Source organism: Mycobacterium sp. PS03-16 (assembly GCF_004570325.1).
GTDB lineage: Bacteria > Actinomycetota > Actinomycetes > Mycobacteriales > Mycobacteriaceae > Mycobacterium.
The window spans coordinates 1-50066 of sequence record NZ_SPQO01000034.1 but is presented as its reverse complement, the minus strand read 5'-3'; the positions used below and the strand labels follow the sequence as shown (position 1 = coordinate 50066).

Here is a 50066-nt window from a genome sequence, read left to right as displayed (position 1 = left end):
GGGCCAGCGATTGCCCTCGTCGTCGAGTAGTTCCACCCCGCCGGCGGTGCGTTCGACCCGCTCGACGGCGACCTGCGCCCAGTGCACCCCGGCATGGCGGCGCAGCGCCTCGAGCAGCACGCCGTAGCCGCCGTCGACGGCGCCGAACACCGACCCGGTCACCGGTGGGGGCAGCGCGTCGCGCACGGCGTCGGTGAGGCTGCGCGCCCCGCGGTCCAGGGCGGCGGCCAGCGGCGGGACCGCCGCGCGCAGCCCGATGGTGGCGGCCGAGCCCGCATAGACGCCGGCCAGCAGCGGATCGACCGAACGGGCCACCACCTGCTGACCGAAGCGGTCCCCGACCAGCTCGGCGACCGTGGGATCGGCACCCGGCCGCCACGACAGGGGGCGGGCGACCTCGTCGGCGATTCGGGCCAGGGTGGCGTCGTCGACCAGACCGGCCACCGACGACGCCTGCGCCGGGATGCCCTGCAGGGTGCCCTGCGGCATCGCGTGCAGGCGGCCGCCGCTGTAGATGAGCGGACGCACGCCGGTGGTGCCGATCTGACGGTCGGCCAGGCCGAGTTCGGCCAGCAGCGCCGGCACCTCGGGCCGCCGCGCCACGAACGCCTCGGCGCCGACGTCGAACCACTGCCCGCCGACCCGCTCGGTGCGCAGCACTCCCCCGAGCCGGTCCGCCGGGTCGAACAGCGTGATCGTGGCGGCGGGCCCGGCCGTCACCCGCAGCCGGTAGGCCGCGACCAGGCCCGAAATTCCGCCGCCGACAACGCAATACGACGGACTCACAACGAGTGCACCAGCTCGACGGTGGCGGTCACGAGCTCCGGATCGGTGGCGGGCAGCACCCCGTGGCCCAGGTTGAACACATGCCCGGCCGCGCCGGCGTCCACCGCGCGCCTGCCGTCTTCGACCACTGCGCGCACCGCACGCTCGACCACCGGCCAGCCGGCGAGCATGACCACGGGGTCGAGGTTGCCCTGCAGCGCGGTGCCCCGCGCCACCCGGCCCGCGGCGTCGGTCAGCGACGTCCGCCAGTCCACCCCGACGACGCCGGGCGTACCGGACGCGGCCACCGCCTCGGACATGGCGCCGAGCAGTTCGGCGGTCCCCACCCCGAAGTGCGTCATCGGCACCCCGGCCGGGGCCAGCGCCTCGAACACCCGGGTGCTGTGCGGCAGCACGTAGGCGCGGTAATCGGCCAGCGACAGCGTGCCCGCCCACGAGTCGAACACCTGCAGCGCATCGACGCCCGCCTCGACCTGGGTCTGCAGGAACGCCACGGTCACATCGGTCAGCACCGACATCAGCGCATGCCAGGTCTCCGGTTCGCCGAGCATCATCGCCTTGGTGCGCTCGTGGTGCTTGCTCGGCCCGCCCTCCACCAGATAGGACGCCAGCGTGAACGGCGCCCCGGCGAACCCGATCAGGGCGGTGTCGCCGAGGGCGCGGGTCAGCATCTGCACCGCGTCGGCGACCGGCTGCACGGTCTGGCGTTCCAGCGGGCGGATCGCGGCGACGTCGGCGGCGGTGCGCACCGGATGCTCGATCACCGGGCCGACGTCGGGCACGATGTCGACGCCGATCCCCGCGGCGCGCAGCGGAACGACGATGTCGGAGAACAGGATCGCCGCGTCGACGCCGTGCCTGCGCACCGGCTGCAGCGTGATCTCGGTGATCAGTTCGGCGTCGAAGCAGGCCTGCATCATGGTGTTGCGGGCCCGCAGCGCGCGGTACTCGGGCAGCGAGCGGCCGGCCTGCCGCATGAACCACACCGGCACCCGGGTGGGCTTGCGGCCGCGGGCGGCGGCGAGGTATGGCGAGTCGGGCAGTTCTCGACGCGTGTTCATCAGGATCAATGCTGCCACGGACCGCGCCGCCGCCACCGCGGTGCGTTCCAGCGAAGTTCCGCGCCGCCGGCTCGCACCTCGGATGATCACCATCTGCAGACGGTTCGGCGCGCCTGCGCACAAGGGTCGCCGGATGGTCTAGCGTCAGTCGGCGTGACCACCGCCGAACCGGCTCAATTCCGTGCTGCGGTGGCGGCGATGAATGCCACCACCACGCGGCCGGAGATCGAGCTCGGGCCGATCCGCCCGCCGCAGCGACTGGCGCCCTACAGCTACGCCCTGGGCGCCGAGATCCGGCATCCGGAGACGGCGATCGTGCCCGAGCGGTCCGAGGGCGACGCCTTCGGCCGGCTCATCCTGCTGCACGACCCCGAGGGCGCCGAGGCGTGGGACGGGACCATGCGCCTGGTGGCGTTCATCCAGGCCGATCTCGACTCCACCGAGGCCGTCGACCCGCTGCTGCCGGAGGTCGCGTGGAGCTGGCTGGTCGAGGCGCTCGAGGCCAAGGCCGAACACGTCACCGCGCTGGGCGGCACCGTCACCGCGACGACGTCGGTGCGCTACGGCGACATCTCCGGCCCGCCGCGGGCCCACCAACTCGAGCTGCGGGCGTCGTGGACGGCGACCGACCTGGAACTCGGCCCGCACGTGGAGGCGTTCTGCGAGGTGCTCGAGCACGCGGCGGGTCTGCCCCCGGCCGGCGTGACCGATCTGACGTCCCGCACCCGCGCGTGAGATGAGCGAGGCGCAGCACACGGACACCGACGACCCTTCCGACGACATCCCAGGCGACGATCCGCAGGACGCGCCCACCCCGCTGTTGGCGCCGGCCGACGGCGTGCCCCCGCTGGCGGTCAGCACCGACGAGATCCTCGCGGCCGCCGAACTGCTGGCCGCCGGGCACGGCCCGTTCGCGATCGACGCCGAACGGGCGTCGGGTTTCCGCTACTCCAACCGGGCGTACCTGGTGCAGATCCGCCGCGCCGGCGCGGGCACCGTCCTGATCGACCCGGTGAACCACGGTGAGGACCCGACCATGGTGATGGCACCGGTCGCCGATGTGCTCGACACCGACGAATGGGTGCTGCACGCCGCCGACCAGGACCTGCCGTGCCTGGCCGAGCTGGGGATGCGGCCACCGAGGCTGTACGACACCGAGCTGGGCGGCCGGCTCGCCGGCTTCCAGCGGGTCAACCTCGCCACGATGGTGTCCGAACTGCTCGGCCTGCAGTTGATGAAGGGACACGGCGCGGCCGACTGGTCCAAGCGTCCGCTGCCCGCGGAATGGCTGAACTACGCGGCACTCGACGTCGAGGTGCTGCTGGAGTTGCGCGACGCGGTGGCCGCGGTCCTCGACGACCAAGGCAAAACAGATTGGGCGGCACAGGAATTCGAACACCTGCGCACCTATGTCGCCCCGCCGACCCGGCGCGACCGGTGGCGACGCACGTCGGGCATCCACAAGGTACGCAACCCGCGCGCGCTGGCCGCGGTGCGTGAGCTGTGGACCACTCGCGACCACATCGCCCGCCGCCGCGACATCGCGCCCGGGCGCATCCTGCCCGACGCCGCGATCGTCAACGCCGCGACCGCCGACCCCGACAGCGTGGAGAAGCTGACCGCGCTGCCGGTGTTCGGCGGCGCCCGCCAGCGGCGCAGCGCGCAGGTGTGGCTCGATGCGCTGGACCGGGCGCGACGCACCACCGATCCGCCGGAGTCGGCCGAACCGCCCAACGGTCCCCCGCCGCCGTCGCGGTGGGCGCGCCGCAAACCCGAGGCGGCGGCCCGGTTGGAGGCGGCCCGCGCCGGGTTGAGCGCGTTGTCAGAGCGGGTGTCGGTGCCGGCCGAGAACCTCGTCACCCCGGACGTGGTGCGCCGGCTGTGCTGGGACTGGCAGCCGGTCGACGACACGGCCGCCGCGGTGGAGGCGTTCCTGTCCGAAGCCCAGGTGCGACCGTGGCAGCGGGACCTGGTGGTGCCGGTGCTCACGGCGGCGCTGCAGCCCGCCGCATCCGGCTGAGAATTACGTTTGGATAATTGACGAAGTGGGAACCGCCCTCTGGTGTCAGCTGCCACCGCGTCGGCGGTTCCCGAACAATCTTCGTCGGACGACTCCGCTTCGCCCCTGTTGTTGGGGCCCGCCTTACGCCACGTCTGCGACACCACCGCCGTCGTCTGGGTGCAAACCAGCCGCCCCGCCACGGTGACCGTACTCGGTTGCTCGGCAACAACTTTCGAGGTCAAAGGTCACCACTACGCATTGGTCACCGTCACCGGGCTCGAGCCCGACGCCACCCTCGAGTACCGGGTGCACATCGACGGTGAGCTGGTGTGGCCGCTGCCCGACAGCCCGTTCCCGCCGAGCGTCATCCGCACCCGGGGGCCCGAGAGTGCCGACCGGCTGTGCGCGGTGTTCGGATCGTGCCGCTACCCCAAGACCGGCGTGCCCGAGATCGACGACAAGCTCGGCGTCGACGCGCTGGACCGCTACGCCGACCGGATGGCCGAGCTGCCGGTCGATCAATGGCCCGATCTGCTGATCCTGCTCGGTGATCAGGTCTACGCCGACGAGCTCACCCCGGAGGCGCGCAAGAACCTGACCGGCCGGCGCCGCCACGCCCGCAGGCACGCCAAGCGGCCGCCGGACGAGGTCGTCACCTTCGACGAGTACGAGGGTCTCTACCGGCACTCGTGGTCCGACCCGGAGATCCGGTGGATCATGTCGACGGTCCCGACCGCGATGATCTTCGACGACCACGACATCCGCGACGACTGGAACACCTCGGCGCCGTGGCGGGCCGACATGAACACCAAGCCGTGGTGGCGCGACCGGATCCGCGCCGGGCTCGCCTCCTACTGGGTCTATCAGCACATGGGCAACCTGAGCCCCGACGAGCTGGCCGCCGACGAGGACTACCGCAGGATCCGCGCGGCCGACGGCGACGTGTGGCCGCTGCTCGTCGAGATGGCCGACCGCGCCGACGCCGAGGTGGACGCGAACAAGGGCGTGCGGTTCAGCTACCGGTGGGACATGGGCCGCAGCCGCTTCATCATGATGGATTCGCGCAACGGCCGGATCCTCGACTCCGGAGAGCGGATGATGATCGGCGAGAAGGAGTTCTCCTGGCTGGAGGCCCAGGCCGCCGACGGTCTCGAGGACGTCGACCACCTGGTGCTGGGCTCCTCGGTGCCGTGGCTGCTGCCGCCTGCGCTCGCCGACCTGCAGAGCGTCAACGAAATCTCCGCCGACAAGCCCGGCTGGCGGGGTCTGCCGGCCGAAAAGCTGCGTCAGGCAGCCGATCTCGAACACTGGCCGGCGTTCATGAAGTCGTTCCTGCGGCTGACCACGATGATCCGGCGGGCGGCCACGCACCCGTCCCACCCGGCGACGGTGACCGTGCTCTCCGGCGATGTGCACCACAGCTACGCCGCGCGCGCCGCGCTGACCGACGTGGGTGACGACGCCGCCACGGTGTACCAGCTGGTGTGCTCACCGGTGCACAACTATGTGCCCTCGTTCGTCAAACCCGCGTTCAAGCTCGGCTGGTCCCGCCGGCTGGCACCGATCATGCGGCGGTGGGCGCGCCGCCACGGGGCGCCCGACCTCACCGTGCAGTGGACGAATTCGGCCGGACCGGTGTTCGGCAACACGATCGCCACACTGCACCTGCGCGGCGCCGACGCCGAGGTGTCGTTCGAGCAGCCCACGGAGGACGGCGGCCTGACCGAGGTGGCCCGCGTTCCGCTGGCCGACCGGCGCGTCAGTCCAGCCGCTCGCTGACCTCGTCCTCCTCGGCGGGGGTGGCCCCCAGCGCGGCGACCCAGCCGGTGATCTGCCGGGAGATGTTGCGGTCGGTCAGGCCGACCTCGGCGAACACCTCACCGCGCGAGGCGTGGGCGAAGAACTCCTGCGGCAGCCCGACGTCGCGGCACGGCACGTCCACCTCGGCGCCGCGCAGCGCGGCCGACACGGACGAGCCGATGCCGCCGTGCACGCCGTTGTCCTCCATGGTCACCACCAGCTTGTGGGCGGCCGCGAGTTCGGTGAGCACGGCCGGGACCGGCAGCACCCACCGCGGGTCGACGACGGTGACGCCGATGCCCTGCTTGCGTAACCGGTCGGCGACGGTGAGCGCCATCGACGCGAACGGTCCTACCGCCACCAGCAGCACGTCCGATGACAGCCCGTCGGCCGGCTCGGCCAGCACGTCCACGCCGCGCTGCCGGCGCAGTGCCGGAATGTCTTCGCCGACATCGCCTTTCGGGAACCGGATCGCAGTGGGGCCGTCGCTGATGTCGAGCGCCTCGCCGAGTTCCTCGCGCAGCCGGGCGCCGTCACGGGGAGCGGCCACCCGCATGCCGGGCACGATGCCCAGCACCGACAGGTCCCACATGCCGTTGTGGCTGGCGCCGTCCGGACCCGTCACGCCCGAGCGGTCCAGCACCATGGTGACCGGCAGCTTGTGCAGCGCCACGTCCATCATCAGCTGATCGAACGCGCGGTTGAGGAAGGTCGAGTAAACCGCGACCACCGGATGCAGGCCGCCCATGGCCAGCCCGGCCGCCGATGTCATCGCGTGCTGTTCGGCGATGCCGACGTCGAAGAACCGGTCCGGGAAGCGGTCGCGGAACGCGGCCAGCCCCGTCGGACCCGGCATGGCGGCGGTGATCGCCACGACGTCGCGGCGCTTGGCGCCGAAGTCGATCAGCGCGTCGGAGAACGCCGACGTCCACCCCGGCCCGGCGACCTTGGTGGCCTGCCCGGTGGCGACGTCGATGACGCCGCAGGCGTGCATCTGCTCGGCTTCGTCGTTCTCGGCCGGCGCGTAGCCCATACCCTTGCGGGTCACCACGTGCACGATCACCGGGGCGTTGAACCCGCGGGCGTGGCGCAGCGCCGACTCGACGGCGTGCTCGTCGTGGCCGTCGATCGGGCCGACGTACTTGAGGCCGAGGTCGGTGAACATCACCTGCGGCGACAGGGCGTCCTTGATGCCGGCCTTGACACTGTGCATGCACTGGTAGCAGAACTCGCCGATGACCGGCAGCCCGCGCACGGCCTTGCGGCCCTCCTCGAGCAGGCGCTCGTAGCCGGGTTGCAGGCGCAGCGCCGCCAGGTGGTCGGCGAACCCGCCGATCGTGGGGGCGTAGCTGCGGCCGTTGTCGTTGACGACGATCACGACCGGGCGGCGGGCGGCGGCGATGTTGTTGAGCGCCTCCCAGCACATGCCGCCGGTCAGCGCGCCGTCGCCGACGACCGCGACCACGTGGCGGTTGCGGTGACCGGTCAGCTCGAACGCCTTGGCCAGCCCGTCGGCGTAGGACAGCGCGGCGCTGGCATGGCTGGACTCCACCCAGTCGTGCTCGCTCTCCGCGCGCGACGGATAGCCCGACAGACCGTCCTTCTTGCGCAGCGAATCGAACTCGTGGGCCCGGCCCGTCAGCATCTTGTGCACGTAGGCCTGGTGGCCGGTGTCGAAGATCAACGGGTCGTGCGGTGAGTCGAACACCCGGTGCAGGGCCAGGGTGAGTTCGACGACGCCGAGGTTCGGGCCGAGATGCCCACCGGTTGCAGCGACCTTGTGGATGAGGAACTGGCGGATCTCCCCGGCCAGTTCGCACAGCTGTGCCTGCGAAAGGTGCTGCAGATCAGCGGGACCGCGGATCTGTTCAAGCATTCCGACAGTCTACGCACGCCGGCGGGGGTCAGTCGTGTCGAGTCTGGTAGACGTCGGGCACGCCGTCGAGGTCGCGGTCGGCGGTCTCTTCTTCCCATATTGCCCGGTAGTGGCGGTTTCGCAGGCGCAGCAGCACCGCCGCGAGCAGGGCCGAGACCAGCGATCCCGTGAGCACACCCACCTTCACGAAATCGTCACGATCAGAGCCCAGACCGTAGGCCAGATCGCCGATCAGCAGCGAGACCGTGAAGCCGATCCCGGCCAGCATCGCCAGGCCCAGCACATCGATCCAGCGCACCGCGACGTCCAGGTTGGCGCGGGTGACGGCGGCCATCACCCGGGTGGTGAGGAAGATCCCGACGGGTTTGCCCACCACCAACCCGACCACGATGCCCAGCGTGATGGGGTCGGCCATGGCGCGGGTGAACCCGTCCACCCCGCCGATCGCGACGCCCGCGGCGAAGAACGCGAACACCGGCACCGCCACGCCCGCCGACAGTGGGCGCAGCCGGTGCTCTAAGTGTTCGGCCAGCCCGGGACCGGCCTCGGGACCCCCGGCCGCCTGGCTGCGCAGCACGGGGACGGTGAATCCGAGCAGCACCCCGGCCACCGTGGCGTGCACGCCGGATTCGTGCACCAACACCCACGTCGCCACCGCCAGCGGGATGAGCAGCCACCACGACCGGATCCGTCGCTGTACGCACAACGTGAACAGCGCCAGCGGCACGAGCGCACCCGCCAGCGCCACGATGTTGATGTCGTCGGTGTAGAACACCGCGATCACGGTCACCGCGAGCAGGTCGTCCACCACGGCCAGCGTCAGCAGGAACGTGCGCAGCGCGGTCGGCAGATGGGTGGAGATCACCGCGAGCACCGCCACCGCGAACGCGATGTCGGTGGCGGTCGGGATCGCCCAGCCCTTGACGGCGCCGTCGCCGACTCCCGCGGTGAACGCGACGAAGATCAGCGCGGGCACCACCATGCCGCCGACCGCGGCCGCGATCGGCAGCGCCGCGCGCGCCGGGTCGCGCAGGTCGCCCGCGACGAACTCGCGTTTGAGTTCCAGCCCCACCACGAAGAAGAAGATCGCCAGCAGACCGTCGGCGGCCCAGGTGCCCAGTGTCAGGTCGAGGTGCAGCCCGAACTCGTCGCTGCCGATGTGCAGATCGCGCAGCGAGAAGTAGGCCGCCGACCACGGCGAGTTCGCCCACACCAGCGCGACCGTGGCCGCCACCAGCAGCACGGCACCGCCGACGGTCTCCTTGCGCAGAATCTCGGCGACCCGTTTCGACTCGGCCCACGAGCCGCGCTCCAGCAGGGCGCCCCGGGTGATGCGACGAAACGGGTTGAGACTCACGACGGTCCTCGGCATTCGATAGGCGTCACCACAGGGTTCACACCCTGGCCGACCAGACTTCCCGGCACACCGTGTCGCAACCCTATCGGGCCGGACGGGCCAGCGCCTCCCGGGACCACAGCGCCGCCGCCGCGTGCCCCGAGAGCAGCTTGGCGTAAAAGACCGGCGCGAACCACGGCGCGGCGGCCGACGGGCCCAGCGCCCGGTCCAACGCGATGCCGCCGACGGTCGCCAGCACGCCCAGCGCCCGGCGGCCACGTCCGGCGCGGCGGATCACCACGGTGGCCGCCATCAGGTAGACGTAGTGCGCGCCCGCCCACACCGACGCCGGAACCCGTTGCGGCCCGGCGTTGTCCAGCCACGCCACCGCGACCGGGTGCAGATGCGCCGCGGCGAAGCGCAGGTGGTCGCCGTCGGTCTGCCCGGCCCGTCCGTACCAGCGGGCGCAGGCGCGGGTGTTGTTGACCCAGGCGCCACCCCACAGGTCGGCGGCCATGAGGGCCAGCGCCACCTTCCGACCGGGCGACAGCGGCCGGCCCGCCACCGCGGGGGCGGCGGCCACCCCCAGCGCACCCAGGCCGAGCGCGACCGCCGATCCGGCCGGTGTCGTCTCCGGGCCCACCAGGTCGAACCAGGCGCGGCTCAGCCGGCCGCTCATCGGGTCAGCACCGCGACGCACTCGACATGGTGGGTCAGGGGGAAGGAGTCGAACACGCGCAGCTCCTCGACGGTGTAACCGGCACGCAGGTACAGCCCCACGTCCCGGGCGAACGATGCGGCTTCACAGCCGATGTGCACGATCCGCGGGACTCCGGCCCCGCTGACCAGGTCGATGATGTCGCGGCCCGCGCCGGCCCGGGGCGGGTCGAGCACCGCCACATCGGCCCGATGGCGCTCGCGGGTCAACGCCCGGCGCACCGAATCGGTGACCACCGACACCTGCGGCAGGTCGGCCAGCGCGGCGCGCGCCGACCGGCCGGCTGCCCGGGAGGTGTCCACCGTGACCACCCGCCCGCGGTCACCGACCGGTCCGGCCAGCGCGGCGGCGAAGACGCCGGCACCGCCGTACAGATCCCACGCTGTCTGGCCGGTCCGCAGACCCGCCCACTGCGCCACCAGCTCGCTGTAGCGGCGCGCGGCGTCGCGGTGCGCCTGCCAGAACGCGGTCACCGGCACCCGCCACTCGCGGCCGCCGATCCGCTGGACCGCCTCGTACTGCCCCGACACCGCGGTGGTCGGCGAGGCGCCGCCGGAGCGGGGACCGGACTGCACGACGTGGCGCGCGCCGTCGTCGTCGAGCGCCACGTGCACGTGCGCGCCCGGCGGGAACCGCCACAGGTCGAGCCCGTCGAGCATCCCGTCGGGCAGCTGACCGCAGCGCAGGTCGGTGACCAGCTCCGCGCTGTGATACCGGTGGAAGCCCGCCCGGCCGGCCTGTTCGCCGTGCTCGGCGGTGTCCAGCCGCACCCGGGTGCGCCAACCGGTCGCCGCCCCGTCGCCGAGCGCGTCGGCGGTCGCCTCGTCCTCGGCGCACCAGTCGTAGCCGCCGAGGCGGCTGAGTTGATTGGCCACCACCGCACCCTTGAGCCGGCGCACCGCCTCGGGCGTGGCGAACGCGAGGTCACAGCAGCCCGCCCCGTCGACCCCGGCGATCGGGCACAGCGACGGGATGCGGTCGGGAGACGGCTCGAGGACCTCGACCACATCGGCGTGCCGGTAGGAGCCGCGGTCGGCCTGCACCCGCACCCGCACGGTCTCCCCCGGCAGCGCGTGCCGCACGAACACCACCCGGCCGTCGTGCCGGGCCACGCAGCTCCCGCCGTTGGCGGGCGCCCCGGTGGTCAGCACCAGGTCGTCGTCGGCGGCGGTCATTCCAGGAAGCCCCTGCGGGCGTCACCGGGCGCGGATTCCGGCTGCAGCGTCTTGAGCCGCTCGGACGAATTGAGCTGCCACGGCACCGAGGTGACCATGACGTTCGGCATGAACAGCAGCCGGCCCTTGAGCCGCAACGCACTCTGGTTGTGCAGCAACTGTTCCCACCAGTGGCCCACCACGTACTCCGGGATGAACACGGTGACCACGGTGCGGGGCGACTCCTTGGTCACCCGCTTGACGTAATCGAGGACGGGGCGGGTGATCTCGCGGTACGGCGAGGCGATCACCTTCAGCGGCACGGTGACGTCGCTGTCCTCCCACTGGTGCACCAGCGCGCGGGTCTCCGCGTCGTCCACGCTCACCGTGATCGCCTCGAGCATGTCCGGGCGGGTGGCGCGGGCATAGGCCAGCGCCCGCAGCGTCGGTAGGTGCAGCTTGGACACCAGCACGATGGCGTGGTTGCGGCTCGGCAGCACGATGTCGCCGGCCTCCCCGGCCTCCTGCTCCTCGAGTTCGCGGGCCACCGTGTCGTAGTGCTTGCGGATCAGCTTCATGATCACGAACAGCGCGGACATCGCCAGGATCGCGATCCACGCGCCTGCGACGAACTTGGTGGTGACGACGATCACCAGGACCGAACCCGTGCACAGCAGGCCGATGCTGTTGATCACCCGCGAGCGCGTCATCCGGCTGCGCACGGTCGGGTCGGTCTCGGTGCGCAGCAGCCGGGTCCAGTGCCGCACCATGCCGATCTGGCTGAGCGTGAACGAGACGAACACCCCGACGATGTAGAGCTGGATCAGCGCGGTCACCTGCGCCTGGAACGCCACCACGAACGCGATTGCGGCGAACGCGAGGAACAGGATGCCGTTGGAGAACGCCAACCGGTCACCGCGCGTGTGCAGCTGTCGCGGCAGGTAGCGGTCCTGAGCCAGAATCGAACCGAGCACCGGGAACCCGTTGAACGCGGTGTTGGCCGCCAGGATCAGGATGAGCGCGGTGACGCCGGCGATGAGCAGCAGCCCGATCGAGGAGCCGTGGAACACCGCATCGGCCAGCTGGGTGATCAGCGTCTTCTGCTCGTAGCCCTCGGGCGCCCCGATCAGCTGATCGCCCGGCCGCTCGGCGATCTTCGCGCCGGTCGCCTGGGCCAGCATGATGATGCCCATGAACAGCGACACCGCCACCACGCCCAGCAGCAGCAGCGTGGTGGCGGCGTTGCGCGACTTCGGTTTCCGGAACGCCGGCACCCCGTTGCTGATGGCCTCGACACCGGTCAGCGCGGCACAACCGGACGAGAACGCCCGCGCCACCAGGAACACCAGCGCGAACGCGACTACGTCGCCGTGTTCCGAGACCACCTGGAAGTCAGCTGATTCCGCGCGCAGTGGCACGTCGAGCACATAGATCTGGAACAGGCCCCAGCCCAGCATGATCGCCATCCCGGCCATGAAGGCGTAGGTGGGAATCGCGAACGCGGTGCCGGACTCCCGGATGCCGCGCAGGTTGATCGAGGCCAGGACCAGGATCGCGACGACGGCGAACCAGACCTTGTGCTGGCCGATGAACGGCACCGCCGACCCGATGTTGGACATCGCCGAGGACATCGAGACGGCCACGGTGAGCACGTAGTCGACCAGCAGCGCGCTGGCCACCGTCAGCCCGGCCGTGCCCCCCAGGTTGGTGGTCACCACCTCGTAGTCGCCGCCACCGGACGGATAGGCGTGCACGTTCTGCCGGTAGCTGGCGATGACGATGAGCATGACGCCGGCCACGGCGAGGCCGATCCACGGCGCCATGGTGATCGCGCTCATACCGGCGATCGACAGCACCAGGAAGATCTCTTCGGGGGCGTACGCCACCGACGACAGCGCGTCGGAGGCGAAGACCGGCAGCGCCACGCGCTTGGGCAGCAGCGTGTGTGAGAGCCGGTCGCTGCGGAACGGCCGTCCCAGGACGAGCCGCCGTGCCGCGGTGGAAAGCTTGGACACGAGGTCCAAGGGTATGCCCAGTCCGGTAGGGCTGTAGCGTTCCGTGTGCGGAGATTCGCTACTGGCTTGACGACGGCACAGCCGAAAGGAAACCGCAGGTGCGTGTAGTGGTGATGGGATGCGGCCGGGTCGGCGCGTCGCTGTCGGACAGCCTGTCGCGGATCGGGCACGATGTCGCCGTCATCGACCGTGACAGCACCGCGTTCTACCGGCTGTCCCCCGACTTCCCCGGCGAGCGGGTGCTCGGTATGGGCTTCGACCGCGATGTGCTGCTGCGGGCGGGCATCGAGGAGGCGGGCGCCTTCGCTGCAGTGTCCTCGGGCGACAACTCCAACATCATCTCCGCGCGGGTGGCCCGCGAGACGTTCGGCGTGGAGCGGGTGGTGGCCCGCATCTACGACGCCAAACGCGCCGCGGTCTACGAGCGCCTGGGCATCCCCACCGTGGCGACGGTGCCGTGGACCACCGACCGGCTGCTCAACGTGCTGACCCGCGAGACCGAGACCACCAAGTGGCGCGACCCGTCGGGCAACGTCGGGGTCGCCGAACTGCCGCTGCACGAGGACTGGGTCGGGCGGCCGGTGACCCAGCTCGAGGCGGCCACCGGCGGCCGGGTGGCGTTTTTGATCCGCTTCGGCAGCGGCCTGCTGCCCGAGACCAAGACGGTCATCCAGGCCGGCGACCAGGTGTACATCGCCGCGGTGGCCGGTCACATCGCCGAGGCCATGGCGATCAGCGCACTGCCGCCCGGTGAGGACGAGGGCGCATGACGGGACGGGAGCCGCGCCGGTGAAAGTAGCCATTGCCGGGGCCGGGGCCGTCGGCCGGTCGATCGCGCGGGAACTGCTCGACAGCAACCACGAAGTCACGCTGCTGGAGCGCAATCCCGGCCACGTCGACGTCGACGCGATCCCGGCCGCCCACTGGCGGCTGGGCGACGCCTGCGAATTGTCGGTGCTCGAATCGGTTCACCTGGAGGACTTCGACGTGGTCATCGCCGCCACCGGCGACGACAAGGTCAACGTGGTGGTCAGCCTGCTGGCCAAGACCGAGTTCGCGGTGCCGCGGGTGGTGGCACGGGTCAACGACCCGCGTAACGAGTGGCTGTTCGACGAGAGCTGGGGCGTCGACGTCGCGGTGTCCACGCCCCGGATGCTGGCCTCGCTGGTCGAGGAGGCCGTGGCGGTCGGAGACCTGGTGCGGCTCATGGAGTTTCGCAAGGGTCAGGCCAACCTGGTCGAGATCACGCTGCCCGACGACACCCCGTGGGGCGGCAAGCCGGTCAAGCGGTTGGAACTGCCCCGCGACGCCTCGCTGGTGACGATCCTGCGCGGCGCGCGGGTGATCGTGCCGGAGGGCGACGAACCGCTCGAGGGCGGCGACGAACTGCTGTTCGTGGCGTCCGCGGAGGTCGAGAACGAGCTGAGTGACCTGCTGCTGAAGCCGAAGATGCGCTGAGCCTCAGCGCCGCCGCGCGGGATGGCTCGGCGGCGGCGCGGCCCGGTCGTGACACTGCGCGGCGGCCTGCACGGGAGTCTGGTCGTAGGCCGCGACGGTGTTGCGGATCCCGATCGCCGACACCGCGCCGGCCACCACCAGCAGCCCGGCGACCACCAGGGCGCCGCGCCGGAAGCCTTCGAAATCCATTGCATTGTAACCGGTTCCGACGATCACACCGGTCAGCGCGATCGCGATCAGGCCGGCGATGCGCGATACCGCGTTGTTCACCGCCGACCCGATGCCGCTGGCGGCGGGCGGCACCGCGGCCAGCACCGCCGCGGTCAGCGGCGACACGGTGACGGTCAGGCCGAGGCCGAAGACCACCAGGCCGGGCAACAGCTGGGTCCAGAAGTCGAACGGGTCGCCCGCGGTCGCCATCCACGCGAACCCCGCCGCGCCGAGCAGCGGCCCGACCGCCATGAACAGCCGCGGGCCGTGGCGGCCGGCCAGCGTGCCGAAGCGGCGGGCCAGCAGGAAGGACAGCACCGGGATCGGCAGCGTGGCCAACCCGGCGGCGGTGGCGGACATCCCGACCGTCTCCTGCAGGAACAAGGCCACCAGCAGCGGGCCCAGCGACACCGCGGCGTAGAGGAACACCGTCGCCAAGTTGCCGACCGCGAAGTTGCGCGCGGCGAAGATGTGCAGCGGCATCATCGGATGCGCGCTGCGCCGTTCCCAGAACGGGAACGCCACCAGGCACGCCACCCCGGCGAGGAGGCCGCCGAACACGGCCGGGTGGGCCGGCCCGAGACGCTGCTGTTCGATCAACGCGAATACCGTTCCGGTCAGCCCGGCCGCGCCCAGCACGGCGCCGATGACGTCGATGCGGCCGCCGCGGCGCACCGGGTCAGCGGGCAGCGCGCGGGTCAGGTACAGCGTGACCGCCAGTGGGATGACGTTGACCGCGAAGATCGCGCGCCAGTGCACGGCGTCGACGAGCAGACCACCGAGCAGCGGCCCGACCACGAACGCGGTCCCGGTCCACGCGGTCCAGGTGCCGATGGCCTGGGCCTGACGGGCCCCGGTGAACCGCGCGTTGATCATCGCCAGCGAGCTCGGCACCAGGAACGCCGCGCCGACGCCCTGCAGGCAGCGCGCCGCGACCAGCACCCAGCCGTCGGTCGCGACCGCGCACAGCACCGAGGCGGTCCCGAAGGCCAGCAGCCCGACGCGCAGCACCGCGAGCCGGCCGAACTGATCCGACACCGCCCCCGCGACCAGGATGAGCGCGCCGAGGGTGAGCAGGTAGCCGTCGACCACCCACTGCTGCAGGGCCAGGCCGCCGCCGAAGTCGGCGCTGATCGCGGGCAGCGCGAGGTTCACCACCGAACCGTCGAGGAAGGCCACGAACGACGCGAGGACGGCGACCGCCACCAGCCGGCGGTCGGCGCGCTGCGGGTCGACGGGCGACGTGGTCACCGCCGGCGGACCGCGTCAGTCCGCGCGGGTGTCGGCGGTCGACTGCTGCGGCGCTGCGTCGTCGTCGCGGCGGTGCAGGGCGCGCTGGGCGGCGCGGATCGCGAAGTAGGTGACGACGGCGGCGACCGCGGTGAGCGGCCAGCCCATGGCGATCCGGGCGACGCCCAGCCAGCCGGTCTGGTCGGCGTCGTACAGGTGGTTCTGCACCACGAAGCGGGCGGCGAACACCGCCACCCACGTCGCGGTCGCGAGGTCGAAGGCCCGCACCGCGGCGGGGACGTCGCGCCACGCGGTGCCGTGCCCGTTGATCCAGCCCCAGATGTAGCCGACGGCCGGACGGCGGATCAGCACCGACAGGGCGAACACGCTGGCCCAGAACAGCGACATCCAGATGCCGAGGAGGAAATAGCCTTTGGACTCGCCGACCAGGTAGGCGATCAACGCGCTGATCCCGACGCCGATGAAGCCGGAGATGGCCGGCTGGGTGGACTCTTTGCGGAGCAGCCGCCACACGAGGATCAGCACGGCGACGCCGAGGGCCGCGCCGATCGCGGGCAGCAGTCCGGCCACCGAGGACACGGGGACGAACACGACCACCGGCAGCGACGAGTAGATCAGGCCGCTGACGCCGCCCATCTGGTCGAGGATCGCCTGGGCGCCACTGGGCTTGCGGTCGGGTTCGGCGGTGGGCTCACTCACTTCTGGATTTCGTAATGCGGGTTGTAGATCGCCTTGGTGCCGTTCTCCAGCTTGCCGACCCGGCCGTGCACCCGCAGAGTGCGCCCGGACTCGATGCCGGCGATGCGGCGCTGGCCCAGCCACACCAGCATGACCGAGTCGGTGCCGTCGAACAGTTCGGCGCGCACACCGCCGGCGCAGTTCTTCGAATTGGTCTCGACGCTGCGCAGGGTGCCCACCATGGTGACTTCCTGGCCGCGCCGGCAGTCGATCGCCCTCTGCGCGCCGGTGCTGGCGGCTTCGTCGCTGAGCTGCTCGACGTCCTGCTGTTCCGGGTCATCCGTCAGACGCCGGGTGAGCCGGCGCAGATACCCCTCGGCCGTGGCCATGGCCTCTCCTGACTCCTACAGGTCCACCGTGGACCTGCGCTTGATCCAACGCCACGGTAGACCTGTTGGTTCCCTTATGCCACGCGGGGTTCACCGTGCCGCACCGTCTTAATCGTCCCGGACCGAAACGGTTCGATCGACGTGCCGGGATGATCGAGTGATGACGGTGGATCTGCGTGATGTGACCACGGTGCTGCTGCCCGGTACGGGCTCCGACGACGACTTCGTCTACCGGGCGTTCGCACCGGCCCTGCACGCGGCCGGGGCCGCGGTCATCACCCCGCCGCCGCAGCCGCAGCGGCTGGTGGCGGGATACCGCGACGCGCTCGACGAGGCCGCGGCGTCGGGGCCGATCGCCGTCGGCGGTGTGTCGATCGGCGCGGCGGTGGCGGTCGGTTGGGCGCTGGCGCATCCGCGGCGGGTGGTGGCGGTGCTGGCGGCGCTGCCGGCGTGGACCGGCTCACCGGTGACGGCGCCCGCGGCGATGGCCGCCCGGCACTCCGCACAGCTGCTGCGCCGCGACGGGCTGGCCGCGGCGACCGCCCAGATGCGGTCGTCGAGCCCGCGTTGGCTGGCCGAGGAGCTGACCCGGTCGTGGGTGGGCCAGTGGCCTGCGCTGCCCGACGCGATGGACGAGGCCGCCCAATACACCGCGCCGACCTGCGCCGAACTCGAGGCGTTGAGCGCGCCCCTGGGCGTCGCCGCGGCCACCGACGACGCGGTGCACCCGGTGGAGGTCGCGATGGAGTGGGTGTCGGCCGCCCCGCGGGCGGCGCTGCGCACGTTCACTCTCGACGCCATGGGCGCCGACCCCGCGGTGCTGGGGGCGGCGTGCCTGGCGGCCCTGACCGAGGCCGGCGCCCGGCCCTAACCGCCGGTGATGGTGCGCAGCTGCTGCATCGCCGAACCCTGGGCGCTGCGGCGGGCCGCCGGCTGCGGCGCCTGTTGCTGCTGGGGCTGTTCCTGTTGCGGCTGTTGCTGCGGCGCGCCCTGCTGCTGGGCGGCCGCCGCGGCGCGCAGCTGGGCGGCCATCGGTTCGGGCAGCTGCACCGGCAGCGGGGTGCGCACCGGCATCGGCGTGTCCCCGCGCCGAACGACCGTGTCGAGCAGGGCGAGTCGCGCTTCGGCGGTGAGCGCATCCATCTTCTCGGCGACGCCGTTGACCACGCAGCGGATCATCCACCGGTAGCCGTCGACGCCGATGAACCGCACCATGCCCGACGCCGTGCCGACCACTTCGCGACCCCACGGGCCGTCCTGGATGCTCACCGAGGCGCCGTCCTTGCGCAGTGAGTCGGCCAGCTCGCCCGCCACTTCGCGCCACAGCCCGGCGGACTTGGGCGCCGCATAGGCCGCGACCGTGAAGCGGCCGTTGGGGGTGACCACCCAGACCGCGCTGGGCACCCCGGCCTCGTTCAGCTCGACCTGTACCTGCCCGGCCGTGGGCATCGGGATCAGCACCGACCCCAGGTCGAGCCGACCCTCGGCGGCCACCGCGGGATCGTCGAAGTCCTCGATGTCGAAGGGCCCGTCGAAGTCCTCGTCCTCGCTGCGCGCCGTGGCCGGCGCGGTATCCGGCCGGGCGGCCGGCTCGGTGGCCGGTTCGACGGCCGTGTCGTTGCTCTTACGTTTTCCGAATGCCATCACAAACTCGCATGTCCGCCGGAGGATCCGTGGCCGCCATCGCCACGGGTGGTGTCAGCCAGCCCGGCTTCGTCGAACGACGTCACCTCGACCAGCTCGGGAAGTTCCACCCGCTGCACCAGCAGCTGGGCGATGCGGTCCCCGCGGTGGATGACGATAGGCGTGCGCGGATCGAGGTTGACCAGTGAGACCTTGATCTCACCGCGGTACCCCGCATCGATCGTCCCAGGGCTGTTGACGATTGAAAGCCCCACGCGCGCAGCCAGTCCCGACCGCGGATGAACCAGGCCCACCATGCCGTGCGGGATCGCGACCGCGACCCCGGTCGGCACCAGCTCCCGCTGCCCAGGAGCCAGTTCGACGTCGCAGGCGCTGTAGAGGTCGACGCCGGCGTCACCGTCGTGGGCCCGGGAGGGCATCGGGAGTTCGCGGTCCAGACGCACGACCGCCACAGAGGTGGACACGACGCATGAGATTACTCTGAGGCGCGTGTCCGACACGCGCGCAACCACCCAAACGGTGCGCTACCGCGAACGGCTCTCGGTGCCGTGGTGGTGGTGGCTGCCCGGCCTCGGGCTGGCCGCCCTCATCGCCTACGAGGTCAACATGGGCATCGAGGGACTGCCGGACTGGGCGCCGTTCGCCGTGCTCCTGCCGGTGGCCGCGGTGACGCTGGTCTGGTTCGGCCGGGCGGAGGTCCGGGTGGTCGGCGATGCCGGCGCAGAACCCGAATTGTGGGTCGGCGCGGCGCATCTGCCCGTCGGCGTGGTGTCCCGCTCGGCGGAGGTGCCGAAGTCGGCGAAGTCGGCGGCGCTGGGCCGACAGCTCGACCCGGCCGCCTATGTGGTGCACAAGGCGTGGGTGGGCCCGATGGTCCTGTTGGTCCTCGACGATCCGGACGACCCGACGCCGTACTGGTTGATCAGCACCCGCCACCCCGACCGGGTGCTGTCCGCGCTGGGCCGCTGAGAGGGCGGCTCAGGCCGCGCAGTCCGAGCAGATCATCATGCCGTTCTTCTCGCTGGCGAGACGGCTGCGGTGGTGCACCAGAAAGCAGCTCGAGCAGGTGAACTCGTCGGCCTGTTTGGGCACGACGCGCACCGACAGCTCCTCCCCGGACAGGTCCGCGCCGGGCAGTTCGAAATTCTCGGCGGTGTCGGTCTCGTCGACGTCGACGGCCGACGACTGGGCCTCGTTGCGCCGGGCTTTCAGTTCCTCGAGCGAGTCTTCGGAGACGTCGTCGGTCTCGGTACGCCGTGGGGCGTCGTAGTCGGTGGCCATCCTCAGTCCCCTCCGTGTGCTTGTGCAGCGTGCTTTGTACCAGCGTCGAACGCATTCCCCAAACGATTCGTGCCCGTAATGGGGGACGTCTCGCTGTGATTTACATCACACTGTGCCCACGGCCGGTCGCCCGCCTCCGCCCACCATGGCTCTAGAGTGCATTCGTGGTCTCCAGCATCACCGAAGGCACCGCGTTCGACAGGCACGGTCGCCCCTTCCGCCGCAGGCGCTACCTGCCCGGCATCCTGACGATCGCCGCGCTGGCCGTGGTGTCGATGGTGGTGTGGGTGATCGCCCTCAACCAGCCGACGGAGGTCCGCGAGGCCGCCGTGTGCAATCCGCCGCCACCGGCGCCGGCCACCGAACCGCCACCGCCGGCGCTGGGCCAGCAGGTGCCGCGCACCGACATGGTCGACGTGGCACCGGCGAAGCTGGCCGATACGCGCATCCGGGTGCTCAACGCCAGCGGTCAGGGCGGGCAGGCCGGCGAGATCGCGGGGGAACTGCGCGATCTGGGCTTCACCCAACCCGAGGCCGCCAACGACCCGATCTACGCGACCGCCCGGCTGCAGTGCCAGGGTCAGATCCGGTTCGGGCCGTCGGGGCGCGCCGCGGCGGCCGCGGTGTGGCTCGTCGCCCCGTGCACCGAACTCTTCCAGGACCAGCGCCCCGACGACACCGTCGATCTGGCCCTGGGCACCGAGTTCGCCGAGCTGGCCACCAGCGACGACATCCAGGCAGTGCTGGCCAGCCTGCGTCCGGACGCGACCGCGCCCGCCGACGCGTCGCTGCTGGGCCGCATCCACACCGGCACCTGCTGACCGCGGGTCAGCGCACGCCGACCCGCCGCAGCGCGTCGTCGAATTCCGCGGCGACGCCCGGCGCGGCCGCCGCCACCAGCCCGGCCCCACCCACCGGTCCCGCCGGCGGCGGCAACGTCACCGTGGCGCCGGCCTCGGCGGCGATCAGGGCCCCGGCGGCCCAGTCCCAGACGTTGACGCCGTCCTCGTAGTAGACGTCGAGCCGGCCGGCCGCCACCATGCACAGGTCCAGCGCACACGAGCCGATCCGCCGCACGTCGCGCACCTGAGGCAACAGCTCGACCAGCAGCTCGGCCTGCCGACGGCGGCGATCGGGCGCGTAGGCGAACCCGGTGCCCAGCAGCGCCATCGGCAGCCGGTCGACCGCGCTGCACCGCAGCGGTGTCGCGGCGCCGTCGCGGAGCACCTGCGCACCGCCGCCCCGGGCGGCCGAGTACACGTCTCCGCCGGCCACGTCGGCCACCGCACCGGCCACCGACTCACCGTCACGCTGCACCGCGACCGACACCGCGTACGCCTCGATGCCGTAGACGAAGTTGACCGTGCCGTCGATCGGATCGAGCACCCAGGTCAGCTCGCCGGCCCGCAACTCGGCCGCACCGCCCTCCTCCTCGCCGAGCACCTGCTCACCCGGCCGCAGCTCGGCCAGCCGTTCGCGCAGCAGCCGCTCGGTCTCGGTGTCGACCACGGTGACCGGATCGGTGGGCGTGCTCTTGGCCGCCACCGCCCCGAGGCCGCCGTCGGCGGATCCGGCGCCGAACACCTCGCGCCGCCGCGCCCGCACGAACGCCGCCGCCTCGGCGGCCAGCCGATGTGCGGTGGCCCGCAACTCCTCGAATTCCCCGTCGTTGTCGCTCACCTGTCGTATCGCATCATGTCGGTGCGGAATTGTCTTCGGCCGGTTGCCCGACCGACACGCACGCCAATTGGCGAGCGATTAATGTGTGGGGCGCGTACCGCCCGGGCCGCGACTGTGAGGAGCGCCGATGACCGCCACTGATTCGCCCGTCGCCGATCCGGGCACCAACGGCGCGCCGGTGCGCCGCAGCTTCGGCATCGACGTCGGCGGCAGCGGCGTCAAGGGCGGCATCGTCGACCTGGACACCGGCCAACTGATCGGCGAACGGTTCAAGCTGCCCACACCGCAACCCGCCACACCGGACGCGGTCGCCACCACGATCGCCGCGGTGGTCCGCGAGTTCGGCTGGACCGACAAGCTCGGTGTCACCTACCCCGGGGTGGTGACCCAGGGCCTCGTGCACACCGCGGCCAACGTCGACAAATCCTGGATCGGGGTCAACGCGCGGGACGTGTTCAGCGCCGCGCTCGACGGCCAGCCGGTGACGGTGCTCAACGACGCCGACGCGGCCGGCCTGGCCGAGGAGCGCTTCGGCGCAGGCAAGGACAACACCGGGGTGATCGTGTTGCTGACCTTCGGCACCGGCATCGGCTCGGCGGTGATCCACAACGGCATCCTGCTGCCCAACACCGAGTTCGGCCACATCGAGGTCGGCGGCAAGGAGGCCGAGCACCGCGCGGCGTCGTCGGTCAAGGAGCGCAAGGACTGGAGCTACGAGCGCTGGACGGTCGAGGTGAGCAAGGTGCTCGTCGCGATCGAGAACGCGATCTGGCCCGACCTGTTCATCGCCGGCGGCGGGATCAGCCGCAAGGCCGACAAGTGGATCCCGCTGCTGACCAACCGCACGCCCGTGGTCGCCGCGGCGCTGCAGAACAGTGCGGGCATCGTCGGCGCCGCCATGGCGGCCTCGACGGACGTCACCGCTACCAACAGGTAACCGCGCCAGCGCGGCTCGCCGGACCGCCCATTTTGCCGCTCGGCGCGGTATCCCCCCGCTCTGTCGTTACAATGGTCGTCGGCGGCCGCCAACCGAATAGCGGCAGGTATCCGATGTGAGATCACGCCAACATTCGACATAGCCGACGTATTCGGTGGTGCCTGCTCCCCCGCGTGTGCGAGGGACCACGGGCGCCCACCGGATTATGCAAGACCGAAAGGGTGTACGTGGCAGCGACAAAGGCAAGCCCGGCAACCGACGAGCCGGTGAAGCACACCGCTACCAAGACTCCCGCGAAGAAGACCGCGGCGAAGACGGCCAACGGCGCCGCACCCGCGAAGCGCGCCGCCAAGGCAACCGCGGCCAAACCACGCGGAGCCGCCAAGGCGGCCAAGCCCGGCGTCAAGAAGGACGCCGGCACGCGGGGCCGCGCGAAGAAGACGACCGCCCCCGAGGCGGGTGCCGCCGACGCCCTCGTCGACGACGACCTGGACTCCACCGACACCCTCGACGCGGAGCCCGGCGAGGATCTGGAGACCCTCGACACCGAGGACGCGGATCTCGACCTCGACGACCTCGACACCGACGAGGCGTCCGACGACGCCACCGACGAGGACGAGGACGGTGACGACGCCGAGGAGGGCGACGCCACCGCCGCCGCCAAACCGGGTGCCGCGGCCCCCGCGGCACCGGCGGCCGACGAGGACGAGATCGCCGAACCGTCCGAGAAGGACAAGGCCTCGGGCGACTTCGTCTGGGACGAGGAGGAGTCCGAGGCGCTGCGGCAGGCCCGCAAGGACGCCGAGCTCACCGCCTCGGCCGACTCGGTGCGCGCCTACCTCAAGCAGATCGGCAAGGTCGCGCTGCTCAACGCCGAGGAGGAGGTCGAGCTCGCCAAGCGCATCGAGGCCGGCCTGTTCGCCACGCAGAAGCTGGCCGAACTCGCCGAGAAGGGCGAGAAGCTGCCGGTGCAGCAGCGCCGCGACATGCAGTGGATCTGCCGCGACGGCGACCGCGCCAAGAACCATCTGCTCGAGGCGAACCTGCGCCTGGTGGTGTCGCTGGCCAAGCGCTACACCGGCCGCGGCATGGCGTTCCTGGACCTGATCCAGGAGGGCAACCTCGGTCTGATCCGCGCGGTCGAGAAGTTCGACTACACCAAGGGCTACAAGTTCTCCACCTACGCGACCTGGTGGATCCGTCAGGCCATCACACGGGCGATGGCCGACCAGGCCCGCACCATCCGTATCCCGGTGCACATGGTCGAGGTCATCAACAAGCTGGGCCGTATCCAGCGCGAGCTGCTGCAGGACCTGGGCCGCGAGCCCACGCCCGAGGAGCTCGCCAAGGAGATGGACATCACGCCCGAGAAGGTGCTGGAGATCCAGCAGTACGCGCGTGAGCCGATCTCGCTGGACCAGACCATCGGCGACGAGGGTGACAGCCAGCTCGGTGACTTCATCGAGGACAGCGAGGCCGTCGTGGCGGTCGACGCGGTGAGCTTCACGCTCCTGCAGGACCAGCTTCAGTCGGTGCTCGAGACGCTGTCGGAGCGTGAGGCCGGCGTCGTGCGGCTGCGCTTCGGCCTCACCGACGGCCAGCCCCGCACGCTCGACGAGATCGGTCAGGTCTACGGCGTCACCCGTGAGCGGATCCGTCAGATCGAGTCCAAGACGATGAGCAAGCTGCGCCACCCCAGCCGCTCGCAGGTCCTGCGGGACTATCTCGACTAGCCGACCGTGCCGAACCTCCCCAAGGTGCCGCCCCAGCGGGTGGTCCGCCTACTCGACCATGTCCGTGCCGGCCTGCTGAACCTGCACCGGTCCACGGCACCGGGAAACATCGCGCTGCTCGAGATGGCCACCGGTGCGTGGACGACGGCGGCGCTCTACACCGCGGCCAAGCTCGGCATTCCCGATCAGCTGGCGGCGGGTCCGGCGCACTCCCGCGACGTGGCCGCCCGCGTCGGCGCCGACGCCGACGCGGTGCACCGCCTGATGCGGGCACTCGCGAGCAAGGGTGTGCTGGCGCAGGGGCGCGACGGTCGGTTCACGCTGACCGTCGTCGGCGAGGCCCTGCGCTCGGACAGCGAGGGCTCGTTGCGCGATCTGGTGCTGTTCATCGGACACCCGCTGCGCTGGGAGGAGTGGGGCAACCTCGAGCATTCGGTCCGCACCGGACAGACCGCCACCGAGAAACTGCGCGGGATGCCGATATGGGAGTTCCTGGGCACCGATCCCGAGTTCGCCGAGGTGTTCAACCGTGCGATGACCGCCAGCAGCGGACTGACCGACGAGGCCGCGCTGAGCGGCTACGACTTCACCGGCGCCCGGCTGATCGTCGACGTCGGCGGCGGCCATGGCGCGCTGCTGGCGACGATGCTGCGCAGCGCACCGCAGGCCCGGGGCGTGCTGTTCGATCAGCCCTCGGTGGTCGAGGCGGCCGGGCCGGCGCTGCAGGCCGCGGGCGTCGCCGACCGGGTCCGGGTCGAGGGCGGATCGTTCCTGGAGTCGGTGCCCGAGGGCGGCGACGTCTATGTGATGAAGAACATCATCCACGACTGGGCCGACGAGGACGCGGTGCGCATCCTGCGCACCATCCGCACGGCGATGGCCGCCGACGGCAGGCTGTTGCTGCTCGAGATGGTCCTGCCCGAGCGCGCCACCTCGTTCATCGGGCTGATGCTCGACCTGGAGATGCTCGTCGCCGCCGGCGGCAAGGAGCGGACCCGCGCGGAGTACGCGAACCTGTTGTCGCGCAGCGGTTTCCGGCTCAGCCGGGTGATCGACACGGTGACTCCCCTGTCGTTCGTCGAGGCCGAACCGGTGTGACCGCCGGCCGGGTCGTCGTCTCCTCGGGCTCGGAATACGAGGCGCTGGTCGGGTATTCGCGCGCGGTGCGCACCGGTGACCACGTCGCGGTGTCCGGCACCACCGGCGCCGGGGCCGACGTCGTCGAGCAAACCCGAGATGCGTTGCGGCGCATCGAGATCGCGCTCACCGAGGCGGGAGCCTCGCTGGCCGACGTGGTCCGCACCCGCATCTATGTGACCGACATCTCCCGCTGGCGTGACGTCGGCGCGGTGCACGCCGAGGTGTTCGGCGACATCCGCCCGGTCACCAGCATGGTCGAGGTGTCGGCGCTGATCGCGCCCGGACTGTTCGTCGAGGTGGAGGCCGACGCCTACGTGGTGGGCGCAGGTAGCGGCGCGAAGGTGCCGTCCGGACCCGGCCGGTAGGGCGTGACGTCGATCACCGCGGCGATCGGCAGCGGACCGTACAGATGCGGGAACACCATCGAGGCGGGATCCGTTGACACTCCGGGTTCCCAACGCAGCGGATCGGTGAGCCGGTCCGGATCGACGTGCAACAGCACAAGATCGGTGCGTCCCGCGAAGAGCCGGTTGGCCGGCAGATGGACCTGTTGCGGAGTCGACAGGTGCACGAAGCCGGCGGAGCCGAGCGACTCCGGTCGCAGCTCGGTGCGGCCGGAGGCCGCCTGCCACTCGTCCGCCCCACACAGGTGCACGAGGACAGGTGATTTCTCGGGGGAATCTGGGTACATAGGTCTAGCTTGGCCCTCCAGCAACTCGGGACGACGTGAGACACGACACACCGATGAACGCCCAGGGAACAACGCCGGAACCGAATACGTCTGACAGAGTGGAGATACGCGGTAGGGGTGAACACCCCGACCGCAGAAGGAAGAAACGGAGGAGCCATGACCGCAACTCTGACCAGCCCCGAACTCACCCGGGCTGATCGCTGCGATCGCTGTGGTGCCGCTGCACGTGTCCGTGCGAAGTTGCCCTCCGGTGCGGAACTGCTGTTCTGCCAGCACCACGCCAACGAGCACGAGGCGAAGCTGATCGAACTGGCGGCGGTACTCGAAGTCAGCCCGCTGGATTCATAACGGCACGCCGAAGGCGATCAGCCAATCCGGGCGTGAACGCCCGTCGTCAGTAATGCTGGTCTGGTCATGACCGACCAGCCGTCCCCACCACCGACACGCCACCACATCGCCCGCGTCCTGCTTCGGACGCTGTCGAAGGCCTGGGACGACTCCATCTTCTCGGAGTCGGCCCAGGCGGCGTTCTGGTGTGCGCTCAGCCTGCCGCCGCTGCTGTTGGGCATGCTCGGCAGCTTGGCCTACATCGCGCCGCTGTTCGGTCCGGACGTCCTCCCGACGATCGAGAACCAGCTGATCAGCACCGCGAACAGCTTCTTCTCGTCCAACGTCGTCGACGAGATCATCGAACCGACCGTGCGCGACATCGTGCGCGGCGCCCGCGGCGAGGTGGTCTCGCTGGGCTTCGTGATCTCGCTGTGGGCGGGCAGTTCGGCGATCTCGGCGTTCGTGGACTCGATCGTCGAGGCGCACGGGCAGACCCCGCTGCGCCACCCGGTGCGGCAGCGGTTCTACGCGCTGGGCCTGTACGTGGTGATGCTGGTGTTCGCGATCGCCACCGCACCGCTGCTGGCGCTGGGGCCGCGCAAGGTGGCCAGGCTGATCCCCGACGAGTGGGACGCGGTGCTGCGGTTCGGGTACTGGCCGACGCTGTTCATCAGCCTGGTGATCGCGGTGACCATCCTCTACCGGGTGTCGCTGCCGCGGCCGCTGCCGTCGCACCGGCTGGTGCTGGGGGCGGCGCTGGCCACGGTGGTGTTCCTGGTGACCACGCTGGGCCTGCGGGTGTACCTGACCTGGATCAGCAGCACCGGCTACACCTACGGGGCGCTGGCCACGCCGATCGCCTTTCTGTTGTTCGCGTTCTTCCTCGGCTTCGCCATCATGATCGGCGCGGAACTCAACGCGGCGATCGAGGAGGAATGGCCGGCGCCGGTGACCCACGCGCGCCGGGTGCGGGGCTGGCTCGAGGAGAAGGCCGCCGAATCCCGCAACGGGAAGGCGGCCCAACCCTCGGCAGCGACGACGCCGTCCAAACCGGAGGGGCCGGCTATTTCTTGAGCTGCTCGTAGATCCGCTTGCAGTCCGGGCACACCGGTGACCCCGGCTTGGCCGAGCGGGTGACGGGGAACACCTCACCGCACAGGGCGACGACGTGCGTTCCCATCACGGCACTTTCGGCGATCTTGTCCTTCTTGACGTAGTGGAAGTACTTCGGGGTATCGCTGTCGGTGCCGTCGTCGAGGCGTTCCTCGGTGTCCGGGCGCTCGATGGTCTCGGTCTGCATGCACCCATTGTGCCCGGCAACGAAACGGTAAGAAATGCGACGGGCACACCGACTCGAGGATGTGGAACAGTGGAAGACATGAAACAAGGCCCCGAGCTGAGTTTCGACGACGAAGGTCGCCCGGTACTGATCACCCGTGCCGCACCCGCCTACGAGGTGCAGCACCGCCAACGTGTGCGCAAGTACCTGACGCTGATGGCGTTTCGCATCCCCGCGCTGATCCTGGCCGCGGTCGCGTACAACATCTGGGAGAACGGGCTGATCTCGCTGGCGATCATCGTCGCCTCCATCCCGCTGCCGTGGATGGCCGTGCTGATCGCCAACGACCGGCCGCCGCGCCGCGCCGAGGAACCCCGCCGCTTCGAGCGTCACCGGCGTATTCCGTTGTTCCCCACGGCCGAACGGCCGGCCCTGGAATACCGCCCGGCACCGGCACCGCAACCGGGCCAGCCGATCCACGACCATGACGTGCCCCGCTGAGTCGGCGCCACCCCCACATCTCAGGACATTCTCAGGTCGTCGCCGAAAAACCGCTGATCAAGACGTGTGAAGCGAGCGATACCCGGGAACTACTGACGGCACTTGGGCGTTGAACCACATGACAGTTCGAGCCGATCAGGAGGCCGTCATGGCAAATGCGATCACCAGCCGCGTCGACAGTGACCTGGATGCACAGAGTCCGGCCGCTGACCTCGTGCGCGTGTATCTGAACGGCATCGGCAAGACGGCCCTGCTGAATGCCGCCGACGAGGTCGAGCTGGCCAAGCGCATCGAAGCCGGCCTGTACGCGCAGCACGTACTCGACACCAAGAAGCGGTTGGGCGAGGCGCGTAAGCGGGACCTCGCGGCGGTCGTGCGCGACGGTGAGGCCGCGCGCCGGCACCTGCTGGAGGCGAACCTGCGTCTGGTGGTGTCGCTGGCCAAGCGCTACACCGGCCGCGGCATGCCGCTGCTGGACCTCATCCAGGAGGGCAACCTCGGGTTGATCCGCGCGATGGAGAAGTTCGACTACACCAAGGGATTCAAGTTCTCGACGTATGCGACGTGGTGGATCCGCCAGGCCATCACCCGCGGCATGGCCGACCAGAGCCGCACCATCCGCCTGCCCGTCCACCTGGTCGAGCAGGTGAACAAGCTGGCCCGGATCAAGCGCGAGATGCACCAGAACCTCGGCCGCGAGGCCACCGACGAGGAACTCGCCGAGGAGTCGGGGATCCCGGCCGAGAAGATCGCCGATCTGCTCGAGCACAGCCGCGACCCGGTGAGCCTGGACATGCCGGTCGGCAGCGACGAGGAGGCCCCGCTGGGCGACTTCATCGAGGACGCCGAGGCGATGTCGGCCGAGAACGCGGTCATCTCCGAACTGCTGCACACCGACATCCGCCACGTGCTGGCCACGCTCGACGAGCGCGAGCAGCAGGTGATCCGGCTGCGCTTCGGCCTCGACGACGGTCAGCCCCGCACGCTCGACCAGATCGGCAAGCTGTTCGGGCTGTCCCGCGAACGTGTCCGCCAGATCGAGCGTGAGGTCATGGCCAAGCTGCGCAACGGCGACCGCGCCGATCGGCTGCGCTCCTACGCCAGCTGACGCGAGACCCGCGTCTTCCCTCGGCCACCGTGCCCGCCGCTTGCGGCGGGCACGGTGTCGTCGGTGCCACAGACTCGGGCCCGGGTGCGGTTGCTCACCAGCCCGACGCGCCGTCCGTGGTCGGCGCTGTGTCGTCACCGAGAGAGACCGCTGATGCAGCGTCTCAACCGCTAGACTTGTCAGGGAGTAAGGGTCTTGAGAGGCGCCGAATGAACGATCTGGTCGATACCACCGAGATGTACCTGCGGACCATCTACGACCTCGAAGAAGAGGGCGTGGTGCCGCTGCGCGCGCGCATCGCCGAGCGGCTCGATCAGAGCGGCCCGACGGTGAGCCAGACGGTGTCGCGCATGGAGCGCGACGGGCTGCTGCAGGTGGCCGGTGACCGGCACCTCGAGCTCACCGAGAAGGGCCGCGCCCTGGCCATCGCCGTCATGCGCAAACACCGCCTCGCCGAGCGGCTGCTGGTCGACGTGATCGGCCTGCCGTGGGAAGAGGTGCACGCCGAGGCGTGCCGCTGGGAGCACGTGATGAGCGAGGATGTCGAACGCCGGCTGGTCCAGGTGCTCGACAACCCCACCACTTCCCCCTTCGGCAACCCGATCCCCGGCCTGTCCGAACTCGGCCTCGACCGGTCGCCGTCGCGCGCCGAGGTGGTCGAGTTGGTCCGCCTCACCGAACTGCCGGCCGGGATGCCCGTCGCGGTCGTGGTGCGTCAGCTCACCGAGCACGTGCAGGGCGACGCCGAACTGATCGCCCGGCTCAAGGACGCCGGTGTGGTGCCCAACGCGCGGGTCACGGTGGAGTCCGCCGACCACGGCGGCGTGAACATCGTCATCCCCGGGCACGAACAGGTGGAGCTGCCGCACCACATGGCGCACGCGGTGAAGGTCGAGAAGGTCTGAGCCGGCCGCTCACCCCGCCCGCCTGACCGCCCGCCGCGGCGGCAACCGCACTCCGAGCTGCTCGGCCACCCGGTAGCCGGTGACGGCGAGCTCCCGGATCTGTTCCGGGCGCATCCCCGACTGCAGCGCCTGGTCGAGCATCCGCGCCATCCGGTGCTCGGCGTCGGTGCGCAGCGCCGCGTCCAGCGCCACCCCGGCCAACGGGCCGTCCCCGCGGGCGTAGGCGGAGAACGCCAGCAGCACCAGTGCCTCGGCGCGGTGGGGTGCGGGCAGCGCGCGGGCCAGCGCCACCCACAGCGCCTCCGCACGGTCGGCGTCCTCCCCCACCGCGAGCGCGAACAAGGTGTCGCGCACCCGCATGTCGCGCAGTGCGGCGCCCAGCCGCACCATCTCGTCGTCGCTCGGGTCGCGGCCGTCGGCGACGCCGGCCGCCACCGCCCGGGCCTCGCCGATGGCCGCGCACGCCTCGGCGTCCGACATCTCCACAGCCGTGGCGGCGAGCACCGGTGCCAGCGCCGCACTGCGGTGCGGATCGGCGGCGACCACCGCCTGCAACTCGTCGCGGCGCAGGTACAGCCTCCTGCCGTCCAGCACGGCCGCCGCCGCCAGGGGGGACGACCAGGGGTCGTCGATCTCCCCGCCGCGGCCGCACCCGTCCGCGCAGTGCCAGCGGCCGCCGGCGGCCACCTTGTCCACCACGTGTGCGGCCAGCAACGGCACGCCCCAGGCGGCCAACTCCTCGGCCAGATCGTCGGCGAGCTCGCGGTGGTCGTCGTTGCAGGGGTGGCAGTCCGCCCCGTGTTCGTCGACCACCACGGCGATCGCGCCGTCGGGGCGCCCGGCCGCGGTCACCTCCGCGAGATGTTCGACCGCCGCCGTCATGTCCGCGGCCAGGTCGATACGCAGCACACAGCCGAGTTCACCGCGGTCCACGGTGAGTAGCACGAGCGAGGCCTCGGGCACGAAGCCCAGCACGGCGGGCAGCGCGGCGATGAGGCTGCCGGGCCGGTCGAGCGGAACGTCCGGGAGTTGTGAATTCGTCATGTCTCGCAGACTGGCCGGGCCCCCTGTCAGCGCGGCGGCGTCCGCCCGCGGCGCAGCGCGATCTGGGGATGAACGCGCGCCTGGGGACGAATCCGCAGGAGCGAATGTTCACGCACTATTGACGCGGGTCGGCATGCGAGATGCGGGCGGACGGCGTACATCTAGTTGCCATGGGTGCGATGCAGGAGTACGACCTCGTCGTCATCGGCAGCGGTCCGGGCGGGCAGAAGGCCGCGATTGCGGCGGCCAAGCTCGGCAAATCCGTGGCGGTGGTCGAGCGGGGCCGCATGCTCGGCGGCGTCTGCGTCAACACCGGCACCATCCCGTCCAAGACCCTGCGCGAGGCCGTCGTCTACCTGACCGGGATGAGCCAGCGCGAACTGTACGGCGCGAGCTACCGGGTCAAGGAGAGGATCACTCCCGCCGATCTGCTGGCCCGCACCCAGCACGTGATCGGCAAGGAGATCGACGTGGTGCGCAGCCAGCTGATGCGCAACCGCATCGAGCTCTACACCGGCCACGCCCGCTTCGTCGACGAGCACACCGTGCTGGTCGAGGATCCCAACCGGGCCGAGCGGATCACCGTGTGCGGACGCAACATCGTGATCGCCACCGGCACCAAACCGGCCCGTCCGGCCGGCATCGAATTCGACGAGGAGCGGGTGCTCGACTCCGACGGCATCCTCGATCTGAAATTCATCCCGGGCTCGATGGTGGTGGTCGGCGCCGGCGTCATCGGCATCGAGTACGCCTCGATGTTCGCCGCGCTGGGCACCAAGGTCACCGTCGTCGAGAAGCGCGACGCGATGCTCGAGTTCTGCGATCCCGAGGTCGTCGAGGCGCTGCGGTTCCACCTGCGCGACCTGGCGGTGACGTTCCGGTTCGGTGAGGCGGTCACCGCGGTCGACGTCGGCTCGGCCGGGACCGTCACCACGCTGGCCAGCGGCAAGCAGATCCCGGCGGAAACCGTGATGTACTCCGCGGGCCGGCAGGGACAGACCGACCACCTGGACCTGGAGAACGCCGGCCTGGAGGCCGACGCGCGCGGCCGCATCTTCGTCGACGACAACTACCGCACCAAGGTCGACCACATCTACGCCGTCGGCGACGTCATCGGCTTCCCGGCGCTGGCCGCGACGTCGATGGACCAGGGCCGGCTGGCCGCGTACCACGCGTTCGGCGAACCGGCCAAGGGCATGACCGAGATCCAGCCCATCGGCATCTACTCGATCCCCGAGGTGTCCTACGTCGGCGCCACCGAGGTGGAACTGACCCGCGACGCCGTGCCGTACGAGGTCGGGGTGTCGCGGTACCGCGAGTTGGCCCGCGGCCAGATCGCCGGTGACTCCTACGGCATGCTCAAGCTGCTGGTGTCCACCGAGGATCTGCGGCTGCTCGGGGTGCACATCTTCGGCTCGAACGCGACCGAGATGGTGCACATCGGCCAGGCCGTGATGGGGTGCGGCGGCACCGTCGAGTACCTGGTCGACGCGGTCTTCAACTACCCGACGTTCTCCGAGGCCTACAAGGTCGCCGCGCTGGACGTGATGAACAAACTCCGCGCCCTCAGCCAGTTCCGGTCCTGACGGCAGGCGGCCGTGGTTCATCCGCGGCCGTCCGGGGCACTATGCGGGGAATGCGGTGCGCGCGGCGCCGTGTTCGACACCAGTGCGGGACCCGTCGCGGTGGGCGTCCGCGAAATGCGCGAAACTTGAGGTCACGGGGTGCCGTCGCCCAGACGTCGGCGCCGTGGCGAGGAGGCGAACAACCGATGGCAGAGCACGCAGACCACTCCGGGCAGCAGTACCAGCCGGAGCAGACGGGCATGTACGAGCTGGAGTTCCCCGCTCCGCAGCTGTCGGCCGCCGACGGCCGGGGGCCGGTGCTGATCCACGCGCTGGAGGGGTTCTCCGACGCCGGCCACGCCATCCGGTTGTCCGCCCAGCACCTCAAGAACACCCTCGACACCGAGCTGGTCGCCTCGTTCGCGATCGACGAACTGCTCGACTACCGGTCGCGCCGGCCGTTGCTGACGTTCAAGACCGATCACTTCACCGCCTACGAGGAGCCCGAGCTCAACCTCTACGCGCTGCACGACAGCGTGGGCACACCGTTCCTGCTGCTGGCGGGGATGGAACCCGACCTGCGCTGGGAGCGTTTCATCAGCGCGGTGCGGTTGCTGGCCGAACGCCTCGGGGTACGTCAGACCATCGGGCTGGGCACCATCCCGATGGCGGTGCCGCACACCCGTCCGGTCACGATGACCGCCCACGCCAACAACAAGGAGCTGATCACCGAGCACACCCCGTGGATCGGCGAGGTGCAGGTTCCGGCCAGTGTGTCCAACCTGCTGGAGTTCCGGATGGCCCAGCACGGCCACGAGGTGGTCGGTTTCACCGTGCACGTGCCGCACTACCTGGCGCAGACCGCCTATCCCCCGGCCGCCGAGGCGTTGCTGGCCGAGGTCGCCAAGGTCGCGTCGTTGCAGCTGCCGCTGGCGGCGCTCGGCGAGGCCGGGGCCGAGGTCTACGCCAAGATCAACGAGCAGGTGGAGGCCAGCACGGAGGTCGCAGGAGTGGTGACGGCGCTCGAGCGCCAGTACGATGCGTTCGTTGCCGCACAGGAGAACCGGTCGCTGCTCGCCAACGACGAAGACCTGCCCAGCGGCGACGAACTCGGTGCCGAATTCGAACGGTTCCTCGCCCAGCAGGCCGGCGAGAAGGACAAGGAGGACCGGTACCGCGACGGCTTCTCCGACGGGGAGGACCGCAGTTAGCAGCACCGCCCGCAGCCGGTGAACGCCGGCCCGACGACAGGTTGGCTCGTATGACTGACCGCAAGCCCAACCTGCGCCCGGTGCGCGATGTGACGCCGACGCTGCAGTACCGCACGATCCACGGGTACCGCCGCGCGTTCCGGGTCGCCGGCGACGGTCCGGCGATCCTGCTGATCCACGGCATCGGTGACAACTCGACCACCTGGAGCACGGTGCAGCCGAAGCTGGCGCAGCGGTTCACGGTCATCGCGCCCGATCTGCTGGGCCACGGCCGGTCGGACAAACCCCGCGCGGACTACTCGGTGGCCGCCTACGCCAACGGGATGCGCGATCTGCTCAGTGTGCTGGGGATCGACCGGGTGACCGTGGTCGGCCACTCGCTCGGCGGCGGCGTGGCGATGCAGTTCGCCTACCAGTTCCCGCAACTGGTCGACCGGCTGATCCTGGTCGGCGCCGGCGGCGTCACCAAGGACGTGAACATGGCGCTGCGGGTGGCGTCGCTGCCGATGGGCAGCGAGGCGCTGGCGCTGCTGCGGCTGCCGCTGGTGCTGCCGGCGCTGCAGGTCGTCGGCCGGATCGCGGGGACGGTGCTGGGCTCCACGCGCAGTGGGCGCGACCTGTCGCAGATGATGCGCATCCTCGCCGACCTTCCCGAACCGACCGCGAACTCGGCGTTCGCGCGCACCCTGCGCGCCGTCGTGGACTGGCGCGGTCAGGTGGTCACGATGCTGGACCGCTGCTACCTCACCGAATCGGTGCCGGTGCAGCTGGTGTGGGGCAGCCACGATTCGGTCATCCCGGTGGCGCACGGCGAACTCGCGCACGCCGCGATGCCGGGGTCGCGGCTCGAGGTGTTCGAGAAGGCGGGGCATTTTCCGTTTCACGACGACCCCGAGCGCTTCGTCGAGGTGGTCGAACGGTTCATCGACACCACCGATCCGGCCGTCCACGATCAGGAGGCGCTGCGCGAGCTGCTGCGCGCGGGCCTGCGCGAGGCCGCGATCAGCGGACCGGTCGACACGCGGGTGGCCGTGCTCGATGCGATGGGCAGCGACGAGCGCAGCGCGACCTGACCTCCCGCGGCGGTCCGAGCACGTAGCATCGGCCCATGGCCATCGACGTGGAAGTGCTGCGCGTGTTCACCGACTCGGACGGGAACTTCGGCAACCCGCTGGGCGTGGTGGACGCCGCCACCGTCGACCCCGCCGACCGGCAGCGGATCGCCACCGAATTGGGTTACAGCGAAACGATTTTCATCGACGTCCCGGAGGTCGGTGCGAGCACCGCGCATCTGCGGATCTTCACGCCGGCGACCGAGCTGCCGTTCGCCGGTCACCCCACCGTCGGCGCGTCATGGTGGTTGCGACAGAACGGGATCCCGGTGCACACGCTGCAGGTGCCGGCCGGGATCGTGCGGGTCGACTACGACGGCGACATGACCGCGGTCAGCGCCCGCTCGGACTGGGCGCCGGAATTCGCCCTGCACCAGATGGACTCGGTCGAGGCACTGGCCGCCGCGGATCCGGCGGACTATCCCGACGATGCGCACCACTATTTGTGGACGTGGACCGACCGAGACGCGGGGCACATCCGGTCGCGCATGTTCGCCGCCGACCTCGGCGTACCGGAGGACGAGGCGACAGGCGCGGCCGCGGTCCGCATCACCGACTACCTGAGCCGGGACCTGACCATCGTGCAGGGCAAGGGTTCGCAGATCCACACCACGTGGACACCCGAGGGCTGGGTGCGGATCGCCGGTCGTGTGGTCAGCGACGGCCACCGCAGCCTGGACTGACCGCCACGCGTCAGCCGGACGCCGCGACGTCGCGGTGCGCGCGCAGCGCCTCGATCTCGCGCTCGAAATCCTCCGCCGACTCGAACGATCGGTACACCGAGGCGAACCGCAGATAAGCCACCTCGTCGAGGTCGCGCAGCGGCCCGAGGATCGCCAGTCCGACCTCGTGGCTGGGCACCTCGGGCGAGCCGGTGGCGCGCACCGCGTCCTCCACCTTCTGCGCCAGCAGGTTCAGCGCATCGTCGTCGACCTGCCGACCTTGACACGCCCGCCGGACACCCTTGATGACCTTCTCGCGACTGAACGGTTCGGTGACCCCGCTGCGCTTGACCACCGCGAGCACCGCGGTCTCGACGGTGGTGAACCGCCGCCCGCATTCGGGACACGACCGGCGGCGGCGGATCGCCTGCCCCTCGTCGGTCTCCCGGGAATCCACGACGCGGGAATCGGGGTGACGGCAGAACGGACAGTGCATCACCGCTCCTTCGCCTCGCCGACAGATGCGTCTCTCGAACCTCCCCGAGCCTACCTGCGCGGCCCCGGCCACGAAGACCGCCGGGGCGGCCGGCCACGGCCAGGCCCGCAGCAGCGGCACCACGGAAGCGCCGCACGGTGTTTCGCCGGCCACGGGACCGGTCAGCCGACCGGCGCGATCAGGGTCTGACCGGCGTCCAGTGCGGCGGTGTCGAGGCGGTTGAGCTCCCGGATGCGCTCGACGACCGCGCCCAGCGGGGCGTCCGGGGCGACCCGCTGTGCGACCTGCTGCAGCGTCTCCCCCGTCTGCACCTGGACGACCGCGAGCTCCGCGGGCACCGGCGCCTGCCCGCCCTGCACCCCGCCGAGCTGTGCGACCAGCCCGAGCCACAGGGTGATGGCACCGGCGACCAGCGCCAGCAGGATCGTGGTGGCGGGCGTGATCGGCCGACGCCGGTGCGACGCCCGCGACATCAGCACGGCCGCACCGCGGTGCGGCACCGCCGCGCCCGCCGGGCGACGTACCGGTGGCCGGCGCCGCGCGACGGTGCGCGGCGCCGCCTCCCGGTGCACCGGCCGGGCGCCGCGCGACGCGGGTGCCGGACGTCCCGGAATGGTGACCGGAACCGCCTGGATGTGGCCCATGTCCATGATGGTCATCTGTTTGCCTTCCGTCCGCGAATCGCCTGTGTGTTCGAATGTAGTCGATCAGGTGTTCGAACGATAGAACGTGTGATCGAACTGTTGCGAAACGATAGGACAGGCCACCGACACGTCCCCGGCGCCGAGGAATCCGCCCCGGCGAGCGGGCGACACGCGTCGAACACATGTTTGATCATTGCGGGTGGGGCGACTACATTCAGCCCCATGAGCGATGACAGCAGCGACGCCCGCGAACCCGCCACCCGCCGCGGCGCAGACGCCGCCCTCACCGAACGTCAGCGCACCATCCTGGAGGTCATCCGCGCGTCGGTGACCAGTCGGGGCTACCCACCGAGCATCCGCGAGATCGGCGACGCCGTCGGGCTCACCTCGACGTCATCGGTGGCCCATCAGCTGCGCACGCTGGAGCGCAAGGGCTACCTGCGGCGGGACCCGAACCGGCCGCGCGCCGTCGATGTCCGTGCGGCCGACGATCCCGGTTCGCCCGTGGTCACCACCGACGTGGCGGGCAGCGACGCACTCCCCGAGCCGACGTTCGTGCCGGTCCTCGGCCGGATCGCCGCGGGCGGCCCGATCCTGGCCGAGGAGGCGGTGGAGGACGTCTTCCCGCTGCCTCGCGAGCTGGTCGGCGAAGGTTCACTGTTCCTGCTCAAGGTGGTCGGCGAATCGATGGTCGACGCGGCGATCTGCGACGGCGACTGGGTGGTCGTCCGCCAGCAGAACGTCGCCGACAACGGCGACATCGTGGCCGCGATGATCGACGGCGAGGCCACCGTCAAGACGTTCAAGCGCACCCGCGGTCAGGTGTGGCTGATGCCGCACAACCCGGCGTTCGAGCCCATTCCCGGCAACGACGCCGCCGTGCTCGGCAAGGTCGTGACCGTCATCCGCAAGATCTGACGCGGCGATTCAGCTCGCCCGGACGAACCCGTTCGTGCGGGCGAGTTCCTCGCTGGCGAAGAAGATCTCGGCCACCGCATCGGCGTAGCCGGGGGTGACCGGCGACCAGTACAGCCCGGACCGGGTGTCCGCCTTGACGGGATATCCGTCGGGTACCCCGCCGGGGTCGGCGAGCGGTAGGTGTATCGCGGTGCCTCCGGGGGTCGGCTCCTCGACGTCGATCGCCGCGTGCCGTCCGCTGGGCGTGTCCTCGACGAACATCGGCGACTCCGCCGGCTCGGGTTCGGGTTCGGCTTCGATGCGGGTGGGCGCGGTGTCGACCGAGTCCGGGTCGTCCTGCCCGCCGAACAGTGCGGGCTCCGGAGAGGTCTCCCGGTGCGGCTCGTCGGCGCGCTCGTCGTGCGGTGCCCACGGTTCCCCGCCCGGAGTGGATCCGGGCGCCGGGGCACCGAGGAAGTAGGCGGTCGCGGAGTCCCGGTAGTCGGCGGGGTAATCGCCGGGTGCGGCGTCGGCGGATCCGGCCGGGTGCTCGCGCCCCACGGCATCGGCCTGATCGGCGGGCGAATAGCGCGGGACGGGCCCGGCTGCGACGAACTCCTCCTCGTCGCGGAAGCGGTCGTCGGCACGGTCGCGACGCCGGCTCCACACCACCGCACCGCCCACCAGCCCGGCCACGATCAGCACCGGTATCAGCGCCAGCAGCCACCACCAGTTCCACCGCCAGCGCAGCGACTCGTCATCGTCGGCGGCCGACGGCTGCGGCGTGGGCGCCGTCTTCGGGGGCTCCTGCCCGGGGACGTCCAGGCCGGCGAGCCGGCCGGCGAGGCCGGCCGGTTCGGTGCTGAACTTCCCGGTCGAACGGTCGTAGGAGACGACGCCGCCGTCGAACCGCTGGGTGACGACGTCGCCGCTCGCGGTCTGATCGGCGATCGGCGCGCCGAGCGGGCCCTCGGCGCCGTCGAGTTTCGCCCAGGCGGCGTTCATCGCTCCGCGCACGATCACCGCGCCGTAGTCGGGGGTCCAGAAGATGACCGGCCGGTCGTCGGCGGCGAACGTGCTGATCCGGCTGTTGCCCAGACCGCCGTCGGCTTCGCTGCTGGTGGGGAAGCCGAGGTCGCCCTCGGGGCCGCCGACGCTCTCGTACTTGTCGAGTACCTGGCCGCTGACCACGTTGGCGCCGGTCTCCGGTGAGTAGAAGATCGTGCCGCCGGCGTAGTTCTGTCCGACGCCGTCCTCACCGATCTCGTACTGTTCGCCCTCCGGCGCGCCCAGCGGACCCAGCGCTCCGCCGGCCGCACGTCGGGCGGCGGCGATGGCCGACGCCGGGTCGTCGGGCACCGTGACGTCGCGCAGCTGGCCGGCGAGGTCGGGCGGCACCGTGGTGAACGTCTTGTCCTTGCGGTGCCAACTCAGCTCACCGCCGGTGAACCGCTGGGAGACCACGTCGCCGCGGTACACCTCGTCCTCGGCGGGCACCCCGAGCACCCCCGATGAGCCACCCAGCCTGTCCCACGCGGCGTTGATCGCCCCGCGCACCACCCTGGCCCCGGTCGGCGGGGTCCAGAAGATGACCGGCCTGTCGGGCGCCGAGAACGTCGCGTTGCGGCTGTCCGGGCCGACCCGGCCGGGGCCCTCGTCGATGGTCGGAAAGCCCAGGTCACTGTCGGCGGGACCGCCGAGCGACTCGTACTTCTCCAGGATCGCACCCTGCATCCAGTGCGCACCGGTCGCCGGCGTGAAGAACATCCTGCCCGCGGCGAAGTTCTGGGCGAAACCGTCCCCGGCGGGGTACACCCCGCCCTCACGGACGCCGAGCGGGCCGCCCGGTCCACCACTGGCGTCGTAGGCCGCGGTGATGGCGTCGTTGGCCTCGCTGGTGGGGTCGGCCACCGCCACGGGTGCCAGCAGCAACCCGCTCAGCAGGCCCACCGCCAGCCCGGCCGTCACGCGCGCCAGCGCGGTGTGCAGCAGGGGTCGCCGCCCGCTCATGGAACCTCCCCGTCTCGGCGCACAGTGTGTCGAAAGTATCGCGCCGGTCAATCTTGTGTCAGGAGACGTTCATTTCCCGGGCACGACAGGCAATTCACGGCAAAATACCCGCAGATCGTCTGTTCCGTGTACACGTGACCATTCGACGGGGCGCGGCGACGGTGCCGCTAGACACCGAGGCTGCGGCCGATGATCTCCTTCATGATCTCGGTGGTGCCGCCGTAAATGGTCTGCACCCGGGAGTCCAGATAGGCGCGCGCGATCGGATATTCGCGCATGTACCCGTAGCCGCCGTGCAGCTGCAGGCACCGGTCGATGACGTAGACCTGCTTCTCGGTGGTGTACCACTTGGCCATGGCGGCCTGTTCGGCGGTCAGCTTGCCGTCCAGGTGCAAGCGGAGGAACTCGTCGACCATGATGCGCACCGCGGTGGCCTCGGTGGCCAACTCCGCCAACAGGAATCGGCTGTTCTGGAAGCTGCCGATCGGTTTGCCGAACGCCTTGCGTTCCTTGGTGTACTGAAGCGTCTGGGTGAGCGCCGATTCCATCGCCGCGGCCGCCATGACGGCGATCGAAATGCGTTCCTGCGGAAGGTTCTGCATCAGGTAGATGAAGCCCTGCCCCTCCTCGCCGAGCAGGTTCTCGGCGGGCACCTTGACGTCGGTGAACGACAACTCGGCCGTGTCCTGCGCGTCCAAGCCGATCTTGTCGAGGTGGCGGCCCCGCTCGAAGCCCTCCATCCCGCGCTCCACCGCCAGCAGTGAGAAGCCCAGCGCGCCCTTGTCGGGATCGGTCTGCGCGACGACGATGACCAGGTCGGCGTTGATCCCGTTGGTGATGAAGGTCTTGGCGCCGTTGAGAATGTAGTCGTCACCCTCCTTGACCGCGCGGGTCTTGATGCCCTGCAGGTCGCTTCCGGTGCCGGGCTCGCTCATCGCGATCGCGGTGATCATCTCACCGGTGCAGAACTTGGGCAGCCAGCGTTGCTTCTGCTCCTCGGTGGTCAGTCGCAGCAGGTAGGGCGCGACGACGTCGTTGTGCAGTCCGAAACCGATGCCGCTGTAGCGGCCTGCGGTGGTCTCCTCGGTGATGACGGTGTTGTAGCGGAAGTCGTCGATACCGCCGCCGCCGTACTCCTCGGGCACCGCCATCCCGAGAAAGCCCTGCTTACCGGCTTCCAGCCAGACCCCCCGATCGACGATCTTGTCCTTCTCCCACTGATCGTGGAACGGGGCGACGTGCCGTTCGAGGAACGCGCGGTAGGACTCGCGGAACAGATCGTGCTCGGGCTCGAAGAGGGTGCGCTCGTAGGCGACGGGGGCGACCATGGCTGACCTTTCGGATCCGGTCGGGCGTGACGCCCCGACCCTATACCAGCCAACCGGATGGTTGACTGACCGGAATATGACGTCACCCTAGACTCCCTGGGATGGCCGCCGCGCGTACCAGCCTGACCCACTGGGGCGGTTTCCGGGCCGACCTCGCCGACGGCGACATCGCCGCGGTGTCGCCGCTGCCCGGCGACACCGATCCGTCTCCCCTGCTGGCCAACCTGCCGGGATCGGTGCGCCACCGGTCCCGGATCACCGGCCCGGCGGTCCGGCGCGGATGGCTGGAGGACGGTCCGGGCCCGACCAGCCGGCGAGGCTCCGACGACTTCGTCCGCGTGACGTGGGACGAGTTGACCGAACTGCTGGCCACCGAGCTGCGCCGGGTCGTCGACACCCACGGCAACGGGGCCGTCTACGGCGGCTCCTACGGATGGTCGAGCGCCGGGCGGTTTCACCATGCGCAGAGTCAGGTGCACCGCTTCCTCAAACTGCTTGGCGGCTACACCTTCTCGCGTCACTCCTACAGCCTGGGCGCCACGGGGGTGATCATGCCGCGGGTCGTCGGGACCCACGACGACCTGTTCAAGCGCTCCACCGACTGGGACGTGATCGTCGCCCATACCGACCTCATGGTGTGTTTCGGTGGCCTGGCCCGCAAGAACACCGGTACCAATCACGGTGGCACGACCGCGCATCCGGCCCGCGACGCGCTGCGCCGGTTCCGCGAACGCGGGGGACGCATCGTATCGCTGTCCCCGCTGCGCGACGACGTCGACGGCGACTGCGATTGGCTGGCACCGATTCCCGGCACGGATGTGGCGATCATGCTCGCGCTGGCGCACGTGCTGGCCACCGAGGGCCTCGCCGACCGCGGGTTCCTGGACTCGCACTGCGTCGGTTACGAGGAATTCGAACGCTACCTGCTCGGCACCGACGACGGGGTGCCGAAATCCCCGCAGTGGGCCGCACCGATCTGCGGGTTGCCCGCCGACGCGCTGACCGCTCTCGCGCGGCGAATGGCGGCCGGGCGCACGCTGGTCACGGTCAGCTGGTCGCTGCAGCGCGTCCGACACGGTGAACAGGCCCCGTGGATGGGCCTCACCCTGGCCGCGATGCTCGGCCAGATCGGGCTGCCGGGTGGCGGTTTCGGCCACGGCTACGGGTCGATGAACGAGCCGGGGCTGCCCCCGCTGCGCTGCGGGCTACCGGTTCTTCCTCAAGGACACAACCCGATTCGCACCTTCATCCCGGTGGCCGCGGTCAGCGACATGCTGCTGCGGCCCGGTGAGCAGTTCGACTACAACGGCCTGCGGCTGACCTACCCCGACATTCGGCTCGTGTACTGGGCGGGGGGCAACCCGTTTCACCACCACCAGGACATCGCGCGCTTGCGCCGCGCGCTGGGCTGCGTCGACACCGTGGTGGTGCACGACCCGTACTGGACGGCGATGGCCAAGCACGCCGACGTCGTCGTCCCCTCGACCACGGCGTACGAACGCGACGACTACTCGGGGTCGCGCAATGACCCGATGCTGATGGCGATGCCCAGATTGGCCGAGCCGTTCGCCGACAGCCGCGATGACTACACGACGTTCTGTGCGCTGGCCGATCGGCTGGGGTTCGGCGCGGAGTTCAGCGAGGGCCGCACCGCCTGGCAGTGGCTGGAGCACATGTACCGAACCTGGTCGGCGGGGCTGGATTTCGCGGTGCCCACCTTCGACGAGTTCTGGCGCCGCGGTAGCCTGCGCCTGCCCACCGAGCCGGGACTGACGCTACTGGCCGACTTCCGCGCCGATCCGCACACCCATCGTCTCGGCACACCGAGCGGACGCATCGAGATCTTCTCCCGCGACATCGACGGCTTCGGTTACGACGACTGTGCCGGCCATCCCCGCTGGTACCCACCGTCGGAATGGCTGGGCGGCGACCGGGCGGCCGCCTATCCCCTGCACCTGCTCGCCAACCAGCCGGCCACTCGGCTGCACGGTCAGCTCGACGGCGGCGCGGCCAGCCAGGCCGGCAAGGTCGCCGGCCGGGAAGCGATCCGGATGCATCCCGACGACGCCGCCGCGCGCGGGGTGCACGACGGCGACGTGGTACGGGTGTTCAACGACCGCGGCGCCTGCCTGGCCGGGGCGGTGCTCGATGACCGCCTGCGCCGCCGGGTCGTGCAGCTACCGACCGGGGCCTGGTTCGATCCGGCGGACCCCGCCGATCCCGACGCGATGTGCGTGCACGGCAATCCCAACGTGCTGACCGCCGACGTCGGTACGTCCTCGCTGGCGCAGGGGTGCACCGGCGCGCACGTCCTGGTCGAGGTCGAGAGCTACCGCGGCACACCGCCTCCGGTGCGCGCGCACGAGCCGCCGGTGATCCGCGGCCGCTGACTCAGCGGACCGGCTGCGGACGTCGGCGCGGACGGCGCGAGCGGTTGCCCGTCTGCCCTCCCACCGAACCCTGCCCGCGCTGCTCACCGTCGTGGCGCGGTGTGGGCGACCGACGCCGGCGCGGCCGATCCGAGGCGGCGGCCGGCGCGGACTTGGGCGCCTGGGGGGCCTGGGGCGCCTGGTACGGCGCGACCTCACCGACCAGCGCGGTGACCTCTGCCGAATCCGCCGCGACCTGCTGCGGCGCCACCGTGATGCCGGCGCGGCGCAGCAGCGTGGCGGTGTCGCGGCGCTGCTCGGGCAGCACCAGCGTCACCACGTCGCCGGCGCTGCCGGCCCGCGCGGTGCGACCCGAGCGGTGCAGGTACGCCTTGTGCTCGACCGGCGGGTCGACGTGGACGACCAGTTCGACGTCGTCGACATGCACACCGCGCGCGGCGATGTCGGTGGCAACCAGCACCTTGGCGGCACCGGAGGAGAACGCCGCGAGGTTGCGTTCACGGGCGTTCTGCGACAAGTTGCCGTGCAGGTCCACCGACGGGACCCCGGCTTCGGTGAGCTGTCGGGCCAGCTTGCGCGCCTGGTGTTTGGTGCGCATGAACAGGATGCGCCGGCCGGTGCCGGACGCCAGCGTGTGGACCAGGGCCTTCTTCTGGTCCGCGCCGGTCACGTGGAAGACGTGGTGGGTCATCGCCGGCGGCGGCGCGTCGATCTCGTCGACGGAGTGCGTGACCGGCTCACGCAGGAAGCGGCGCACGAGCTTGTCGACACCGTTGTCCAGCGTCGCGGAGAAGAGCAGGCGCTGACCGCCGGCCGGCGTCGCGGCCAGGATGCGGGTGACGCCGGGCAGGAAGCCGAGGTCGGCCATGTGATCGGCCTCGTCGAGCACGGTGATCTCGACGGCGTCGAGGTGAATCACCTTCTGGCGCATCAGGTCTTCGAGCCGGCCCGGGCAGGCGACGACGATGTCGACACCCCCGCGCAGTGCGGCGACCTGAGGATTCTGGGAGACACCGCCGAAGATGGTCGCGACGCGCAGGTCGTAGGCGGCGGCCAATGGTTCGAGCGTGGCGGTGATCTGGGTGGCCAGTTCGCGGGTCGGTGCGAGAACCAGACCGGCCGGGCGCAACGGCTTGCGCGTGGTGTCGGCGAGGCGGCTGACCAGCGGCAGCGAGAACGCCAGCGTCTTACCGCTACCGGTCTTGCCTCGGCCGAGCACGTCGCGACCGGCGAGGCTGTCCGGCAGCGTCGCCGCCTGGATCGGGAAAGGAGTTGCAATGCCGCGGTTTTCGAGAACGCGGCGCAGTGGTACCCGCACGCCGAGGTCGGCGAACGAAATATCGGTTGTCATCTTGCCTTTCGGGCAGTGTCGGTGCCGTCGGCCGCAGGGCGGGCCGGTGACCGCGCCGTGAGGCGCGGTGAGATGGGCACACAGGTGGCGAGATTGCCGGTCGGCAACATCGATCGCCGCGAGAAGAGCTTGAGCCGGACGCGATGGTAAGCGTTCCACGACGAGCCGTCGTCATCATCGGTGACGTCGACGGGGTTCTCGATCAGTCTAACGCATCAGTACGTCGCGAATTCCCGCAGGCCGGCTGCGAGCGCCACGGGGACGCGGGCCTTGACCCGGGTGCCGTCGGCGGTGTGGTCGGTCGCGTCCACCCGGCCCTCGGCGTGCACGCGCGCGACCAGGTCCCCGCGGTCGTAGGGAATCGTGACGTCGACGGTGATGTCGGTCGGCTCGATCAGTTCGGCCATTCGGGTGCGCAGCCGCAGCAGGCCGTCGCCGGTGCGGGCCGAGACGAACACCGCCTCGGGCAGCGCGCCGCGCAGCTGGGCGAGCACCAGTGGATCGGCCGCGTCGATCTTGTTGATCACCAACATCTCCGGCGCCCGACGCCCCTCGTATTGGGCGACGACGTCGTTCAGGACCTGCCGTACCGCGCTGATCTGCGCCATCGGGTTGGCATCGGAGCCGTCGACCACGTGCACCAGCAGGTCGGCGTCGACGACCTCTTCGAGGGTCGAGCGGAACGCCTCCACGAGCTGGGTGGGCAGGTGCCGCACGAAACCGACCGTGTCGGTCAGCACGAACGGCCGTCCGTCATCGAATTCGCCACGGCGCGTTGTGGGTTCCAGGGTGGCGAACAACGCGTTCTCGACCAGCACGCCGGCGCCGGTGAGCGCGTTGAGCAGGCTTGACTTCCCGGCGTTGGTGTAGCCGACGATCGCGACGGACGGCATTTCGCTGCGGCGCCTGCCGCCGCGCTGCGTGTCGCGGATCTTCTTCATGTCCTTGATCTCGCGACGCAGCTTGGACATCCGCTCGCGGATGCGCCTGCGGTCGGTCTCGATCTTGGTCTCACCGGGGCCACGGGTGCCCACACCCCCGCCCGCGCCGCCGGCGCGACCGCCGGCCTGCCGGGACATCGACTCACCCCAGCCACGCAGCCGCGGCAGCATGTACTCCATCTGGGCCAGCGACACCTGGGCCTTGCCCTCGCGGCTGGTCGCGTGCTGGGCGAAGATGTCGAGGATCAACGCGGTGCGGTCGATCACCTTGACCTTGACGATCTTCTCCAGCGCGGTCAGCTGTGCGGGGCTGAGCTCACCGTCGCAGATGACGGTGTCGGCGCCGGTGGCCAGCACGATCTCGCGCAGCTCGGCGGCCTTACCGGACCCGATGTAGGTCGACGCGTCGGGTTTGTCCCGGCGCTGGATCACGCCTTCGAGCACCTCGGAGCCCGCGGTCTCGGCCAGCGCGGCCAGTTCGGCCAGGCTCGCGTCGGCGTCGGCGGCGCTGCCGTCGGTCCACACGCCGACCAGCACCACCCGCTCGAGCCGCAGCTGGCGGTACTCGACCTCGGAGATGTCGGCCAGTTCGGTGGACAGGCCCGCGACGCGCCGCAGCGCCGACCGGTCCTCGAGTGCGAGTTCACCGACACTCGGATCGTCCTGGGGAAAGAATTCGGGAGACGTCATAGGCGAATAGAGATTCGCACGGAGATCACTTTTCATGCACCCCAATTAACGTTGATTCGACCGCCACCATTCCTCGGACAATTCTCCAGTCGCCACCAGCTCCGAGGGGCCGCGCAGAAAACTGGTGGCCTCGGTGACGGTGACGGTGACCACCCCGCCCGGGATCCGCACATCCAGCGTTCCGGTCGCGGCCCCGCTGTGCGCCAGCGCGGCCACCGCCGCGGCGACCGTGCCGGTGCCACACGACCGGGTCTCGCCGACGCCGCGTTCGTGCACGCGCATCGACACCGCACCGTCGTGCGGCACGGTCAGCACCTCGACGTTGACGCCCTCCGGGAACTGCGCGGTGTCGAACGTCACCGGCGCCGCGACGTCGAGCGCGGCCAGGGCGGTGTCGGTCATCGCCGGGTCGACGCACGCCAGGTGCGGGTTGCCGACGTCGACGCCGAGCCCGGTGAACCGGCGCCCGCCGACCACGGCCGTCCCGGTGCCCAGGCGGTTCGCCTTGCCCATCTCCACGGTGACGTCCGCCCGCGCCGCGTCGACCGCATGCACGGTGACCGGGCGGGGCCCGGCCAGCGACCCCACGGTGAACGCGTCGCGTGTCTCCAGGGCGGCGGCCCGCAGGTAGTGGGAGAAGACCCGCACCCCGTTGCCGCACATCTGCGCGATCGACCCGTCGGCGTTGCGGTAGTCCATGTACCAGTCGTCGGCGGCGACGCCCTCGGGGAGCCGGCCGAACACCCCGGCGGCCTGTGCGGCGCCGGCCGTGGTGACCCGCAGCACGCCGTCGGCGCCGAGCCCGCGGCGCCGGTCACACAGTGCGGCGACCACGGCCGGCGAGAGGGCCAGCCGCGCGTCGAGGTCGGGCAGCAGCACGAAGTCGTTCTGCGTCCCGTGTCCCTTGGCGAACCGCATCACCTCAGGATACGGCGCGCCAGGTCCGCAGCGTGCGTTCGACGTTGTCGGCGGCCGCCCCGTCCAGCCAGCACACCCGGTGGTCGCGTCGGAACCACGACCGCTGCCGCCGCACGTAGCGGCGGGTGCCGATGAACGTCGGCTCGCGCGCGGCCGACCCGTCGCCACCGGCGTCGAGGTCGGCGAGCACCTGGGCGTAGCCGAGCGCGCGGGACGCCGTCACCCCCTCGCGCAGTCCGTGCGCCAGGAGCCCGCGCACCTCCGCGACCAGGCCCTCGGCGAACATCGCGTCGGTGCGCCGGGCCAGCCGGTCGTCGAGGACCGCGGTGTCCCAGTCGAGTCCGACGATCGCGGTGTCCCAGCGCGGGGCGCCGATGGTGGGCGCGGAGGCCGCGAACGGTCGGCCGGTCAGCTCGACCACCTCCAGCGCCCGCACGATGCGGCGGCCGTCGGTCGCCTGGATCGTGGCCGCAGCGTCCGGGTCCACAGCGGCCAGCTCGCGGTGCAGCGCCGCCACCCCCACCTCCGCGAGCCGCTGTTCCCACTTGGCGCGCACCGCCGGATCGGTCGCGGGGAACGCCCACTCGTCGAGCAGCGCCTGGACGTACATCATCGAGCCGCCCACGATGACCGGCACCGCACCGCGCGCGGCGATCGCCTCGACGTCGCGGGCGGCGTCCGCCTGGTAGCGGGCCACCGACGCCGTCGCGGTCACGTCGAGCACGTCGAGCTGATGGTGGGGCACCCCGCGGCGCTCGGCGACCGACAACTTCGCGGTGCCGATGTCCATCCCGCGGTAGAGCTGCATGGCGTCGGCATTGACGATCTCGACGCCGATCTCGCCCGCGAGCCGTTCGGCCACGGCCAGGGCGAGCGCCGACTTTCCGGTACCGGTCGGGCCGATGACCGCCAGCGGACGCGTCATATCCGCCAGAGGCCGGCGAAGTACCCGACGCCGTACGGCGCGCCCCGGTAGAACTCCTCGGCCGTCGCGGGTGCGGGCCCGACGAGACCCGCCAGCACCTGGTAGGCCACCCGGCCCACGACCGGGGTGGGCACGCGGGTCAGCGCGGCGGCGTCCCCGCGCGCCAGCGCGTCGTCGAGCGCGGCCTGCACGGGGATCGTGTCGGGGTCGTACCCGCCGGGCGCCGCCGGAGTCAGCGTGTGACAGCCGTCGGCCACCACCAGCACCCCGATCCGCCCGTCGGCCTCGTCGATCTCGGCGCGCAGCAGCCGCCCGCGCTCCAGCGCCGCATCCGGGTCGTGGTCTGCGGCGAACATCCGCACCTCGGCGGCCGCATGCGGCGCGTAGCAGCCCCGCACCCAGGCGGCGATCAGCGCGCACAGCGGCAGCGCGACCGGGTCGGCCGGCTCGGAGGGCGACAGGGTGACCTGGACGTCGACGCCGTAGCCGGCGAACGTTCCGGTCAGCGGCGCGACGAATGCGGCGTCGGCCGGGCCGGTGCCCACCGCGATCCAGCGCTCCGGCAGGGCGCTCACCGCGGCGGCGATCGCCGACCGCAGTCCGGTCAGCTCCCCGGCCGCCGCGCCCGCCAGCTCGGGCACGAGGACCGGAGCCGAGGGGACGAGCGCGATCGCGGTGAGCACCTCACCACGCTATCGGCCGGCCGCCACGCCGGTGTCCGCGCCGGTCTGTGCGCCGGCCGCCTCACCCCGGGCCAGCGCGGCGGTCGCGACCACCATCGCGGCCGCTGCGACGATCAGCGTGACGGCGCCGGCGTCACCCGGACGCATCGTCTCGCCCAACACCACGACGCCGAGCACCGACCCGACCACCGGTTCGGCGACGGTCATGGTGGGCAGCGAGGCGGTGAGCGCACCGGCGCGAAACGACGCCTGTTGCCAGGCCGTGCCCGCGACGGCCACCACGGCCAGCCCGTAGAGCTCCGGCATCCGCAGGACGTCGAGCAGATCGGTGGCGCCGGCAAGCCGGTCCACCACCCCCTTGAGCAGGACCGCGAACACGCCCCACAACGCACCCGAGACCAGGGCGAGCAGCACGGCGCCCGCCGTGCCGGACCAGATCCGCGCGCCGATCACGCACGCCACCAACGCCGGACCGAGCACCAGCAGCACCCCCGTCCACGTCTCCCACGACGCCCGGGCGTGGCCTTCGGTGGGATTGCCCACCGTCACGATGACCGCGACGGCGCCGGCCAGCAGGGCGGCCCACAGCCATTCCCAGCGGGTCACCCGCCGGTGGGTCAGCCGGGCGTTGATCGGCAGCGCGAACAGCAGCGACGTGACCAGCAGCGCCTGTACCAGCAGCACCGACCCCAGTCCCAGCGCGGCCGCCTGCAGGCCGAAGCCCGCCGCCGCGACGCCGCTGCCCAGCCACCACTGCCGGTCGCGCAGCAGGCGCAGGAACAGGCCGAGGTGGCTGACCGGCTCGTCGGTGACGTCGTGAGCGGACCGCTGGTGGATCACGTCGCCGACCGCGATGAAGAACGCGGCGCCGAGCGCGAGCAGCGCGGCGATGTCCGCTTTGGCCATGGCGCCTCCCGTTTCCCCCTCGGCCGGCCACGGGCCCGCCCACGCGGGCGCCCACCGGGCGAACCGGAGGGGCGAAGGTGTGCGCACGCCACGCGGTGACCTGTTTGAATAGCGTGCGACAGACATACCACGATCAGTGCGACAGGTACGGGCGCCGCGATGCGCGGCAGGGCGCGGGCTACCGCGCGAAAGGGTGCGAGGAACGGATATGACGACCAGCGAGCCGGGTGGAACCTCACAGTCCGGGCAGGAGGCGCCGCGGCGACCGGTCCCGACGCCGGGTCCCCGGCCGTCGCCGCGGCCGGGGCCGCCGCGACCGACACCCGGACC

At 71.0% G+C, this 50066-nt stretch carries 50 protein-coding genes; 23 read left to right on the top strand and 27 right to left on the bottom strand.

Features of this window, described 5'->3' with window-relative positions:
• Positions 1–786: FAD-dependent oxidoreductase (locus E4P42_RS22150; RefSeq protein ID WP_167759575.1), on the bottom strand; the 786-nt coding region annotated here is incomplete at its 3' end.
• Entirely contained in the window at positions 783–1847 is a 1065-nt protein-coding gene (gene hemE, locus E4P42_RS22145; RefSeq protein WP_135128260.1) for a uroporphyrinogen decarboxylase, read from the bottom strand. The genes E4P42_RS22150 and hemE, both read right to left, overlap by 4 nt.
• A 153-nt stretch (positions 1848–2000) precedes the next feature.
• Between hemE and E4P42_RS22140 the strand changes: the two genes are divergently transcribed.
• The 3 genes from E4P42_RS22140 to E4P42_RS22130 all read left to right on the top strand — a co-directional run bounded on the left by E4P42_RS22140 (position 2001) and on the right by E4P42_RS22130 (position 5628).
• Positions 2001–2582 carry a DUF3000 domain-containing protein gene (locus E4P42_RS22140; protein WP_135128259.1) on the top strand — a complete coding sequence of 194 codons (582 nt, stop codon included), beginning with the start codon at positions 2001–2003 and terminating at the stop codon, positions 2580–2582.
• Position 2583: 1 nt separating this feature from the next.
• Positions 2584–3867 (top strand): ribonuclease D, encoded by a 1284-nt coding sequence (locus E4P42_RS22135; RefSeq protein WP_245234169.1) that lies wholly within the window; start codon positions 2584–2586, stop codon positions 3865–3867.
• A 105-nt stretch (positions 3868–3972) separates the two neighbouring features.
• Complete coding sequence (locus E4P42_RS22130; RefSeq protein WP_209305848.1) at positions 3973–5628, top strand: alkaline phosphatase D family protein; 1656 nt, start codon at positions 3973–3975, stop codon at positions 5626–5628.
• Here the strand turns inward: E4P42_RS22130 and dxs are convergent.
• From dxs to E4P42_RS22105, 5 genes are all read right to left on the bottom strand, one after another.
• Positions 5609–7525: a 1-deoxy-D-xylulose-5-phosphate synthase gene (dxs, locus tag E4P42_RS22125; RefSeq protein ID WP_135128257.1), complete on the bottom strand. Its 1917-nt coding sequence runs from the start codon at positions 7523–7525 to the stop codon at positions 5609–5611. The two genes, E4P42_RS22130 and dxs, sit on opposite strands and share 20 nt — an antisense overlap.
• Positions 7526–7553: 28 nt before the next feature.
• Positions 7554–8897, bottom strand: a complete 1344-nt coding sequence (gene nhaA / locus E4P42_RS22120; RefSeq protein WP_135128256.1) for a Na+/H+ antiporter NhaA — start codon at positions 8895–8897, stop codon at positions 7554–7556.
• Between the two features lie 67 nt (positions 8898–8964).
• The gene (locus E4P42_RS22115) at positions 8965–9540 is read right to left on the bottom strand and encodes a hypothetical protein (protein ID WP_135128255.1); all 576 of its coding nucleotides are present in this window, start codon (positions 9538–9540) and stop codon (positions 8965–8967) included.
• Positions 9537–10754 (bottom strand): class I SAM-dependent RNA methyltransferase, encoded by a 1218-nt coding sequence (locus E4P42_RS22110; protein WP_135128254.1) that lies wholly within the window; start codon positions 10752–10754, stop codon positions 9537–9539. The genes E4P42_RS22115 and E4P42_RS22110 overlap by 4 nt, the downstream gene beginning before the upstream one ends.
• Positions 10751–12748: an APC family permease gene (locus E4P42_RS22105; RefSeq protein ID WP_135128253.1), complete on the bottom strand. Its 1998-nt coding sequence runs from the start codon at positions 12746–12748 to the stop codon at positions 10751–10753. Before E4P42_RS22105 ends, E4P42_RS22110 begins: the two co-directional genes overlap by 4 nt.
• Before the next feature lie 98 nt (positions 12749–12846).
• Here E4P42_RS22105 and E4P42_RS22100 point away from each other — a divergent pair, with 98 nt between their 5' ends.
• Both E4P42_RS22100 and E4P42_RS22095 read left to right on the top strand, forming a co-directional pair.
• On the top strand, positions 12847–13518 hold the full coding sequence (locus E4P42_RS22100) for a TrkA family potassium uptake protein (protein WP_167759574.1): 672 nt from the start codon (positions 12847–12849) through the stop codon (positions 13516–13518).
• A 19-nt stretch (positions 13519–13537) separates the two neighbouring features.
• Complete coding sequence (locus tag E4P42_RS22095) at positions 13538–14206, top strand: TrkA family potassium uptake protein (RefSeq protein WP_135128252.1); 669 nt, start codon at positions 13538–13540, stop codon at positions 14204–14206.
• A 3-nt stretch (positions 14207–14209) separates the two neighbouring features.
• Here E4P42_RS22095 and E4P42_RS22090 read toward each other — a convergent pair whose 3' ends face one another.
• From E4P42_RS22090 to E4P42_RS22080, 3 genes are read right to left on the bottom strand one after another with little or no spacing between them, the layout of a single operon-like run.
• Positions 14210–15667 carry an MFS transporter gene (locus tag E4P42_RS22090; protein WP_245234167.1) on the bottom strand — a complete coding sequence of 486 codons (1458 nt, stop codon included), beginning with the start codon at positions 15665–15667 and terminating at the stop codon, positions 14210–14212.
• A 15-nt stretch (positions 15668–15682) separates the two neighbouring features.
• Positions 15683–16303, bottom strand: coding sequence for a DUF3159 domain-containing protein (locus E4P42_RS22085; RefSeq protein WP_135128261.1), 621 nt, complete (start codon positions 16301–16303; stop codon positions 15683–15685).
• 59 nt (positions 16304–16362) lie between these two features.
• A complete protein-coding gene (locus tag E4P42_RS22080; RefSeq protein ID WP_135128251.1) occupies positions 16363–16734 on the bottom strand; it encodes an OB-fold nucleic acid binding domain-containing protein in 372 nt (123 codons plus the stop codon).
• A gap of 160 nt (positions 16735–16894) precedes the next feature.
• Here E4P42_RS22080 and E4P42_RS22075 point away from each other — a divergent pair, with 160 nt between their 5' ends.
• Positions 16895–17605: a serine aminopeptidase domain-containing protein gene (locus E4P42_RS22075; protein ID WP_135128250.1), complete on the top strand. Its 711-nt coding sequence runs from the start codon at positions 16895–16897 to the stop codon at positions 17603–17605.
• Here the strand turns inward: E4P42_RS22075 and E4P42_RS22070 are convergent.
• Together E4P42_RS22070 and dut are read right to left on the bottom strand one after the other, a co-directional pair.
• The gene (locus E4P42_RS22070; protein WP_135128249.1) at positions 17602–18378 is read right to left on the bottom strand and encodes a DUF3710 domain-containing protein; all 777 of its coding nucleotides are present in this window, start codon (positions 18376–18378) and stop codon (positions 17602–17604) included. The two genes, E4P42_RS22075 and E4P42_RS22070, sit on opposite strands and share 4 nt — an antisense overlap.
• Positions 18378–18842 (bottom strand): dUTP diphosphatase, encoded by a 465-nt coding sequence (dut, locus tag E4P42_RS22065; protein WP_135128248.1) that lies wholly within the window; start codon positions 18840–18842, stop codon positions 18378–18380. Before dut ends, E4P42_RS22070 begins: the two co-directional genes overlap by 1 nt.
• 25 nt (positions 18843–18867) lie before the next feature.
• Here dut and E4P42_RS22060 point away from each other — a divergent pair, with 25 nt between their 5' ends.
• Positions 18868–19347, top strand: coding sequence for a DUF3093 domain-containing protein (locus E4P42_RS22060; RefSeq protein ID WP_135128247.1), 480 nt, complete (start codon positions 18868–18870; stop codon positions 19345–19347).
• A gap of 9 nt (positions 19348–19356) precedes the next feature.
• Here the strand turns inward: E4P42_RS22060 and E4P42_RS22055 are convergent, their stop codons facing one another.
• Positions 19357–19659 (bottom strand): DUF4193 domain-containing protein, encoded by a 303-nt coding sequence (locus tag E4P42_RS22055; RefSeq protein ID WP_135128246.1) that lies wholly within the window; start codon positions 19657–19659, stop codon positions 19357–19359.
• Between the two features lie 164 nt (positions 19660–19823).
• On the opposite strand from E4P42_RS22055, the gene cei reads away from it, so the two are divergent.
• Positions 19824–20480 (top strand): envelope integrity protein Cei, encoded by a 657-nt coding sequence (gene cei, locus E4P42_RS22050; protein ID WP_135128245.1) that lies wholly within the window; start codon positions 19824–19826, stop codon positions 20478–20480.
• Positions 20481–20487: 7 nt separating this feature from the next.
• Here the strand turns inward: cei and E4P42_RS22045 are convergent, their stop codons facing one another.
• Positions 20488–21339 carry an inositol monophosphatase family protein gene (locus E4P42_RS22045; RefSeq protein ID WP_135128244.1) on the bottom strand — a complete coding sequence of 284 codons (852 nt, stop codon included), beginning with the start codon at positions 21337–21339 and terminating at the stop codon, positions 20488–20490.
• Between the two features lie 127 nt (positions 21340–21466).
• Between E4P42_RS22045 and ppgK the strand changes: the two genes are divergently transcribed.
• The 4 genes from ppgK (at position 21467) to E4P42_RS22025 (ending at position 25514) form a co-directional block, all read left to right on the top strand.
• On the top strand, positions 21467–22276 hold the full coding sequence (gene ppgK, locus E4P42_RS22040) for a polyphosphate--glucose phosphotransferase (RefSeq protein WP_135128243.1): 810 nt from the start codon (positions 21467–21469) through the stop codon (positions 22274–22276).
• Between the two features lie 227 nt (positions 22277–22503).
• Complete coding sequence (locus E4P42_RS22035; protein WP_135128242.1) at positions 22504–24009, top strand: RNA polymerase sigma factor; 1506 nt, start codon at positions 22504–22506, stop codon at positions 24007–24009.
• Between the two features lie 6 nt (positions 24010–24015).
• Entirely contained in the window at positions 24016–25107 is a 1092-nt protein-coding gene (locus E4P42_RS22030) for a methyltransferase (protein WP_135128241.1), read from the top strand.
• The gene (locus tag E4P42_RS22025; protein ID WP_135128240.1) at positions 25104–25514 is read left to right on the top strand and encodes a RidA family protein; all 411 of its coding nucleotides are present in this window, start codon (positions 25104–25106) and stop codon (positions 25512–25514) included. The genes E4P42_RS22030 and E4P42_RS22025 overlap by 4 nt, the downstream gene beginning before the upstream one ends.
• Here E4P42_RS22025 and E4P42_RS22020 read toward each other — a convergent pair.
• Complete coding sequence (locus tag E4P42_RS22020; RefSeq protein WP_135128239.1) at positions 25460–25840, bottom strand: DUF952 domain-containing protein; 381 nt, start codon at positions 25838–25840, stop codon at positions 25460–25462. The genes E4P42_RS22025 and E4P42_RS22020 overlap by 55 nt on opposite strands.
• A gap of 156 nt (positions 25841–25996) precedes the next feature.
• Here E4P42_RS22020 and E4P42_RS22015 point away from each other — a divergent pair, with 156 nt between their 5' ends.
• Entirely contained in the window at positions 25997–26188 is a 192-nt protein-coding gene (locus E4P42_RS22015) for a hypothetical protein (RefSeq protein WP_135128238.1), read from the top strand.
• Between the two features lie 66 nt (positions 26189–26254).
• Positions 26255–27244, top strand: a complete 990-nt coding sequence (locus E4P42_RS22010) for a YihY/virulence factor BrkB family protein (RefSeq protein ID WP_135128237.1) — start codon at positions 26255–26257, stop codon at positions 27242–27244.
• Here the strand turns inward: E4P42_RS22010 and E4P42_RS22005 are convergent.
• Entirely contained in the window at positions 27234–27470 is a 237-nt protein-coding gene (locus E4P42_RS22005) for a DUF3039 domain-containing protein (protein WP_135128236.1), read from the bottom strand. The two genes, E4P42_RS22010 and E4P42_RS22005, sit on opposite strands and share 11 nt — an antisense overlap.
• Before the next feature lie 78 nt (positions 27471–27548).
• On the opposite strand from E4P42_RS22005, the gene E4P42_RS22000 reads away from it, so the two are divergent.
• The 3 genes from E4P42_RS22000 (at position 27549) to E4P42_RS21990 (ending at position 29963) form a co-directional block, all read left to right on the top strand.
• Positions 27549–27950: a DUF3099 domain-containing protein gene (locus tag E4P42_RS22000; RefSeq protein WP_135128235.1), complete on the top strand. Its 402-nt coding sequence runs from the start codon at positions 27549–27551 to the stop codon at positions 27948–27950.
• A gap of 118 nt (positions 27951–28068) precedes the next feature.
• Positions 28069–29058, top strand: coding sequence for a sigma-70 family RNA polymerase sigma factor (locus tag E4P42_RS21995; protein WP_256371174.1), 990 nt, complete (start codon positions 28069–28071; stop codon positions 29056–29058).
• 209 nt (positions 29059–29267) lie between these two features.
• Entirely contained in the window at positions 29268–29963 is a 696-nt protein-coding gene (locus E4P42_RS21990) for a metal-dependent transcriptional regulator (RefSeq protein WP_135128233.1), read from the top strand.
• A 9-nt stretch (positions 29964–29972) separates the two neighbouring features.
• On the opposite strand, the gene E4P42_RS21985 is transcribed toward E4P42_RS21990, so the two are convergent.
• The gene (locus tag E4P42_RS21985; protein WP_135128232.1) at positions 29973–31007 is read right to left on the bottom strand and encodes a DUF4192 domain-containing protein; all 1035 of its coding nucleotides are present in this window, start codon (positions 31005–31007) and stop codon (positions 29973–29975) included.
• Between the two features lie 179 nt (positions 31008–31186).
• Here E4P42_RS21985 and sthA point away from each other — a divergent pair, with 179 nt between their 5' ends.
• The 4 genes from sthA (at position 31187) to E4P42_RS21965 (ending at position 35578) form a co-directional block, all read left to right on the top strand.
• On the top strand, positions 31187–32593 hold the full coding sequence (gene sthA / locus E4P42_RS21980) for a Si-specific NAD(P)(+) transhydrogenase (RefSeq protein WP_167759576.1): 1407 nt from the start codon (positions 31187–31189) through the stop codon (positions 32591–32593).
• Positions 32594–32778: 185 nt separating this feature from the next.
• Positions 32779–33783 carry a proteasome assembly chaperone family protein gene (locus E4P42_RS21975; RefSeq protein WP_135128230.1) on the top strand — a complete coding sequence of 335 codons (1005 nt, stop codon included), beginning with the start codon at positions 32779–32781 and terminating at the stop codon, positions 33781–33783.
• 50 nt (positions 33784–33833) lie between these two features.
• Positions 33834–34856: an alpha/beta fold hydrolase gene (locus tag E4P42_RS21970; protein WP_135128229.1), complete on the top strand. Its 1023-nt coding sequence runs from the start codon at positions 33834–33836 to the stop codon at positions 34854–34856.
• Positions 34857–34891: 35 nt separating this feature from the next.
• Entirely contained in the window at positions 34892–35578 is a 687-nt protein-coding gene (locus tag E4P42_RS21965) for a PhzF family phenazine biosynthesis protein (protein WP_135128228.1), read from the top strand.
• 10 nt (positions 35579–35588) lie between these two features.
• On the opposite strand, the gene nrdR is transcribed toward E4P42_RS21965, so the two are convergent.
• Positions 35589–36053, bottom strand: coding sequence for a transcriptional regulator NrdR (gene nrdR, locus E4P42_RS21960; RefSeq protein ID WP_135128227.1), 465 nt, complete (start codon positions 36051–36053; stop codon positions 35589–35591).
• Between the two features lie 161 nt (positions 36054–36214).
• Entirely contained in the window at positions 36215–36703 is a 489-nt protein-coding gene (locus tag E4P42_RS21955) for a LysM peptidoglycan-binding domain-containing protein (protein WP_371287064.1), read from the bottom strand.
• A 216-nt stretch (positions 36704–36919) separates the two neighbouring features.
• On the opposite strand from E4P42_RS21955, the gene lexA reads away from it, so the two are divergent.
• Complete coding sequence (lexA, locus tag E4P42_RS21950) at positions 36920–37615, top strand: transcriptional repressor LexA (protein ID WP_135128225.1); 696 nt, start codon at positions 36920–36922, stop codon at positions 37613–37615.
• 9 nt (positions 37616–37624) lie between these two features.
• On the opposite strand, the gene E4P42_RS21945 is transcribed toward lexA, so the two are convergent.
• Both E4P42_RS21945 and E4P42_RS21940 read right to left on the bottom strand, forming a co-directional pair.
• Positions 37625–39604: an LGFP repeat-containing protein gene (locus tag E4P42_RS21945; RefSeq protein ID WP_135128224.1), complete on the bottom strand. Its 1980-nt coding sequence runs from the start codon at positions 39602–39604 to the stop codon at positions 37625–37627.
• 167 nt (positions 39605–39771) lie between these two features.
• Positions 39772–40932: an acyl-CoA dehydrogenase family protein gene (locus E4P42_RS21940; protein WP_135128223.1), complete on the bottom strand. Its 1161-nt coding sequence runs from the start codon at positions 40930–40932 to the stop codon at positions 39772–39774.
• A gap of 101 nt (positions 40933–41033) precedes the next feature.
• Between E4P42_RS21940 and E4P42_RS21935 the strand changes: the two genes are divergently transcribed.
• On the top strand, positions 41034–43322 hold the full coding sequence (locus E4P42_RS21935) for a molybdopterin-dependent oxidoreductase (RefSeq protein WP_135128222.1): 2289 nt from the start codon (positions 41034–41036) through the stop codon (positions 43320–43322).
• Position 43323: 1 nt separating this feature from the next.
• Here E4P42_RS21935 and E4P42_RS21930 read toward each other — a convergent pair whose 3' ends face one another.
• From E4P42_RS21930 to E4P42_RS21905, 6 genes are all read right to left on the bottom strand, one after another.
• On the bottom strand, positions 43324–44673 hold the full coding sequence (locus E4P42_RS21930; RefSeq protein ID WP_135128221.1) for a DEAD/DEAH box helicase: 1350 nt from the start codon (positions 44671–44673) through the stop codon (positions 43324–43326).
• A 215-nt stretch (positions 44674–44888) separates the two neighbouring features.
• On the bottom strand, positions 44889–46304 hold the full coding sequence (gene hflX, locus E4P42_RS21925) for a GTPase HflX (protein ID WP_135128220.1): 1416 nt from the start codon (positions 46302–46304) through the stop codon (positions 44889–44891).
• 45 nt (positions 46305–46349) lie between these two features.
• Positions 46350–47222: a diaminopimelate epimerase gene (gene dapF / locus E4P42_RS21920; RefSeq protein ID WP_135128219.1), complete on the bottom strand. Its 873-nt coding sequence runs from the start codon at positions 47220–47222 to the stop codon at positions 46350–46352.
• Between the two features lie 4 nt (positions 47223–47226).
• A complete protein-coding gene (miaA, locus tag E4P42_RS21915) occupies positions 47227–48147 on the bottom strand; it encodes a tRNA (adenosine(37)-N6)-dimethylallyltransferase MiaA (protein WP_135128218.1) in 921 nt (306 codons plus the stop codon).
• A complete protein-coding gene (locus E4P42_RS21910) occupies positions 48144–48830 on the bottom strand; it encodes a hypothetical protein (protein WP_135128217.1) in 687 nt (228 codons plus the stop codon). Before E4P42_RS21910 ends, miaA begins: the two co-directional genes overlap by 4 nt.
• Before the next feature lie 9 nt (positions 48831–48839).
• Positions 48840–49736, bottom strand: coding sequence for a DMT family transporter (locus tag E4P42_RS21905; RefSeq protein WP_135128216.1), 897 nt, complete (start codon positions 49734–49736; stop codon positions 48840–48842).
• Between the last annotated feature and the right edge of the window lie 330 nt (positions 49737–50066).

Coding starts and splice junctions, on each gene's coding strand:
- hemE (WP_135128260.1), bottom strand. CDS start 1,847: ATGAACACGCGTCGAGAACTGCCCGACTCGCCATACCTCGCCGCCGCC.
- E4P42_RS22135 (WP_245234169.1), top strand. CDS start 2,584: ATGAGCGAGGCGCAGCACACGGACACCGACGACCCTTCCGACGACATC.
- dxs (WP_135128257.1), bottom strand. CDS start 7,525: ATGCTTGAACAGATCCGCGGTCCCGCTGATCTGCAGCACCTTTCGCAG.
- nhaA (WP_135128256.1), bottom strand. CDS start 8,897: ATGCCGAGGACCGTCGTGAGTCTCAACCCGTTTCGTCGCATCACCCGG.
- E4P42_RS22115 (WP_135128255.1), bottom strand. CDS start 9,540: ATGAGCGGCCGGCTGAGCCGCGCCTGGTTCGACCTGGTGGGCCCGGAG.
- E4P42_RS22110 (WP_135128254.1), bottom strand. CDS start 10,754: ATGACCGCCGCCGACGACGACCTGGTGCTGACCACCGGGGCGCCCGCC.
- E4P42_RS22085 (WP_135128261.1), bottom strand. CDS start 16,303: ATGGGCGGCGTCAGCGGCCTGATCTACTCGTCGCTGCCGGTGGTCGTG.
- E4P42_RS22080 (WP_135128251.1), bottom strand. CDS start 16,734: ATGGCCACGGCCGAGGGGTATCTGCGCCGGCTCACCCGGCGTCTGACG.
- E4P42_RS22075 (WP_135128250.1), top strand. CDS start 16,895: ATGACGGTGGATCTGCGTGATGTGACCACGGTGCTGCTGCCCGGTACG.
- E4P42_RS22070 (WP_135128249.1), bottom strand. CDS start 18,378: ATGGCATTCGGAAAACGTAAGAGCAACGACACGGCCGTCGAACCGGCC.
- E4P42_RS22055 (WP_135128246.1), bottom strand. CDS start 19,659: ATGGCCACCGACTACGACGCCCCACGGCGTACCGAGACCGACGACGTC.
- ppgK (WP_135128243.1), top strand. CDS start 21,467: ATGACCGCCACTGATTCGCCCGTCGCCGATCCGGGCACCAACGGCGCG.
- E4P42_RS22020 (WP_135128239.1), bottom strand. CDS start 25,840: ATGTACCCAGATTCCCCCGAGAAATCACCTGTCCTCGTGCACCTGTGT.
- E4P42_RS22015 (WP_135128238.1), top strand. CDS start 25,997: ATGACCGCAACTCTGACCAGCCCCGAACTCACCCGGGCTGATCGCTGC.
- E4P42_RS22010 (WP_135128237.1), top strand. CDS start 26,255: ATGACCGACCAGCCGTCCCCACCACCGACACGCCACCACATCGCCCGC.
- E4P42_RS22005 (WP_135128236.1), bottom strand. CDS start 27,470: ATGCAGACCGAGACCATCGAGCGCCCGGACACCGAGGAACGCCTCGAC.
- E4P42_RS22000 (WP_135128235.1), top strand. CDS start 27,549: ATGAAACAAGGCCCCGAGCTGAGTTTCGACGACGAAGGTCGCCCGGTA.
- E4P42_RS21995 (WP_256371174.1), top strand. CDS start 28,069: ATGACAGTTCGAGCCGATCAGGAGGCCGTCATGGCAAATGCGATCACC.
- E4P42_RS21990 (WP_135128233.1), top strand. CDS start 29,268: ATGAACGATCTGGTCGATACCACCGAGATGTACCTGCGGACCATCTAC.
- E4P42_RS21985 (WP_135128232.1), bottom strand. CDS start 31,007: ATGACGAATTCACAACTCCCGGACGTTCCGCTCGACCGGCCCGGCAGC.
- sthA (WP_167759576.1), top strand. CDS start 31,187: ATGCAGGAGTACGACCTCGTCGTCATCGGCAGCGGTCCGGGCGGGCAG.
- E4P42_RS21975 (WP_135128230.1), top strand. CDS start 32,779: ATGGCAGAGCACGCAGACCACTCCGGGCAGCAGTACCAGCCGGAGCAG.
- E4P42_RS21970 (WP_135128229.1), top strand. CDS start 33,834: ATGACTGACCGCAAGCCCAACCTGCGCCCGGTGCGCGATGTGACGCCG.
- E4P42_RS21965 (WP_135128228.1), top strand. CDS start 34,892: ATGGCCATCGACGTGGAAGTGCTGCGCGTGTTCACCGACTCGGACGGG.
- nrdR (WP_135128227.1), bottom strand. CDS start 36,053: ATGCACTGTCCGTTCTGCCGTCACCCCGATTCCCGCGTCGTGGATTCC.
- E4P42_RS21955 (WP_371287064.1), bottom strand. CDS start 36,703: ATGGACATGGGCCACATCCAGGCGGTTCCGGTCACCATTCCGGGACGT.
- lexA (WP_135128225.1), top strand. CDS start 36,920: ATGAGCGATGACAGCAGCGACGCCCGCGAACCCGCCACCCGCCGCGGC.
- E4P42_RS21945 (WP_135128224.1), bottom strand. CDS start 39,604: ATGAGCGGGCGGCGACCCCTGCTGCACACCGCGCTGGCGCGCGTGACG.
- E4P42_RS21940 (WP_135128223.1), bottom strand. CDS start 40,932: ATGGTCGCCCCCGTCGCCTACGAGCGCACCCTCTTCGAGCCCGAGCAC.
- E4P42_RS21935 (WP_135128222.1), top strand. CDS start 41,034: ATGGCCGCCGCGCGTACCAGCCTGACCCACTGGGGCGGTTTCCGGGCC.
- E4P42_RS21930 (WP_135128221.1), bottom strand. CDS start 44,673: ATGACAACCGATATTTCGTTCGCCGACCTCGGCGTGCGGGTACCACTG.
- hflX (WP_135128220.1), bottom strand. CDS start 46,304: ATGACGTCTCCCGAATTCTTTCCCCAGGACGATCCGAGTGTCGGTGAA.
- dapF (WP_135128219.1), bottom strand. CDS start 47,222: ATGCGGTTCGCCAAGGGACACGGGACGCAGAACGACTTCGTGCTGCTG.
- miaA (WP_135128218.1), bottom strand. CDS start 48,147: ATGACGCGTCCGCTGGCGGTCATCGGCCCGACCGGTACCGGAAAGTCG.
- E4P42_RS21905 (WP_135128216.1), bottom strand. CDS start 49,736: ATGGCCAAAGCGGACATCGCCGCGCTGCTCGCGCTCGGCGCCGCGTTC.